We start from the raw sequence: 56,163 nt of genomic DNA, 5'->3' as shown, positions 1-56,163 counted from the left end.
GAGCGGTAGTTCAGTTGGTTAGAATACCTGCCTGTCACGCAGGGGGTCGCGGGTTCGAGTCCCGTCCGTTCCGCCACCCTATTTAGGGGCGTAGTTCAATTGGTAGAGCACCGGTCTCCAAAACCGGGTGTTGGGGGTTCGAGTCCCTCCGCCCCTGCCAGAAAAAATAATCCTTTGCCTGGCAAAGGATTTTTTTTGTCTGAAAAAACCTGTCTTTTACCGACATTCGCCGTCTGGCGATGCCGGTTCCTGTTCTTTCTGTATTTTCCTGAATAAATGTTTATCTGATAATTATTTAACGTAACACTACCGGTACTTTCAGTAATTGTTTCAGGGCTGATTGCTGATCACTATTTTGCAGCCAGACAGCATATAAAGGTCTGACAACTGTTGCTGTATCGGTCACCGGAACCAAATCTTTATACAGTGTTTGCCAGTATTCCGGCAGAAATGCACAGGAATCGGTAGTGTGCAGTAAATCCCGGGCAATATGAGCGGATGTCGTCGTCAGTATCGGGGTATCCTCATTTCCTGACAGATAAAACTCGTGCTGATGAAAGTCTGCCCCCCATTCCAGTTTGATATACCGGTACTTCTCTTTTTTCTCTGAGTGACGGGAACGGAATAATGCCAGCGAAATATGGCCAATTTGCTGGCTGGATAATTCATCCATTTTTGGTGCTTCGGTGGTGATCAGAACATCCAGTTGCCGTTCGTGGATCTGTTTGACCAGCAGGTGCCTCTGGGCGACCCTGGCTTCAATATGCAGGTTTTCCCTGGTCTGATACAGGCTTTTCAGCCAGGGGGTCATATAAGCCTCCCAGAGCGCAGTACTGGCACCGATCGTCAGTTCATGGTGCTGTAGTGACAGGGATACCTCTTTCTTTGCCAGCTGCCAGGTATTCATCAGGTTCTCTGCATACGGCAGCAGGCGTTCGCCAGCTGATGTCAGACGAATATTATTCCGGTGTCGGGTAAACAGGCTGACACCGAGCTGATTTTCGAGCTGGCGAATGCGGAAACTTACCGCGGACTGGGTCAGATACAATGCTTCTGCAGCCCTTCCAAAATGGCGTGTTCTGCTGACTTCGAGGAAAGTTTTCAGCAATTCAGTATCCACAATTTCATCTCCAAAATCATTAATCGTTATGATTTAAATCTTTTGTTTTACACTTTGTCAAGCGTATCTAATACTCCGCGCCATAAATCACACGACCATAAAAGAGTTAGGAGCGTGTAAAATGTCGGACAGCTTTACCACAACCAATCGCTTTTTTGATAATAAACACTACCCGCGAGGGTTCTCACGCCACGGTGATTTTACCATCAGGGAAGCCCAGCTACTTGAGCGTCATGGCTTTGCTTTTAATGAGCTGGATTTGGCAAAGCGTGAACCTGTAACGGAAGAAGAACACAGATTTGTAGAAGTCTGTCGCGGTATTCGTGAGCCGGCAACCGAAGCAGAACGCGTCTGGTCAAAATACATGTCCAGAATTAAACGTCCAAAACGTTTCCACACGTTATCCGGCGGTAAACCGCAGATGGATACCGTCGAAGAGTTTAATGACAGCGACGATTAATAGTATCAGTGAAAGGGCCAGCGGCCCTTTTTTTCGTCTGTTATTTATCAGGTCCGTTCCTGTTGTAAACGATGTAATAATCTGTCCATCGCACGGTAGCTTAATGCCTCCAGCAGTTGCTCTTTGGTAATTTCCGGTTGCAGCCTGAGATCAGCCAGCGTCCTGGCAACTTTCAGAATGCGCTGCCATGCCCGGACGGACAGACCGAGAGCAGATAAGGTCTCTTCAAGCCATTGTGCATCTTGCTGAGTGATCTGACACCAGCGCCTTACCTCTGCATTATTCAGCAAAGCATTTATCTTACCGGCCCGTTTCTGTTGGTATTCCCTGGCCCTGATAACCCGTTCACGGACCTGTCCACTACTTTCGCCAGGCTGGAATGTTTTGCTCAGTGTACCCGGCGGTAACAGGGGGACTTCAAGAGAGAGATCAAAGCGGTCGAGGAATGGTCCTGATAACCGGTTCAGATAACGAAGTAACTGGCTGGCTGACTGCCGGCGATGCACTCCTTCGTAATGTCCGGTCGGGCCGGGATTCATAGCAGCAATTAACTGAAAACGTGCCGGAAAAGTGATCCTTGCTTTTGCTCTGGCAATTGATATGTCTCCGGACTCCAGAGGCTGGCGGAGGGCATCCAGTGTTTTTCGCTCAAATTCGGGTAGTTCATCGAGGAACAGTACCCCGTTATGGGCCAGAGATATCTCTCCGGGCAGTGGCAGAGAGCCTCCCCCGACCAGAGCAAACATGGAAGCACTGTGGTGGGGAGCGCGAAACGGGCGATCGGTACAGAGTGTTGCAGCAGGGGCATTATGGCTCAGACTCAGCAGGGCGGTACATTCCAGGGCTTCGTGCGCTGTCAGCGGGGGTAAAAGGCCGGGAAGTCTGGCTGCCAGCATCGTTTTCCCGGTTCCCGGCGGACCAACCAGCAACATATTGTGTCCGCCGGCGGCTGTAATCTCTAATGCCCGGCGGGCATGCTGCTGGCCGATAATATCCTGCAGGTCGGGATACTGCCTGCTGATAACGGGCAGGTGATTTTCTGCCTGACGCAACTCGCCTTTGCCGTGCAGAAAATGACAGATTTCAAGCAGAGTTTTGCCAATACAGGCGGTATCGCCCTGGATGAGCCCGGCTTCGGCTTCGTTATCGGCAGAAAGGATCATGGTTCGCTGTGCATTCCGGGCAGCGATAACGGCAGGGATTGCACCTCTGACTGCTCTCAGGCTGCCATTCAGTGCCAGTTCACTGAGGAATTCTAGCCGGGGCAACTGTGCCGCAGGTATTTGATGAGACGCAGCCAGGATAGCGATGGCGATAGGCAGGTCATAGCGTCCGCCCTCTTTAGGCATATCTGCCGGTGCCAGGTTAACGGTAATACGGCGTGCGGGAAAAGTGAATCCGCTATTGAGTATGGCGCTGCGCACCCGCTCGCGGGCTTCTTTTACCGTTGCTTCGGGTAATCCGACCAGTGTCAGCCCGGGGAGCCCGCTGCTCAGATGTACTTCAATCATGACTAAGGGTGCATCAATACCGATACTTGCCCGGGTCATTACTCTGGCTAATGACATATTCTCTCCTTATGATCATCGCCAGTGTAAAATGCTGGTCATGGATACGGTGAGAAAATAAGCAAAATTCAGAAGTTACCACGCAAAGAAACAGGCCGGGGAAAAAATTTTTGCGGTGTCATTATGAGCGGTTTTACAGTACTGCTGTTTTTTCGACATAAAAAGATGGCAATTATCTTTTTAAATATAACTAATACTTATCAATATCTTAAAAAAATACCATACCGGTTCCCAAAAAAATAAACACAGAAAAATGTTGTCACATCACATTAATCTGTGATAACTCTTTAGGCATTACTTCGAATTAAGCGAATTATTGTACTTATTATGAAAGCCCTTCTACGAGTGATTAGCCTGGTCGTGATTAGTGTGGTGGTGATTATTCTACCATCGTGCGGGGCTGCACTCGGAGAAAGAAAGGCTTAAAAATCAAGCCTTAATCGAAAGAGAACCCCCGCACCGAAAGGTCCGGGGGTTTTTTTTTGGTTATCAGGCATTACAGTATTTTAATGTGGAGCAGATGATGAAAAGTAGTATGAAATTCTGTTGTTCCCGACAAAAGGCAGGAGAATAGCCATGACCGGAGCACAGTGGGTAGTTCAGGCATTACGGACACAGGGGATTCAGACCGTTTTTGGTTATCCGGGCGGGGCAATTATGCCAGTGTATGATGCTCTTTATGATGGTGGTGTTGAACACCTGCTGTGCCGGCATGAGCAAGGCGCTGTAATGGCGGCAATTGGTTATGCCAGAGCGACCGGTAATACGGGCGTGTGTATTGCAACTTCTGGTCCGGGAGCGACTAACCTGATCACAGGGCTGGCGGATGCGATGATGGATTCAGTTCCTGTGGTTGCCATCACCGGACAGGTTTCTTCTGCTGTGATTGGTACTGATGCTTTCCAGGAGATTGATGTTCTTGGATTATCCCTGGCCTGTACTAAACACAGTTTTATGGTGCAGTCACTGGAAGAACTGCCTGCGATACTGGAAAGCGCGTTTGATATTGCTAATTCCGGTCGTCCGGGGCCGGTTCTGGTCGATATCCCTAAAGATATCCAGCTGGGTTCTGCTGATTTCACGCCACATCAGTTACCGGTTAATCCGCCGCTGCAGCTGCCTGACGCGGATATCGCAGCCGCCCGGCAGTTAATGTCCCGGTCAGTAAAACCGGTAGTGTACATCGGTGGTGGTGTGGGGATCGCCGGTGCGGTTCCGGCGTTACGTGATTTTCTGCGGGTGACCGGCATCCCGTCAGTTTGTACCCTGAAAGGGTTAGGGGCAGTTGCGGATACGGAAGAGGCTTATCTGGGCATGCTGGGCATGCATGGTAGTAAAGTGGCCAACCTGGCAGTCCAGCAGTGTGATTTGCTGATTGCTGTCGGGGCCCGTTTTGATGACCGCGTGACCGGGAAACTGGACGCTTTTGCGCCTGATGCCTCGGTTATCCATCTGGATATTGACCCTGCAGAGTTGAATAAACTGCGCCGTGCCCATGTCAGCCTGCAGGGATGCCTGAATCAGCTGTTACCCGCCATCAGCCAGCCAATGGATATCGCTGAATGGTGCAGCGCCACAGCGTCGATGAAGCGGGATTTCGCCCCCGCGTATAATCATCCCGGTGACGCCATCTATGCCCCTGCATTATTAAATACCCTCTCAGAAAAAAAACCGCCCGCAACCATTATCACAACCGACGTCGGCCAGCACCAAATGTGGGCGGCTCAGCATATGACGTTTGATACACCGGATCGTTTTATTACCTCCAGTGGTCTGGGGACCATGGGCTTTGGTTTACCCGCCGCCATTGGTGCTCAGGTGGCCTGTCCGCAGGATACCGTCATTTGTGTATCCGGCGATGGCTCTATCATGATGAATATTCAGGAACTTGGCACCATTAAACGCCGGAAATTACCGGTGAAAATCCTGCTGCTGGATAACCAGCGACTGGGTATGGTTCGCCAGTGGCAGCAATTGTTTTTTGAACAACGCTACAGTGAAACCATTCTGACCGATAATCCTGACTTCCTGACGCTGGCAAGCGCTTTCGGTATTCCGGGGCAGCAAATCAGCCGTAAAGAGCAGATTGATGGTGCATTAGCCGAAATGCTGAACAGCGACGGGCCTTACTTTCTGCATGTCTCCATCGATGAAGCTGAAAATGTCTGGCCACTGGTTCCTCCCGGTGCCAGCAATGCCAATATGATGGAGGACAGTTTATGAAACAGCATCAGTTATCTATCGAAGCACAGTTCCGCCCTGAAATTTTAGAACGTATTTTACGGGTTATCCGCCATCGTGGTTTTCGGGTATGCACTATGAATGTTGTCGCCCGGGCAGCGGACAATGAGCAGGTCAGTATTGACCTGACCGTGGCCAGCCAGCGGCCGATTGATTTATTGTCGGTACAACTTACAAAACTGATGGACGTTACCCGCGTTCAGGTTCAATAACAGACAAACACAACACATCCACGCTAAAGCGTAAAAGGACAGAATAATGACGACTAAAAAAGCAGAGCTTATCTGGTTCAACGGGGAAATGGTTAAATGGGAAGAGGCTAAAGTCAGTGTGATGTCACACGCACTGCACTATGGTACTTCAGTATTTGAAGGTATCCGTTGCTATGACTCGCATAAAGGCCCGGTTGTTTTTCGCCATCGTGAACATATGCAGCGCCTGCGCGACTCAGCCAAAATCTATCGTTTCCCTGTGTCACAAAGCGTTGATCAACTGATGGAAGCATGCCGTGAAGTTCTGCGGGTGAATAACCTGAAAAGTGCTTATATCCGTCCGTTAGTCTTTGTCGGAGATGTCGGCCTGGGAGTTAACCCGCCGGAAGGATTCAGTACCGATGTCATTATTGCCGCCTTCCCGTGGGGAGCCTATCTGGGCGCAGAAGCCCTGGACCAGGGTATTGATGCTATGGTCTCCTCCTGGAACCGTGTTGCGGCAAATACCATCCCGACAGCGGCGAAAGCCGGAGGGAACTACCTGTCCTCATTGCTGGTGGGCAGCGAAGCGCGTCGTCATGGCTATCAGGAAGGGATCGCGCTGGATGTGAACGGCTACGTTTCAGAAGGCGCAGGTGAAAACCTGTTCGAAGTGAAAGATGGCATTCTGTTTACCCCGCCATTCACCTCTTCGGCGCTGCCGGGGATCACCCGTGATGCCATCATTAAACTGGCCGCAGACTTAGGTATCGAAGTCCGTGAACAGGTGCTGTCCCGTGAATCCCTGTACCTGGCGGACGAAGTCTTTATGTCCGGGACTGCAGCAGAAATCACACCGGTGCGCAGTGTTGACGGCATTCAGGTCGGCGAAGGTCGCTGTGGCCCGGTGACAAAACGTATTCAGCAGGCATTCTTTGGTCTGTTTACCGGTGAAACGGAAGATAAATGGGGCTGGTTGGATCAGGTCAACCCATAATAATTGAGATATCACGCGGGTAGTCACTGCCCGCGAATTTTTTCCAGACTGGAGTAAACAGAGCATGCCTAAGTACCGTTCCGCCACCACCACCCATGGACGTAATATGGCCGGAGCCCGCGCCCTGTGGCGCGCAACCGGAATGACTGATGATGATTTCGGTAAGCCGATCATTGCGGTTGTAAACTCATTCACTCAGTTTGTGCCGGGCCATGTGCACTTACGTGATCTGGGTAAGCTGGTTGCCGAACAAATTGAAGCATCAGGGGGCGTTGCCAAAGAATTTAATACCATTGCGGTTGACGATGGTATCGCAATGGGCCATGGCGGTATGCTGTATTCACTGCCATCACGTGAGCTGATTGCTGACTCCGTAGAATATATGGTAAATGCGCACTGTGCTGATGCCATGGTCTGTATCTCAAACTGCGATAAGATCACCCCGGGAATGCTGATGGCGTCATTGCGTCTGAATATTCCGGTCATTTTTGTGTCCGGCGGCCCGATGGAAGCCGGTAAAACTAAACTGTCAGACCAAATCATTAAGCTGGATTTGGTGGATGCGATGATTCAGGGTGCGAATCCGAATGTCAGCGATGCCGATAGTGAACAGATTGAACGTTCAGCCTGTCCGACCTGTGGTTCCTGCTCCGGTATGTTTACGGCAAACTCCATGAACTGTCTGACCGAAGCTCTGGGTCTTTCTCAGCCGGGAAATGGTTCTCTGCTGGCGACCCATGCCGATCGCGAACAACTGTTTATCAACGCCGGTAAGCGAATTGTCAGCCTGACAAAGCGTTATTATGAACAGGATGATACTTCTGTGCTGCCACGTAATATCGCCAGCAAGGAAGCATTTGAAAATGCGATGACGCTGGATATCGCCATGGGCGGGTCGACAAATACCGTACTGCACTTACTGGCAGCGGCGCGGGAAGGGGAAATTGACTTCGATATTTCAGATATCGATCGCCTGTCCCGTCAGGTACCTCATCTGTGTAAAGTGGCACCCAGTACCCCGAAATACCATATGGAGGATGTGCACCGTGCCGGTGGAGTGATTGGTATTCTCGGTGAGCTGGACCGTGCAGGCCTGCTGAACACCTCAGTACCGAATATCCTGGGTACCACCCTGCGGGAAGCCCTGGATAATTACGATATCATGCTGACGAAAGATGAAGCAGTGAAAGAAATGTACCGTGCCGGCCCTGCCGGGATACGTACCACGAAAGCTTTCTCGCAGAACTGTCGCTGGGATACGCTGGATGATGACCGTGAACAGGGCTGTATCCGGACCCGTGAACATGCATATTCACAGGATGGCGGGCTGGCAGTACTGTACGGCAATATGGCGCTGGATGGCTGTATTGTGAAAACAGCCGGGGTGGATAAAGACATTCTGACCTTCCGTGGTCCGGCAAAAGTGTATGAAAGTCAGGATGATGCCGTAGAGGCGATCCTTGGCGGTAAGGTTGTTGCCGGCGATGTTGTGGTGATCCGCTACGAAGGCCCGAAAGGAGGGCCGGGTATGCAGGAAATGCTGTACCCCACCACCTATCTGAAATCGATGGGCCTGGGTAAAAGCTGCGCATTAATTACTGATGGTCGTTTCTCCGGAGGGACATCCGGATTATCTATCGGCCACGCGTCTCCGGAAGCAGCGAATGGCGGCACTATTGCCCTGGTAAAAGACGGTGACATGATTGATATCAATATCCCTGGCCGCAGTATCAGCCTGGATATCAGCGATGCAGAACTGCAGACACGTCGTACCGCGGAAGAAGCCCGTGGCAATGCCGCTTATACCCCACAGGATCGTCAGCGTGAAGTGTCGTTTGCACTGCGGGCTTACGCTTCACTGGCGACCAGTGCCGATAAAGGTGCCGTTCGCGACAAGAGTAAACTGGGAGGTTAATCGATCATGGCAGCTTCCAAACCTCTTTCTTCCGCACCTTCGGGTGCGGAGTACCTGCATGCAGCGTTGCGATCCCCGGTCTATGAGATTACCCGGGTCACTCCGTTACAGACGATGGAAAAACTGTCGCGGCGTCTTGGCAATACCATCATGGTAAAACGTGAAGATCGTCAGCCGGTGCATAGCTTTAAATTGCGCGGAGCTTACGCAATGATTGCCGGGTTGAATCAACAGCAACGCACCCGGGGAGTGGTGACTGCGTCGGCCGGTAACCATGCTCAGGGGGTTGCACTGTCTGCCAGCCAGCTAGGGATCAAGTCTCTGATTGTGATGCCGGTAGCCACCGCAGAAATTAAGGTAGATGCGGTGCGTGCTTTTGGCGGAGAGGCCTGTCTGCATGGCGCAAACTTTGATGAAGCAAAAGCGAAAGCTATCTCGCTGGCAGAAGAACATGGTTATACCTTTGTGCCGCCGTTCGATCATCCGGCAGTGATCGCGGGGCAGGGTACCCTGGCACTGGAACTGCTGCAGCAGGATGCACATATCGATCGTATCTTCGTCCCGGTGGGTGGTGGCGGTCTGGCTGCCGGGGTGGCGGTGGTTATTAAACAACTGATGCCGGAAATTAAAGTGATCGCTGTTGAAGCTGAAGATTCCGCCTGCCTTAATGCCGCACTCAAGGCGGGTGGGCCGGTGGATTTATCGCGGGTCGGTTTGTTTGCCGAAGGGGTGGCTGTTAAGCGTATTGGTAACGAAACCTATCGTCTTTGCAGGGAGTACCTGGATGATATCGTGACTGTCGACAGTGATGCTATTTGCTCAGCAATGAAAGATATTTTCGAAGATGTGCGTGCAATCGCCGAGCCTTCCGGGGCTCTGGCGCTGGCAGGGATGAAAAAATATATTCAGCAGCATGATATTAAAGATGAGCGGCTGGCACATGTTTTATCCGGTGCTAACGTCAATTTTCACGGACTGCGTTATGTCTCAGAACGCTGTGAGCTGGGCGAACAGCGCGAAGCTTTGCTGGCAGTGACGATCCCGGAACAGCCGGGGAGCTTCCTGAAGTTTTGTCAGATCCTCGGTGGCCGTGCGGTGACCGAATTTAATTATCGTTATGCGGATGACCAGAATGCCTGCATTTTTGTCGGCGTGCGTTTAACCCGCGGGCTGGACGAACGCACTGAAATTGTCCGGCAACTGAGTGACGAAGGTTACCTGGTGGTGGACCTGTCAGACGACGAAATGGCTAAACTGCATCTGCGTTATATGGTCGGGGGCAGGCCGGGTAAACCATTGCAGGAAAGGTTATACAGTTTTGAGTTTCCTGAATCGCCGGGAGCTCTGCTGAAATTTCTGCAGACCCTGGGCACGCACTGGAATATCTCCCTGTTTCACTACCGTAGTCATGGCACAGACTATGGCCGGGTACTGGCTGCATTTGAACTCGGTAATAATGATCCCCGGTTTGCGGAGCATCTGTCCGCACTGGGTTATGATTTTCATGATGAAAGTAATAATCCGGCCTTCCGGTTTTTCCTTGCTGGCCGGTGATCAGAGTAAATCCCAGAAAGCATTGATCAGCGGCTCTCCGAGCCGCTTCTTCCGGACACACACCCCTAGTTCCAGCGGAGTACCCGTATCGCTGAGTGGCAGGGACATAATACGGTTACGTACCGGCTCGGGGCTGTTTTCCAGCACCACGACCGGCAATAAAGCCACACCACAGCCGAGGGCAACCATCGACACTATCGCTTCGTGTCCTGCGACCGTGGCATAAATCAGCGGATTGGTGATTTTTCTGCGGCGCAGCCACAGATCGACGCTGCGCCGTACCGGCCCTTGCTCAGGAAAAATAAAGGGTACCCGGCTCCAGTCAGGATCGACCGAGGTGACCTCGCTCCTGACCGGGCAAGGTAATGCCGGCGCAATCAGTGCCAGGGGCAGCACATCCAGAGGATTAAATGCTATTCCTGCAGGCAGAGACTCAGGTTTACCGGCTATTGCCAGGTCGGCTTCACCGGAACTGATTTTCTCTACGGCATCAGAAGGGTCGCCGGTAGATAATTTAATTTCCACCTGCGGATGTTCGGCCCGAAAACGGTCAAGGACAGGAGGCAGATGGCTATAGGCAGCAGTCACGGAGCAGAACAGATGTAACTCACCACTCAGGGAAGGACTATTAAGGTCCATCAGGTGACGCAGTTGCTGATAATGCAGCAGGGTTTGTCTGGCAAACAGGCTGAAATTTTCTCCGGCGGTGGTCAGGGCAACTGAACGATTATCGCGCATAAATAACGGGTGACCCACGTCCTCTTCCAGCCGCTGGATTTGACGTGAAAGGGTGGAGGGACTGACGTGCATAGCGCGGGCCGTCTGGCCAAAATGACGGCTGTCGGCCAGATGCAGAAATAATTTCAGATCCCGTAAATCCATGCTGAGTGACTCCGTAGTGTATTGCAGTTATTGCAATATAACGTTGTTAATATATCAATTTAAGCAATAGAAATCCTGACATATGATGGAGGTATTCTCAGTCACGCAACCTTCGCGGCTGAATACCTTATAAATACAAACACAACTCAACCGGAGTACCCATGGCTAACTATTTCAACACTCTGAATCTGCGTAACCAGTTAGCGCAGTTAGGCAAATGTCGTTTTATGTCCCGTGACGAATTTGCGGACGAAGCCAGCTTTCTGAAAGGCAAAAAAATCGTGATTGTTGGTTGTGGTGCGCAGGGCCTTAACCAGGGGCTGAATATGCGTGATTCCGGTCTGGATATTGCTTACGCCCTGCGTGCTGAAGCGATTGCTGAGAAACGTGCCTCATGGCGCAAAGCGACAGATAACGGCTTTAAAGTCGGTACCTATGAACAGCTGATCCCGCAGGCCGACCTGGTGGTCAACCTGACGCCGGACAAGCAGCACTCTGCTGTAGTTCAGGCAGTGCAGCCTCTGATGAAAGAAGGCTCTGCACTGGGTTACTCTCATGGTTTTAACATTGTTGAAGTCGGCGAAACTATCCGTAAAGATATTACGGTCGTGATGGTCGCGCCAAAATGTCCGGGCACTGAAGTCCGTGAAGAATATAAGCGTGGTTTCGGGGTTCCTACCCTGATCGCCGTACATCCGGAAAATGATCCTAAGGGTGAAGGTCTGGCGATTGCCAAAGCATGGGCAGCAGCTACCGGAGGCCACCGTGCCGGGGTGCTGGAATCTTCTTTTGTTGCCGAAGTAAAATCAGACCTGATGGGTGAACAGACTATCCTGTGCGGTATGTTACAGGCGGGTTCTTTACTGTGTTTTGATAAGCTGGTGGCTGAAGGTACCGATGCCGCTTATGCTGAAAAACTGATCCAGTTTGGCTGGGAAACGATCACCGAATCACTGAAGTTTGGTGGTATTACCCTGATGATGGATCGTCTGTCGAATCCTGCAAAAATTCGTGCGTATGAACTGTCAGAACAGCTGAAAGAGATCATGGCTCCTCTGTTTCAGAAACATATGGATGACATTATCTCTGGTGCATTCTCTTCCGGTATGATGGCTGACTGGGCTAATAATGATAAAGATTTGCTGACCTGGCGTGAAGAGACCGGTAAAACAGCCTTCGAAAATGCTGCGCAGTTCGAAGGAAAAATTGCTGAGCAGGACTACTACGACCAGGGCGTGGTGATGATTGCGATGGTTAAAGCCGGCGTTGAACTGGCGTTTGAAACCATGGTTGACTCCGGAATTATCGAAGAGTCTGCATATTATGAATCACTGCATGAACTGCCTCTGATCGCGAATACCATTGCACGTAAGCGTCTGTATGAAATGAATGTCGTTATTTCCGATACTGCCGAGTACGGTAACTATCTGTTCTCTTTTGCGGCGGTTCCGCTGCTGAAAGACTTTATGGCTCAGCTGCAGACCGGTGATTTAGGTCAGGAAACCCTGAAGGGTAATGGCGTTGATAATGCGCAGCTGCGTGAAGTTAATGAAGCTATCCGCCAGCACCCGATTGAAAAGGTCGGTGGTAAACTGCGCGGTTATATGACCGATATGAAACGCATTGCCGTTGCCGGTTAATGCTAACCAAGGTTTAACAAACAGCCCGGCAATGCCGGGTTTTTTGTTGCCAGGTAACAGCCCGTACCTCAGGGACGAAATACAGCCCTTCATCTGTCACCTTTTCTGTCCGCTATTGCTTTTGCCACTGGTGCTGGCGATCAGGCAATAGGGTGTATTGATTATCCTAAGTCTGATCAATATTGCCGGGCAGGGAGCGGTTATACGCCGCTTCACTGTTATTCAGCCTGAGTGAACAACCTGAATTTTGTGGCACTGAACACGGAAAGGGAAACAGAAAAGTGACCTCTTCCCCCTGTGGCGAGGAAGAGGTTTCAGGACTCAGGAGACTTCAAACAGGGTCTGATGGCGTGTTTCTTTGCTGAGCACCAGTGCCAGCAGTGTCAGTACCGCCATCGACGCCAGATATAATCCGACAGCGAACAGTCCGTACTTAGCATTCAGCCAGGTGGCAATATAAGGGGCGACAGAAGCACCTAAAATTGACGACAGGTTATAGGAGAAAGATGCTCCGGTATAACGGACTTCGGTCGGGAACAACTCCGGTAATAACGCACCCATCGGCCCGAAAGTCAGGCCCATAATACTCAGTCCGGTCAGTAAGAACAGCATCACCAGCCATGATGATCCGGATCCCAGCAGGGCAGGGAACAGCAAGGCGAAGGCAATAATCAGCAACGTGATCGCGATCATGGTGCGGCGGCGACCAAACCGGTCCGCCATAATACCGGCCAGCGGGATGGTAATGCCGAATCCGATAACCGCAATCATCAGCATCCACAGGAAACTGTTACGCGAGAAGCCTAAACCGGCGGGTGCGGGTGCAGTGCCGAAGCTCATTGAATAGACAGTCATAATATAAAACAGGGTATAGGTGGCCAGCATAATAAACGTCCCGATAATTGTGGCCCCGAAATGTTCAGAAAGCAGGGTGGCAATCGGCACTTTAACCTGTTTATTCTCTTGTTTAACTTTGTCGAATACCGGGCTTTCATGCAGCGACACACGCACATACAGGCCAATAATCACCAGTACGGCTGACAGAATAAAAGGCACTCGCCAGCCCCAGTCCATAAACTGCTGGTCAGTCAGCAGCCAGGAAAGCAGTAAAAAAGTGCCGTTTGCGAAAAAGAAACCGATAGGCGCACCCAGCTGCGGGAACGAACCATAAAACGCCCGTTTTCTGGCCGGCGCATTTTCGGTCGCCAGCAGAGCTGCACCTCCCCATTCTCCGCCCAGTCCCAGCCCCTGGCCAAAGCGGGCCAGGGCCAGCAATAAAGGCGCTGCCACGCCGATGGTGCTATAGCCAGGCAGTAATCCGATCACGACCGTCGAAATACCCATCGTTAATAAAGAGGCTACCAGTGTCGCTTTACGGCCGATCCGGTCGCCGAAGTGACCAAATACTGCTGAGCCGATGGGCCGGGCAACGAAAGCAATGGCGAAAGTTGCCAGCGACTGAAGTGTCGCGACAGTGGCATCACCCTGCGGGAAAAAAATATGTGGAAATACAATAACGGCCGCAGTGGCATAAATATAGAAATCAAAAAATTCAATGGCGGTACCCACCAGGGAGGCGATAACGACTTTTCCTCTTGAGTTCACCGGGGGAGAGTCTGCGGCTGATAAGTAAGGCTCAGTATGGCTGGTTTGCATAATAATAGATTCTTATTTTTGTAACGATGGACGAACCATATTACGCAGCTGTTTTATAGCCTTCAATCACCAAAAAGCCTGAGCTGGTGCGGATATCCGGCGATAAAGTGAATAATCTTTGATGTGTTCTCTTTGCCAACAGATGGCAATGGTTAGTCGGGGTTTTTTCAGAGTATTTCGCTAATTTAAGGCCGAAAAAAAGTGGCTCTGTCACTCTGATCGGCCTTTTTGGCTTAAAAATATCCGTGAGATAAAATTTTTCGCTGATTTAATCTCTGGTTACATTTTGTGATATCTCGGCGGACGAATCACTTTCCGCGGCGGCACTCTGAGTCTGTGCAGTATTATACTGAGCGGTGGCTATCCATGCTGCACAGAACAATGTCAGCCGGGCAAAAAAGTAAAAGAATGCCATCAGGCCCAGCACTGAACCGAATGCGGCACCGGATGGCGAAGACGCTACTTTTGGCAGCATAATCGTCATAATAAATTTAATCACTTCAAAGCCAATAGCGGCCAGTAATGTGCCCCGCAGTAAGGCTTTTCTGGGTGGCTGGTGGGCGGGTAATACCCAGAAAATCCATAAAAAAATCAGGAAGTTTGCTGATACAGAGATGGTCAGGGCAATAATCGTCATTACCGGCCGCAGCCAGTCGATATGATCTAACCCCAGCGCATGAACAATGGTTGCCTGCGCAGAACCTGCCACCGATGTCAGAGAAAGAGCAATCACCAGCGCCAGCATCAGACCGGTCAGAGAAATAAAATCACGGATATATTTCCGCCAGATTTTTTCATGATCCCGTTCGGTCCGTTCCCAGATATCCCGGGACTGTGCGCGGATAGCTTCGCGTAAATTCCCCACCCAGCTGATACCGGAATAGAGCGCCAGTAATAACCCCGTAATGCCCACGGTGGTGCGTTGCTGGATAGCCGTGTTTACTGTACTTTTCAGGGTTCCGGCCAGCGAAGGGTCACTGATACTGTTCACTATCTTATCAATGAGTTCAGCCAGCAGGTTTTGATTCGACGCCAGAACAAAACCTATGGCAGCGAATGACACCATTAATATCGGGATAATCGAAAGAAAGGAAAAATAGGTAATCGCCGCGCCAAACTGGCTACCCATCCGGTCATTAAACCGTTCAATTGCGCGTAAAAAATGGGCGACAGCAGGTATATTTCTGAACCAGTGAATACCTTCGGTTGCTTTAGTGATCGAGCGATCGACGGAAGGATTGCCGGTCTTAATCACGGGTTCCGGCTGTTTTTTTTCTCCGTCAGTGACGGGTGTTTTTTCCACCATGGAGGTCAGGGATCCTTTTGTAATGTAATAAACAACAGGATAATTATAGCGGGCAATTCCCTGACAGACGAACCGGTATCAGGGCAGCAGGAAATTTCCACGGATGCGGGTAGTGACCTGGCCACCTATCCACACCTCTTCCCCGGCGTAATCAATGACAATGCGGCCATGGTGACCGATTGATAACCCCTGGCGGGCTCGATAACTGTCAGTACGTCCCTGCGAGGCCAGGTACTGTGCCAGACCGGCATTAGCACTGCCGGTGACCGGATCTTCGGTAACAGCACCGTGTTTGGTAAATATCACACGCAATTCATAATCATCGCCACTATTATCACTGACGGGCGCAAAGAGAACGATCCCTTTACTGCCGGTGTGTTGTGCCAATAGCGCCAGGGATTTTGCAGACACTGTCAGGGTTCTGAGATGCTCTGTGTGTGCTAACGGTAGCAGTAACCAGCGACTCCCGGCTCCTGCAACTGCCGGTGGCATGTTATCGTCCGTGGATATCCCTGTAATTTCTTCAATCAGTTGTGATGACACCTGAGTTATCGGTGCCGGCGGAGCAAGGAAGGACAAATGGTTTTTCTGGTCAAGACGAACCGGGATGAGTCCGGCGGCACATTCCTGTATTACTCTCCCTTGTTTCGCGCAAATGGATCCGTTTTCCAGTAAGACATGAGCGGTACCCAGTGTCGGGTGCCCGGCAAAATCGAGTTCTCCGTCAGGGGTGAAGATACGGACACGATAGTCAGCATCTTTGTGTTGCGCGGGGAGAACGAAAGTGGTTTCAGAAATATTCATCCATCGGGCAATTTGTAGCAGATGCTGCTCTTCCAGATCCACAGCATTGCAGATCACTGCCAGCGGGTTACCCTGAAAAGGTAATACAGAGAAAACATCTGCCTGGCTGAAACTGACTTCACGGCTCATAACGGTTACCTGAATAGCGGGTGGACGACAGCTCAGTATGCCATCGGATGGCCGGGATAAGGCGCTTTTTTAACCGGGATAACAGCAGGTTATATTACATTGATTTGTCAGCGGATCCGGCGGTGACGGGGCCTGAACCCTGACAGAGAAGCCGGTGATATTGTGGTGTGAATATCCGTGCGGAGATGAAGAAGCCCGGCGGGGAATAAATCCCCCGCGGGCTGAAAGATAAGTTGGTGCTTACTTTTATACCGGAGTATCACCGCAGGGCGGTACTGATTGCGATGCTCTCATCCCGGGTCGCCGGAATAAGGGAAAACGGGAGCCCCGCTAACCGGCAGTGACGCGACAGAAAGCGGGACCAGCGGCTCAGCGCTCTCTTTACGCGAACGGTGAGCGGGTATTCACTCCGGAGTTACTTTCCCACGACGTTTGCCGTGTGATGACCCTCATCATTAGCCGCGGCCGGCGCTGTATTCTCAGGCGCGGAGCTGAGTTGCTCCGGGGCTGCATAATGTAAATTCAGACGATGACTGGTTGCTGAAAGCACCTGCTCGGTTGCTGCCACGTTACCGTCAAGGGATGTTCCGTAAGACGGGATCATCCGGCGAATTTTCTGTTGCCATGATGCTGAACTGAGTTCTGCCGGAAAGACTTTCGCGATCAGATCGAGCATGATTTTTGCGACAGTTGATGCACCCGGTGAGGCTCCCAGCAGGGCAGAAATGGTACCGTCTTGTGACGTGACAATTTCGGTGCCTAAACGCAGCACGCCTCCCTGCTTTTCATCATTTTCGATGATCTGCACCCGTTGTCCCGCCGTCACCAGACGCCAGTCTTCCGGGCGGGCACCCGGCACATAATTCTGCAGCGCTTCCATCCGGTCATTATCATTCTGCAGCACCTGACCAATCAGATATTTAATCAGGTTGAGGTTCTTACTGCCGACCTGCAACATTGGCAGCATATTTGCCGGTGTCATGGAACTGAACATATCCAGCAATGAGCCCTGCTTCAGGAATTTGGTCGAGAAGGTAGCAAAAGGACCGAACAACAGTACCTGCTTACCGTCCAGCATTCTGGTATCGACATGCGGTACCGACATTGGCGGCGCACCGACACTGGCCTTACCATACACTTTCGCCAGGTGTTGCTTCACCAGCTGCGGATTGTCGGTGACCAGAAACGATCCGCCCACCGGGAAACCGGCATAACGACGGGCTTCCGGAATACCGGTTTTTTGTAGCAGTGGTAATGCTGCACCGCCGGCACCGATAAACACATGGCGGGCGGTCAGTTTTTTTGAGGTATTTAAGTTCAGGTCCTGTACTGTGACCTGCCAGCGCCCGTCGGGTAATCGGTTGATCTCCCGGACTTCATGGCGGGTACGCAGGGTGAAATTATCATTTTTTTGCAGTGCATTAATCAGCTGCCGGGTAATTTCACCAAAGTTAACATCGGTTCCGGTCTCGGTACGGGTTGCGGCAATCGGGGCACCGCCAGTACGGCCCTGCATCAGCAGAGGCACCCACTCAGCGATCTGCTGCGGGTCTTCTGAATATTCCATGCCGCGAAACAGGGTACTGGATTTCAGTGCCTCAAAACGCTTACGCAGAAACTGAACATTCTCGTTTCCCCAGACAAAGCTCATATGCGGGGTGGTATTAATAAAGCGCTCCGGCTCACTCAGGCGTCCCATTTCGACCTGGGAGGCCCAGAACTGTCGTGAAATCTGAAACGCTTCATTAATTGCCACGGCTTTACTGATATCAATGCTTCCGTCGGCTTTTTGCGGAGTGTAGTTAAGTTCGGCCAGAGCCGAGTGTCCGGTCCCGGCATTATTCCAGCCATTAGAGGATTCTTCAGCAACACCGGACAGGCGTTCTGTCATCTCCAGAGTCCATTCAGGTTCCAGCTCCTGCAGAAAAGTCCCCAGTGTGGCACTCATCACACCAGCACCGATCAGTAATACATCGATGTCTTTTCCTTGCTGAACCTTTTGTCCTGCGCTGACCGCAGTGCTCATGGCGAGAGAAAGGTTCATTGTTGATTTACACATGAGGCAATATCTCCTCTTCTGTCGGGTGTCTTTCCCTGACAGGCTTGCGGGCAAAATAGAGGCCTTTCGTTAAGCATCCGGAGCTTGTCTGACAGGCCAAAAGTTATCCGGTAATATCCTGCCCGGGGGGGAAGGCGTTAATACCAGGTTATATGTTTTACCTATGAATATAACATTTCTGCCTCAGAATTAAACAAGTCTTTGTCGCGGATCTTTTATTAAAAAAACAGGCGGAATTTCTGCCTTTTACCGACAGCATTAATATTTAAAATTATTGAATTTCAACTGTTTATATATTTTTCTTCGCGGAAGGGAAAATAAAAATTCTGAAAGAAAGTGTGAAGAAGTTCAAAAAAACAAAATTTTCAACTAATTGATAATAAAATATATTTATTCTGTTATTGTTTAGAGGAGGAAGAGATATAAAGAGCAATATTTGTATGTTATTTGTTATTTAATTGTGTATCACCTCTGCGGGTTATCCTCCCCGGCATCGCGGGGAATGCAGGCTTATTTCAGTGGCGGGTGAAACGACGCCACAGAAAGCGAATCACAAAAAATTCCACGCTGCCAAGTAACAAAAACCACAGGCTGAAGACGATGGTATACAGCTGGTTTAAATCCATAATATGCAGTGCAGACATCAGCGCTCTGGCGACAGGCAACCCGAATGCCGGTGCCGGCAACAGTAAGGCTGATAAGAACCCCGCTAATAATATGCCACAGGGAATAAGCAAGCTTTCGAGAGGGTTTTTCATAATGATCCGCAACAGGAAAAGAAGAGTGCCTGACATTCTCCGGGAATTGCTGGCCGGTTTCAATCATCATCAGGGGATATTCATAAGGCGGAACTTATGCCTGCAGACAGCAGGATCTTTCTGAAGTTGCTTATTTTCCATTGAGTTAGCATAAACTTAGCGAATGTTATAAGTTATAGCCTTTGCTATAACTAACCCCATGATTTTATTGTCTTTTTTAATCCATCCCTTCGTGGTAGACTGCGCATCACCCGGTTGCCGGAAGTCAGAGCAACTTTAATTGTCCTGAGAGACAAGTCTGAGCGATAAACCTGATGGATGTAATTACTACAATTATTCTTGCCTTTGGCATGTCGATGGATGCCTTTGCCGCGGCGCTGGGAAAAGGCGCAGCACTTAAACGGCCGGGAATGAAAGAGGCATTACGTACCGGTGCTATCTTTGGTGGTATCGAAATGCTGACGCCATTGATTGGCTGGGGTATTGGCCTGGCGGCCAGCCAGTATGTGATGGCGTGGGACCACTGGATTGCTTTTCTCCTGCTGACGATACTGGGCGGCAGAATGGTGATGGGTGGCTTCCGGCATGGCGCCGCTGAGGTGTGTGTTGCCCCTGAGCGTCATGGTTTTATGGTGCTGGCGATGACAGCAGTCGCCACCAGCCTGGATGCACTGGCCGTAGGCGTGGGGCTGGCTTTTCTGCAGGTGAATATAGTTATTACCGCAGTGGCTATCGGAGCGGCGACGACGATTATGGCAACCACCGGAGTCTTAGTTGGCCGGTTTATCGGTCCTATCCTTGGGAAATGGGCTGAAGTCCTGGGCGGCGTTGTGCTGATAGGCATTGGCTGCACCATCCTTACTGAACATCTGGGTATATTCAGCTGATACCGGGTTCCCCGGGTCTGCCTTTCCGGCAGTATTCAGCAAAGGCATGTTGTCTGATCCGCCTTCACAGGCTATTATTTTCCGGCAGTATATACAGTGACGGCAGATCATCATGATCTGCCGTTTTACTGCCACTGCGGGGTGATGGTGTTCCGCCTCAACCAACCGCTGTTCTGATACCGGAACAGCTGATGACGCCTGACATAAAACTTAACCCGCCTGGCGGGGAGTTTGCTGTGTCAGGTGCTTTCCCCTGTCACCGGTCATGTCTCCCCGCGGCATAATAATATTCAGGAAACTGGTATGCTGAAGTCTTTTATGGCTGTGTTACTCGGGGGTGGTGCCGGGTGTTTGTTACGCTGGTGGTGCTCGGTCAGATTTAATCCGGTATTTCCGGGCTTACCGCTCGGCACGTTACTGGTCAACCTGGCCGGTGGATTTATTATCGGCGGGGCTCTGGCCTGGTTTGTCCGCCATCCTCAGCTGGATCCTGCCTGGAAACTATTAATCACTACCGGACTCTGTGGTGGTCTGACAACCTTTTCGACCTTTTCGGCGGAACTGATGGTCATGCTGCAATCCGGTAAGTATTTCTGGGCAATGAGCAGTGCCTGCCTTCATCTGTTCGGTACTTTACTGATGACATTTGCCGGCTTTACACTGATTACCCTCATCGGGTAGCAGAGTATCACGGCCGGTCCGGTGAGATGAATTGCCGGTACGGCCACAGGATCCGCGTGATCGGATCCTGTGGCCGCCGCCGATCTGCGGCATCAGCCCGTTTTCCGCTGACATGCTGAAGGATGGTGCGTTTTGCACTAAGCTATCGGTTAATTCTTCAGCTCCGGGTCATACGCTATGCTATCTGAACGTTTTGAACGATTTATCGATATTTTCCGTGAAGCACCTTCCGATTCTCCTCCTGAAACCATTGGCCGCTTCTACGCTTATTATCTGCGCCAGGTCTGGCCATCTTTTGCCGGGTTACTGGTGGTTGGCTTAGTCGGCGCGCTGATTGAAGTGTCGCTGTTTGGCTATCTGAGTAAGATTATCGATTTAGTGAATGCCTCAAAACCGGCGACCTTATTCACTGACCACTGGATATTACTTAGCTGGATGGGGGCTGTTGCATTGATCATCCGGCCGCTGTTTATCGGCTTGCATGATCTGTTAATCCACCAGACGATTAATCCGCGGATGACCAGTATGATACGCTGGCAGCATCATAAATATGTGCTGCGGCAGAGCCTGACCTTTTTCCAGAATGATTTTGCCGGGCGTATTGCCCAGCGAATTATGCAGACCGGTAATTCATTATGTGATTCTGCAGTACAGCTGGTGGATGCTATCTGGCACGTCTTAATCTATGCCATCACCGCCCTGGTACTGTTTGCGGCCGCAGACTGGAAATTAATGATTCCGTTAATTATCTGGATGGTAATATACGTTTCCTCATTATTATTTTTTGTCCCGAGGGTAAAACAACGTTCAGTGGTATCTTCTGAGGCCCGGTCGAAACTGATGGGTTTTATTGTTGATGGTTATACTAATATTGCGACCCTGAAGTTATTCGCCCACAGTTCACTGGAAGAAAATAAGGCCCGCGAGGCGATTCATGACCAGACCGTGAAAACGCAGCATGCCGGGCGAATGATAACCGCCATGGATGTTACGCTCTCGATACTGAATGGCGCACTGATCGTCAGTACCACCGGTATGGCGTTAATTTTATGGACTCAGTCGTTAATTTCGGTCGGCGCTATTGCACTCGCGACCGGGTTAGTGATCCGACTGGTGAATATGTCCGGCTGGATTATGTGGGTGGTGAACGGTATTTTTGCCAATATTGGTATGGTCCAGGATGGTATGGCGACTATCTCACAACCACTGAGTGTTCAGGATAAGCCCGCAGCCCCGGAACTGAAGGTCACTGCCGGAGAAATTCACTTCGACCACCTCTCTTTCCGCTATGGTCATGGCCGGCCAATTCTGTCGGATATCGATATCACAATTAAACCCGGAGAAAAAATCGGTCTGATTGGTGCTTCCGGAGCGGGTAAATCTACCCTGGTGAACCTGTTACTGCGGATGTATGACCTGAATGAAGGCCGTATCTGTATCGACGGACAGGATATTGCCGGGGTAACCCAGCAAAGTCTGCGCAGTCAGATTGGGATGATCACCCAGGACACCTCGTTACTGCACCGTTCTATCCGTGACAACCTGCTGTATGGCCGTCCTGATGCCAGTGATGCTGAAATCGCCGCGGCTATCCGCGGGGCGCGGGCGGAAGAATTTATACCTCAGTTGTCTGACTCCCTGGGACGGTACGGGCTGGATGCACATGTCGGTGAGCGGGGGGTAAAACTTTCCGGCGGTCAGCGGCAGCGTATTGCGATTGCCAGGGTACTGCTGAAAAATGCCCCGATTCTGATTATGGACGAAGCGACTTCGGCACTGGATTCAGAAGTCGAAGCGGCAATTCAGGAAAGCCTGGAATCACTGATGACCGGGAAAACGGTGATAGCCATCGCCCACCGTCTATCGACCATCGCACGGATGGATCGGCTGATTGTGCTGGAACAGGGAAAAATTGCAGAAACGGGGAATCATCAGCAGTTGCTGGAAAAACAGGGCGTCTATGCGCGCTTATGGCAGCGACAAACCGGCGGTTTTGTCGGCACAGATTAACCGCCGGCGGTGACAGGCGGGGTTGCCCGCCGGTGCAGAGAAAAACAACCACGGGGTTACAGGCTGAATCTCCAGTCGGGTATACTGCCGGGATATATTTAATATTTTGCGGGTTGTTATGGAACGTTTTATCGAAAATATGATGTATGCCACTCGCTGGCTGTTAGCGCCGGTTTACTTAGGACTGTCGCTCGGGCTGCTGGCATTAACGATCAAATTCTTTCAGGAAATTGTGCATGTTCTGCCGCATATTCTCTCGGTGACCGAAAATGAACTTATCCTGTTGTTATTATCGCTGATAGATATGGCGCTGGTGGGGGGATTGCTGATTATGGTGATGCTGTCCGGCTATGAAAACTTTATCTCAGCGCTGGATATTGATGAGCATAAAGAAAAGCTGAACTGGCTGGGAAAAATGGACTCCGGCTCGCTGAAGAATAAGGTCGCGGCCTCGATTGTCGCCATCTCTTCGATTCATCTGCTCAGAGTATTTATGGAAATGAAAAGTATCGATAACAGCAAAATACTCTGGTATATCCTGTTGCACCTGACCTTTGTACTGTCAGCCTTTGTGATGGGATACCTGGATAAAATGTCACGTTATGGCAAATCAGCCCATTAGTCCTTACCGTTAACCTGATGCTGCAACGGCTCCGCTTTCTGACGGGGCCGTTTTCTTCTCTGCCAGCCTGCGGTTTGGATCCGCGGATCACCGGAACAGACTATTTTGTCGCCGGGCGGGTACCTGTCAGGGTGGGCATCACCTGCTTTATCATGCTGAAAAAATGGCGTAGCCTGGCCGGGTAATAGCTGGCCCACGGATAAGTCAGCCAGACCGGTAGTGGCGGAGCCTGCCATTCCGGCAAAGGTTCCAGTAAACGGCCTGTCGCCAGATCATCAGCCACCAGCCAGGACGATACCAGCGCGACCCCCATTCCCGCCACCGCCGCTTTTCTTACAGCATAAATGCTGTCACTGAGCAGGCGGGGACTGATGGTGATGGTCTGACTGAGTGCATGATGAGTGTGTTTCAGGGTAATTTCAGTACGATAAAAAGTGCTCAGGGAAAGCCACGGAAGGGCCGCCAGATGGTCGAGTGTTTCCAGCGGCGGTACACTGGCCAGCAATTGTGGTGTGGCAACCAGACTGCGGGGGACTTCGGCGATTTGAATCGCGACTAAATCCGGGTCACTGAGCGCACCGACCTGGATAGCACAGTCAATATTTTCGGCCACAAAATCAGGGGTACGATCATTCAGCATCCACTCGATATTCAGGGCCGGGGACTGTTGTAACCAGTCAACCAGTGGCGCAATCATCTGGTCCTGACCAAAGGCATGGGGAGCCCGCACCCGCAGTGTACCCACCGGTTCATCGTGGCTGTTAGTCAGTTCATCTTCCAGCGCATACCAGTTACCCACCAGCTGCCGGGCCCTGCGGTAACAGCGTTCCCCGTCATCGGTAAGTTTCAGTGCGTGGGTTGAGCGCATAATCAGTTTCTGGCCGAGCATATTTTCTAATGCCTGTAACCGGCGGCTGACCGTTGGCTGACTGACCGAAAGCTGCCGTGCACAGGCCGATAAACTGCCACTTTCCACAATCCTGATAAAGGTTTGCATCAATTCAATGCGGTCAATACTGCCGGACGAGACGACTTTCATACGTACCACGCATAACAGATTTGTGTAATCCGAGTCTACCATGCATTAAAGAGTTCAGGTTTACTTAACTCAACCCTGATACGGAGAAAGAATAATGTCAGCAATTGAGCAGACCACAAACGATGAACACCTTTCAGCCCCGCTACTGTTTACCCTGGCCGCCGGTGCCGGGCTAAGTGTTGCTGCTATTTATTACAGCCAGCCAATGCTGGGACTGATGGGAAAACAGTTTAATGCGACTACCGCCCAGTCGGGACTGATCCCGATGCTGACTCAGGCAGGTTACGCACTGGGGATCCTGTTGCTGACGCCACTGGGGGATCGCTTTGATCGTCGTAAGCTGATCGCCGTGAAAGGATTATTACTGGTTGCGGCACTGATACTCTGTGCGGTTGCACCGGGACTGAATTTATTACTGGTCGCGAGCTTGCTGACCGGGCTGGCGGCGACCATGGCACAGGATATTGTCCCGGCATCGGCGGCTCTGGCACCGGAACGCAGCCGCGGGAAAACCGTCGGCACGGTAATGACCGGGCTACTCACCGGGATCCTGTTATCACGGGTAGTCAGCGGGATTATCGGTGAATATCTGGGCTGGCGGAGTCTGTATTTTATTGCTGCGGCATCGGTATTATTGATTACTCTGGCACTATGGCGGGTATTACCGGTTTTTCGTCCATCGGCAGCGGTTCCCTGGACTTCACTGATGCGCTCCCTCTGGAAGCTGTGGCATCAACACGCGACACTGCGGCGTGCTGCGATTGCGCAAGGTCTGTTATCTGTCGCTTTCAGTGCTTTCTGGTCAACGCTGGCGCTGATGCTGTATCAGGATTTTGGTCTGGACAGTGCGGTGGCGGGGGCATTCGGTCTGGCAGGGGCCGCGGGCGCCCTGGCAGCACCTTTAGCCGGGGGAATGGCGGACCGTATTGGTCCTGCCCGCGTCACTCAGTTAGGTGCCGGACTGGTTATTTTTGCGTTCGGGCTGATGCTGCTGATGCCGTTATTCCCGGCAGAAGGGAAGCTGGGGATAATTGTTGTCAGTGCCATTATTTTTGACCTCGGGATCCAGGCATCACTGGTCGCCCATCAGACCCTGGTCTTCCGGCTGGCGCCGGAAGCACGCAGCCGCCTGAATGCACTGCTATTTACGGTCGTATTTATCGGTATGGCGGCCGGTTCCGCCCTCGGAAGCCTGGCACTGACCCACGGGGGCTGGAATGGTGTCGTGATCCTGTCAGTGATTGCGGCGGTGCTGGCTCTGGTGGTGCGTTTATGCAGCCGCCACCTGCATAACTAATATTAGTACCGGGAGGCGCTGCTCCCGGTATTGCCTTTCTTACTGATTTACTGACTGACCGCGGGGTGCTGTTACCGGCCATTAAATGAAAATGAGTATCATTTAATTTACTCGCTGTGATTCTCAATGCTAATATGCCGGGCAATAATTCATCAGCGGGGCCTCTTCCGTCTTTACCGGCAACTTTCCCTATGAACAGTCTTTCGTCTGAAATCAATCAGCGCTCATTTTTAGTCGCGGATTTTCGTGAATTCGGCAGCCGCTATGGGATTGATTATCGTTTTCCCGGCGGTGACGATACTACCGAACTGGTCAGAGGGCGGGTGGAAGAGTGGCGACTGTCATCCGGGATGAGTGTGACCCATTCTGACTTACAAATCCTGCATCCCTATGAGTCAACATCGGCGGGCAGTTCTCCCCTGTATATGCTGGTGGTACTGGAAGGCCATGTGGATTTACAACTGAATGGTCAGCCCGTCAGCCTGTCAGCAGGTAGGGTGCTGAGTACCCCGCTGGGAAAAACGTCGGTTCTCTCTGCCCGTCATCATAAAGATCAGCGGCTAATCACTCTTTCCCTCGGATTTAGCCCGGTTTCCTCCCCGCCACAGTCTCCGCTGGCAAGGGTATTGAAAAGCGGGCCACGCACCGGTACCCCGTTTACGGTCTGGCATTTGCCCGACTCTCTGCTGGCCAGTATGCGCTTTGCTATCGGTTATCAGTCGACGGCCGCTGCCCGTGAACTGATGCTGGAAGGACTGATGCTGCAGTTACTGGGGACGATGATAACGCCCCCCGACTGGCAGCAGAATACACGAACCTTGCCCGGTGAACGTCACCGGCTGGAAGTTGTTCGTCAGTTACTGGCCTCCAGTCCGGAAAAAAACCATTCTCTCGAATCCCTGGCAAAAACAGCAGCCATGAGCAGCAGCAGTCTGCGGACTAAATTCCGTCAGGCTTATGGTGATTCTGTTTTTAACTATTTACGTGATTGTCGCCTGGCACTGGCCAGACGTTATCTGCAGCAGGGCTACAGTGTACAGCAGGCAGCATGGATGTCTGGCTACCAGCATGCTACTAATTTTTCCACTGCCTTTCGGCGTCGCTATGGTATCAGCCCCAGTCATCTGTGCAGCAGCCCCGCGTCACGTATATGACCGGTGCGCCTGCCGTCTGTCTTTTGTCGTTTTTCATACACAACATGTCACCTGGCATAGGCGTCATCCTGTTGAAAAACGTAATAATAGCAGCCTGAAAATCAATAAATTACGGTAATACTTTTTATGGCAAGGCAGATGAAAAAAACCGCTCCGGGGCTCTGTGGTTACCGGCTGGCAGTGAGTACAGCATTGATGCTGTCATCGCCGTTATGGGCAGCGACAGAGACGCTGGTGGTGACTGCCAGCGGGGAAGCGGGCGGGCAACAAAATACCGTCGCGCCGTATATCAACAGTGCGACGAAATCGGCAGTGCCGGAAACCCGGACCCCTCAGACGGTTGACTCAATCAGCCAGCAACAAATCGGCATGCGCCATGGGAATTCCCTGAACGAAATTTTACGCTATGACGCGGGGGTGGCTTCCGAACTGCGCGGCTCCACTACCTATATGAGTGAATATAAAATCCGCGGTTTTGCGGCAGACCATGAATATTATGATGGTCTGGCACTCCCCTATAATGTGGTCGGCAATACCAAAGCGTTTATCGACCCGTTACTGATTGACCGCGTGGATATTCTGAAAGGTCCGTCATCCGTATTATATGGCAATGCCTCACCCGGCGGACTGGTCAATATCGTAGGGAAAAAACCCCTGTCACACAGCAGTACCCGTCTTGGTGTGACTACCGGTAACCGGGGGCTGAAAGAAGGCTATCTGGACTCGACCGGGCCTATTGCTGACAGCAACTGGAATTACCGTCTGGCAGGGAAAGGCAGTGAAGGCAGTGATCAGCCGGTCACTACCAAACATGAAAGCTATCTGATAGCACCTTCCGTGAGCTGGCAGCCTGATTCAGATACCCGCCTTACGCTGGATGCGTTGTATGAGAATCAACCCGGGCTGACACCGTCAAATCCTTTACCACTGGCTTACCTGCGCAGCGGTTATGCGTCACGCCGCTCATATGCCGGTGACCGCTGGAATGGGTTTAAACAACGGCAGGGGATGATCGGCTACAGTTTTGAACATCAGTTTAATAGTGGCTGGGGTGTGGTACAGCGGGCCCGTTATTTTACCCTGAACAGTCACCAGCGCAGCATTTACGCCACCGGCACCGACACCAGTGACACACAACTGTCACGCTTTGGCTATACCACAGATGAAAGCGTTGACAGTATTAACCTTGATAATCAGCTGACCAAAACCCTGGAATGGGCAGGCTGGCAGCATCATCTGCTGGCCGGTTTTGATTATCAGCACCTTAACTCTGATATGACCTGGCGTTATGCCACCCGTAACCCCGGCATTAATATGCTCAACCCCGATTATGATCAGGTAACAACAGATAATGCGGGGCTGTATACCTCGACGAATAACCGGCTCAGTTTTCACCAGAGCGGTTATTATCTCCAGGACCAAATGACGCGGGGTGGCCTGAATGTGCTGGCCAGTCTGCGTTATGACGATTATCAGTCATCGACGACCGATTACCTGAGCGGGGGCAGTAAATCATCGATTGACCAGCATAAACTGACTAAACGGCTCGGTGTTCTGTATCAGTTCAGTAACGGCCTGGCACCTTATCTCAGTTATTCAGAAGGTTTCCTGCCGGTAGCGCCGCAGGGCACCCTGACGGCCAGCCAGGCAAAAGCGACTACCAGTAAACAACTGGAAGGCGGGGTAAAATATTTACTGTCTGAGTATGCGACTACACTGACCGCATCGGTCTTTGAGATCAGACAAAAAAATGTGCTGACGACTGACTATACCTACACTGCCGGCGGGTTACTGAATTATCGTCAAACCGGTGAAGTCAGGTCCGACGGGGCAGAACTCAGTATTGTCAGCCGCCCGCAGGACAATATGACGCTGATTGCCAGCTATGCCTATACCGATGCGGTAAATAAGAAAGATGACCTCTACCAGGGCAAACGGGTGACGCAGGTTCCGCAAAACAGCCTCAATCTGTGGGGAGACTACACCTTTGAGCAGGGCATTTTTAACGGACTGATGCTGGGGGCTGGTATGCGTTATTACGGTAAAAGTGAAATCACTCCGGACAATGCATTACCTGCGATTGGCGGTAATACGCAGTATGACCTGGCGGCCAGCTACGATATGGGGGTATTAAGTCAGTCACTGCAAGGGCTGACACTGAAAGCCGGTGCCCAGAACCTGACCAATAAAATGACCTATACCTGTTACAGTAGCAGCTATTGCTGGATAGGACGGGATCGCAGCTGGCAGATAGGCGCTGACTATCGTTTCTGAATCTACCGTACTGCGGTAATGGCGGCCCGGCCGGTGAGCCCGACAGTGGCCGTCAGGTTATTGCAGTGCGTACTTTTTTACTTTATCGAACAGTGTACTTTTTGCGATCCCCAGAGCTTCTGCCGCCTGGGAAACATTACCGTGATGTTTGCTGAGTTCGGAAATAATTAAATCTTTTTCGAAATGCTCAACCAGCTGCGGTAATGTCAGCACTGTCTCGGAGCTGTGACGCCCGGCTTCCCCGGTCATACCGAGGACACAACGTTCGGCTTCATTCCTCAGTTCACGCACATTTCCGGGCCAGGACCAGGTCAGGTAGTTCTGCATTTTTATTACATCAATTACCGGTACCTCACGGCCAAAGGTTGTGGCTGCGGTTTCGGAAAAATATTTAAATAACAGAGGAATATCTTCACGGCGCTCACGCAGTGGCGGGATAGGCAGTTCAATGACATTCAGGCGGAAATTAAGGTCAGCACGGAATTGTCCCTGTTCTGCCAGCAATCCCAAATCGGCTTTGGTAGCACTGATCACCCGGATATCCACAGGAATCGCCTGATTGGAACCGAGTCGCTCAATCATTCGCTCCTGCAGTACACGCAACAGCTTGATTTGCATAGCCATTGGCATACTTTCAATTTCGTCGAGAAACAGCGTCCCGCCCTGAGCATATTCAATTTTACCAATCCGTTTCTGGGTTGCTCCGGAAAATGCGCCGCGTTCGTGGCCAAAAATCTCGCTGTCGAACAGCGTCTCCGGCAGACCACCACAGTTGAGGGCGACGAAATTACCGGGCCTGCCACTGAGGTCATGAATACAGCGGGCAAGCAGCTCTTTACCGGTACCGGTTTCACCATGGATCAAGACATTCGCGGGCGTTGCTGCGATATTTCTCACAGTTTCACGCAACTCACACATCGGTTGTGCATGGCCGATAAAACGACTATCCAGGTCACTGACATGGGCCAGTTTCTGGCGCAGTTTCTCAACTTCCAGTGTCAGTTTTCTCTTTTCCAGCGCACGGCGTACTTGCTGGATTAATACCTGGGGTGAAAAGGGCTTAGGCAGAAAGTCATAGGCACCGCTGCGCATAGCTTCGACCGCCGTCATAATATCGCCGTGACCGGTGATCATAATCACCGGAACCTGAGGAGCGACGGACTGCATTTGCTGCAGAAAATCCATACCACTGAGGCCCGGCAGGCGTAAATCAGTCACCACCACGCCGCTAAAACCGGGGGGCAACATTTTCTGTGCCTCCTCAACTGAGCCGGCTCCGGCGGCGGGGATATCTTCAATCTCCAGCGACTGAATACAGCTGGTGCGCACGGACTCATCGTCCTCGATAATTAATACATGGTAATCAGCCAATGAGATTCTCCTGCTGTGCCGGACTGAGCTGCAATCGGATGGTAAATCTGGCCCCGCCGCTGGCCAGGTTATCGGCGCTCAGGCTGCCATGAAAGCTTCTGATAATATCTGCCGAAATGGCCAGCCCCAGTCCGAGTCCGGTGGTTTTTTTGGTCGTAAAAAAGGGTTCAAAAATATGTTCGATAATCCCGGCGGCCAGCCCCGGACCGTTATCGGAAACCTCAATAATCGCTTCTGAAAAGAAACGGAATAAGCGCACCGAAATTTCCGGGGATGGCCGGTTATCCAGGACATCAATCGCATTCGCCAGCAGGTTTACCAACACCTGTTCGAGACGTAAGCCGTTGCATTGCGCATAAATTTCGTCACACGGAAACACTTTGTGCAGCGTAATATGTTTCTTTTCCAGCCGGTGTTTCAGCAGCATCATCACATTATCGATACAGTGGCTGAGGCGTACCTGGCTGATGCTCTCATCGGAGGGCCTGGCGAAAGAACGCAGCTGGCCGGTCAGCACGCCAATACGGTCAACCAGTGCTGAGATCCGGGTCAGATTTTCACCGGTGGCTTTCAGGTTGCCGCGTTGCAGAAAAATAAGCGTATTCTCAGAATAGGCGCGGATAGCAGCCAGTGGCTGATTAATCTCATGGGCCAGTCCGGCAGAGAGCTGGCCGATAACTGCCAGTTTTTCTGTACGAATCAGCTCCTTTTGCAGATTCCGCTCCCGTTCTTCAAAGCCGAGCCGTTCGGTAATTTCTTTTTCCAGCTCCAGATTTTTGGTCCGGAGTTCACGGCTTCTCTCTGCGACCAGCACTTCCAGCTGACTATAAGCATCCCTGATCGCGTTGTTATTCTCGGCAATCTTACGGACCAGTTTCATACGCTGGCTAACAAAATAACCGAAGAAAATAATTGAACTGAGTATGCTGTCGATTAACGCAATACGCAGCCAGATATCGCGGTAAACCGGCGTTGCCGGCAACATACCGGTTAAATACATACTGGTACCGGGGATCGGCGCCCGGGCGGCCAGATAATGCTGACCGGCAATCGTCATAAGCGTGAAACCTGCCGGATGCCGGTCAGCACGGACTTCCGGCAGCGGAGTGATCTTATAACCGCCAAATTGCCGTGTATTCACTGCGGTTTGTAAGTCTTCGGCTTCCGCAATCCCCAGAGTATGGTATTTCCAGCCCGGGATATTCGAAGCAATGATTATCCCGCTGGCATCTGACAGGGCCAGTGGTTCACTGAGCGGCGCATCGGCGACGAATAAATGGTCCATATTAATTTTCAGTGCCAGCACCCCGATATCTTTTCCTCCGGCCGTCATCCGGGTCGAGAGGTAGTAGCCGGGCATATTTTCTGTGGTGCCGACCGCATAGAACGCCATCACATGATCACTCACTGCCTGGCGAAAATAGGGCCGGAAAGAAATATCGTGCCCGCGCAGTGCATTCGGCCCGCAAGACTGCTCTGAGGCGATGATAATGCCCGCTTGTGAGGCCAGGAAAACCTGACCGGCACCAATCACCTGACTGATATTTCTGAGTTTCTGACTGATGACGGTATAGGGTACGCGTTGCGGAGTGAGGAGATAATTTTGCAGGTCACTGTCCATTGCCAGGGTCAGTGGCAGATAGCGGTATTTATCCAGATTACGTTCGAACGTATTTATTTTACTTTTCAGGCTTCGCTGAATCTGTGCCTCGGTTTTAGCCAGCGCTCGCGGCAGAAGACAGAGGTAACTCAGCCAGTCAGTCAGCAATACCGCAAGGATAATACTCGCGGCCAGTAACAGACTATGACGCGAAAAGTTAAAAAAACCACTGGCGGGGGGGATTTTGTTTTCTTTCTGAAACATTGCTCATTTTCCTGCTTTACTGATTGTATCGCGGGGATCCGGGCGGCAGCACTTCTTCTGACGACCGGATCCGGATCAGTGTTTCAGAGTAAGGCCGCGCCTTAATAAATATTAAGAAGCACGATAGTCAGTACTGCCATCACTAAGCGCGACACCGCATAACCTACCGTATAGCCGATGGCCGGAACGCTGCTTTGGGCCGCATCCTGAATTGCGCCGAGGGCTGCCGTGGTGGAACGGGCGCCGGCACAGACACCAAATAAAATTCCCGGATGAAAGCGGAAAACGTAACGTCCTAATATCAATCCAAGGATCAGGGGAACCAGTGTAACAATGATCCCGCAGATAAATAAGGGCAACCCGTAATGTTTAAGTCCGCCAATAAATCCTGATGCGGCATTAATCCCGACAATGGCAATAAAACCATTCAGACCCAGATTATTTAATAACCAGATAGCCGGATTGGCTATTTTACCAAAAGTCCGTTTGACCGAACGGATATAACCGCAAATAACCCCTGCAACAATGGCACCAACATTGGTACCGAGGCTAAGCGGAATGCCGCCCACATGGATAGTAATGGCACCAATCAGGCAGCCAATGGCAATACCGGCACACATAAACATTAAATCAGAAGTATTGCTGTTACGGTCAGCATAACCGGTTTTTGCGGCCAGGGCGGCGACATCTTTGCCTTCACCTTTGACGGTCAGTACATCGCCGGGTTTCAGGGCTAAATCCATATCCAGCGGCAGTGTTTCATCGGCACGGGTGACGGAAAGCAGAAAAATACCATGGCCGGGACGGCTGAACTCGGTATAGACCAGCTCGCCGAGGGTTTTACCGCGTGCCGCCTGTTTACTGAGGACAATATCCAGTTTCTCAGTGGCAAAATTAAGCAGGTTAATATCGGCACTTTCCGGACCAATCAGCGACTGACTGGCGACAATATCCTGCAGGCTGCCGGAGGCAATAATTTCCGCGCCCTGAGTCAGCAGGGTATCGGCTTCGCACTGTGTCACCGGACCTTGTGGCTGATAACGAATACGGCGGATAAATACTTTATGTCCCAGCATATCTTCTGCCTGCGCGACCGTTTTTTGGTCAAAATCGGGGTTTTGCACAGTCAGTGCTCTGGCGACATGGGCAATGTACGCAGAATCTTTAATTTCCTGGTGGCGGCTATGCGTTTTTTCGTAGTCACGGCAGGCTTCGGGCAGGTTAATTCCCATCAGTCTGGGGCCCAGGGTTGCCAGGAACCAGGCAGAACCGGCGGTACCAAACGGATAGGTAACCGCATAGGCGACCGGCAGTAATGCAGCCGCAGCCGCGGCATTCTGGGACATCACACTGGACGCTACACCCAGCACCGTCGAGTTAGTATATCCCCCGGACAGTAACCCTGCGGTCAGCGCGCTGTCATAGTGGAAGATTTTGCCTAACAGAATGGCGGTTCCCAGTCCTGACAGACAGATAATTACCGTAAACACTACCTGAGGCAGACCGTCACTTTTCAGGGCACGAATAAATTCCGGGCCCACCGCATAACCGACGGCGAACAGGAACATATCAAAAAACGTCGATTGCATGACCGGGGAAATATGTAAGTCGAGCTGACCTATCAGTAGTCCGGCAATTAATGTACTGGTGACCACCCCAAGACTGAATTTTCCGAAGGTAAAGGTACCAAACCATGCGCCTAATGCGAGGGTCAGGTAAATCGCAATATCGGGATTCTCATGCAGAGTGGAAATAAAGAAGTTCATGATTTTCTCCTGATGGAAAAAAGGGGCGGGTAAACGCCCCTGAAATACTGTCCCTGAAATAAACCTCAGTCGGGGAATTAATAGTGAGGTTTATAAAGCATCTCTTCGATCCAGCTGCGGATATTCGCCGGACGTTCAGCCTGTGCCAGTCCGCTGTCAAACATGTATTCGACAATACGGGTTGCGGTGGTGATTTCGGTCTCCAGAATATTGTCCTGGCTCGGATACAGCATGCCTTTTTTCTGCATGTCGGCGGTCACCTGCTCAGCGGTTGCATGAGCGGCCACAATAAAGCATTCATCGTTTAGTAGCAGCGGTCTGGCGGCGTAGGTTGCCAGGCCAATGGCCGGGTAAATGTAGAAATTATTTGCCTGGCCGGGCAGGAAGGTTTTGCCGTCCATATCAAATTCCGGGAACTGGACACCGGCCGCAAACAGGGCTTTACCTCCGGACCAGGTATATGCCTGCTCAGCTGTACATTCCACTTTGCTGGTGGGATTAGACAGAGCAAAAATAATTGGCCGCGGATTAATTTCACTCATTTTTTCTACCACCTCACGGGTAAAGGCACCGGCGCTGGTACTGACACCAAACAGAATGGTCGGTTTGAAATCTTCAATCACCTGCACTAAATCACGGGAAGGTTTCGCATCCAGAGCAAACTTCTGTTGTTCCGGACTCAGATCCTGACGGGAGGTTTCGATAAGACCGTTGATATCCATGTAGGCAATGCGTGAACGGGCTTGTTCTTCTGACAGGCCCAGATCACGCAGCTCTGCACAAATCAGTTTACCGATACCGATACCGGCAGAACCTGCGCCGTAGAACAGCACCCGTTGTTCTGTCAGGCTGGAACCGGTGATGTTCATCGCGCTGGCGATACCGGCCAGTGCAACGCTGGCGGTGCCCTGAATATCATCGTTGTAGCACAGCACTTTATCTTTATAGCGGTCCAGATAACGGATCGCATCAGTGCCTTTCCAGTCTTCAAAATGAATACAACAGCCAGGGAACACCGTCTGAACTGCCTGCACAAACTCTTCGGTCAGTTCGTTCAGTTCCTGCTCGCTGACAGGTGCTTCGCGGGTACCCAGATACAGCGGATCAGCACGCAGTTTTTCGTTAGTGGTACCGATATCGAACAGTACCGGCAGTAAACATTCCGGAGGAACAGCAGCACAGGCGGTATACAGTTGCAGTTTACCGATAGGGATCCCCATGCCGTTCGCCCCGATATCGCCCAGGCCAAGAATACGTCCACCGGTAGAGACACAGATAAATCGAACATCTTTGACTGGCCAGTTTTTCAGTACTTCGGCCATACGGCCTTTCATATGGCGGGTAATGTACATACCGCGCGGACGACGATAGATATGGCCAAACTCCAGGCAGGCGTCGGCAACGATTGGATCGTACAGGATCGGAATGAAGCGTTTCGGATCGGACATAACGGTTTTATAGAAGACGACCTCATTACGTTCTTCAAGGCCAATCAGATAGATATAACGTTCCAGGTCGTCTTTTTTGCTGTCCAGATGATTCAGTACGCGCTGAACCTGCAGGTCAAGTGATTCTATGGACGGTGGCAGTAACCCTTCCAGATGTTTACTTTTACGTTCCTGCTCGCTGAATGCAGTGCCTTTATTCCCTGCTGCGTTATGCAGTAAATCCATGCCTGAAAGGGAAATTGTTTCCATAGTCATGATATAGCTCCTGTAAACAATAGAATAAAACCAGTGAAATAACGCGTTTGCTAATCCTGGTTATCTATTGCAACGGGCGTGCCAATGGCTGATAAATTTTATCTTGATGAAATTAATGGTTTTTTTATTTTGCGTCTTGCAGCAAAGGACGGATTTCCGGAAATTAAGGCTTTCTGACGGCGGGATAATCGGCGGTGTTTATTTTTTATACCTGGCAGCAGGTTAAATTAATGTATAAGTAAGGTAATATAAGTTAATTTCAGGCGTATTTTTTTAGCATACTTATAAGTTTTCACCTGAACCGGAAATAGAAAACTTATTTTATGTTTCATTTCTGAGATTATTTTTTCTGTTTTTCAGCCCCGGCAGAATAAAACAGTCTGCTATTAAGACTCTCTGGCCGCCTGTCGGTGGGTACAGCGCTCTCCGGCTATTTTTATCCATGTAATTTGTCCGGTTTTCCGTCCCTGTGCTGTATTGCTGAAAAAACGTGCGGGCTTGTCAGGCACCGCACAGCAGATAAACAGCGTAAAACACCCTCTGGAACAAAATTTCATTAATCGAAATATAAAATTCTGTTGTAATTGTTTACCAGAAGATGGCATTTGCTGTTAATTTCGGTGATTTTCTGACTATTCAGGATCTCAGCCGTGTCTTAAAGAATGGTGTACCGGTTTTATTTTTGGCTATAACGATTGAGTTACAGTGAGTGAAGAATTAAAGGAGTTATAAACAATGAAAATGAGTACCTCGAAAACACGTGCTAAACATATTCGTTTTCCACACCATATCCTGAGTGATATTCAGGAATCATTAAAGAAAGAAAGCAGCGAAAACTTTTCTGCCTGGGTGATTGAAGCCTGCCGTATCAGGCTGAGAAAGAGCAACTGATCACGGTATGTAGCAGCGTATTACCACGGCAGCATCATTATAAAGCAGATGACAGTAATACCGGACGGAGGGACTTGTCCGGGCGCTATTGTTTCTTCCCGTTCCCCGCTTTGATACCTTCAGGCTCTCTTTTCTGTCCGGCCGGTTCTCTGAATGCCGTCTCTCCGGTGTTTATCCGATTCTGATCACAAAATTATTCGCCGAAAAAAGCAAAACATGATGTATATCGATTTTCTGATTTAAATGTTTATTAAATGTTAATTAATAAGCTGGTTTTGTGTTTAGCTGTGTTCAGATAAAACAAGAAACTTTCTTCTTTGCCGGTGGAAAAAAGGGTCTGGTCAGCCCCGGAAAAGGCTGACAGATAACCGCCGCAGATTTTTTTATTCTGAACAATGCCGGAGGGTAGCAGCGTGTTGACGATTCTGGGTTTTGCGATGGTCGTTTGCTTTATGTACCTGATTATGACCAAACGGATGTCTGCGCTGATCGCTCTGATCATTGTGCCGACATTGTTTGCTCTGGCAGGCGGGTTTTATTATGGACTGGGAGATATGATGCTGGACGGGGTGAAAAAACTGGCACCCACCGGTGTGATGCTGACATTTTCGATTCTGTATTTCGGCCTGATGATTGATGCCGGCCTGTTTGACCCGCTGGTACGTTTTATTCTGAAAATTGTGCGCGGTGACCCATTAAAAGTCCTGATGGGAACCGCAATACTGACCTTACTGGTTTCGCTGGATGGCGACAGTTCAACCACTTATATGATTGCTATTGCCGCATTTCTGCCATTATATCGTAAGCTCGGCATGAACATACTGGCGATGACCTGCCTGGTGAACCTTGCCAGCGGTATTATGAATCTTTCGCCATGGGGCGGACCCACAGCAAGAGCCGCGGCAGCTTTACGTATTGATGCGCTGGATATTTTTATTCCGATGATCCCCGCGATGCTGGTGGCCTGTTGTTCGCTGGTCGGGCTTGCCGTCTGGTTTGGTCTGGCAGAACGGCGGCGGCTGGGCATGATCACCGTTGCCGTTCCGGATAACCGGAATATCAGTCCCGACACCGGTGATGAAACTGCCGGCGCGGCTAACCGGCGGCCTGAAATGTTCTGGCCTAATTTTATTCTGACCACAGTATTACTGGTGATGCTGGTGATGGGCACGTTACCGATCCAGATATTATTTATGCTGGCATTTGCTATTGCGGCAATGCTGAATTATCCGTCACTGGAGCAGCAGAAAGAGCGTATCAGCGCCCATGCGGGCAATGTGCTGGCAGTCACGTCACTGATTTTCGCCGCCGGAATATTTACCGGTATTTTATCCGGTACCGGCATGGTGGATGCGATGGCAAAAAGTCTGCTGTCGGTGATACCCCACAGCTTTGGCCCTTACCTGGCAGTATTTACGGCGGTTATCAGTCTGCCATTCACTTTCTTTATGTCTAATGATGCCTTCTACTTTGGCATTCTGCCGGTGATAGCCCAGACCGCTGCCGGATATGGTATTTCAGCGGAAGAAATTGCCCGGGCCTCGATTGTCGGACAGCCGTTCCATTTACTGAGTCCGCTGGTACCCTCTGTCTATCTGCTGGTCGGTCTGGCGAAAGTGGATATTGGTGATCATCAGCGATTTTCTATCAAATGGGGAATATTTATCAGTTTGATGCTGCTGGCTGGCGGAATTCTCTTTGGTGCTATCCCCGTCTATCATCAGGGATAATCGGTTCCCGGCACCGCCGGGTCTGTGCCGGGCAACAGGGGGATTATCTGATGATAATCTCCCTGCAGGGGCAAAGAGATAAGTTTTTAATATAGATGAGTATTTTGATAACTAAAGGTTCGCTAATATGCATTTAACCTGACGCCGGGTTGGCTGCACACTGTTCTTCATCCCTGTTATGAGGAACCACTATGTCTGAATCGATAGCAACTTCCGGTCTTAATTTGCAGTCCCACTGGATGCCCTTCAGTGCTAACCGTCATTTTCAGCGTGATCCGCGTTTTATTGTCTCAGCGAACGGACGCTGGCTGACTGACGATAAAGGGCGTCAGTTATTTGACAGCCTGTCCGGATTATGGACCTGTGGTGCGGGCCATTGCCGCAGTGAAATCCAGCAGGCAGTGGCAAAACAACTCGCTTCTCTCGACTATGCACCGGCATTTCAATATGGCCATCCCTTATCATTCCGGCTGGCAGAGAAAATAGCAGAGCATATGCCCGGTACACTGGACCATGTCTTTTTTACCGGGTCGGGATCGGAGTCGGCCGATACGGCGATCAAAATGGCCCGCGGATACTGGCGTGCTAAAGGTCAGCCGTCAAAAACTAAATTTATCGGCCGGGCCAGGGGCTACCATGGGGTGAATGTCGGCGGTAGCAGTCTCGGGGGGATCGGCGGTAATCGTAAGATGTTCGGTCAGCTGATGGATGCTGATCATTTACCTCATACCTTACAGGCGGGTCATGCGTTTACCCCGGGGATGGCGGCGACCGGAGGTGTCGCACTGGCTGACGAAATGCTGAAGCTGATTGAACTGCATGATGCGTCGAATATTGCGGCAGTGATTGTTGAGCCGCTGTCCGGCTCTGCCGGGGCGATTATTCCGCCACAGGGTTATCTGCAGCGGCTGCGTGATATCTGTGACCAGCATAATATCCTGCTGATTTTTGATGAGGTAATCACTGGCTTTGGACGTATGGGACGCTGGACCGGTGCTGAGTTCTTTGGTGTGACGCCGGATATCCTGAATTTTGCCAAACAGATCACTAATGGCGCAATTCCGCTGGGCGGTGTGGTTGCCAGCCATGAAATCTATCAGACCTATATGTCGCAGGCATTACCGGAACACGCGGCAGAGTTTGCTCATGGTTATACTTATTCAGGGCATCCGGTCGCCTGTGCGGCCGGACTTGCCACCCTGCAATTACTGGAAAGAGAGCAGCTGGTGGGGCAGTCGGCTGAGCTGGCTCCGGTATTTGAAACCAAACTCCATGCGTTGCGCGGCTGTCCGAATGTGACTGATATCCGTAACTGCGGGCTGGTCGGTGCAATCCAGCTGGCACCCCGTGACGGCGATACGGTAATCCGGCCATTTGACGCGGGAATAGCCCTATGGAAAGCCGGATTCTATGTACGTTTTGGCGGGGATACCCTGCAATTCGGGCCGATGTTTAATACCCGGCCAGCGGAGCTGGATCGTCTGTTTGACGCAGTGGGTCAGGCACTGCACCAGATTGACTAGTGAACTTACCCGCAGCGACGCTGCACAATTCGACCTGTAACGACGTGTGGCGGTTCGCCGGCCAGCGCGGTAAAAAGGATTTCGGGATATTGTTCCGGTCCGGCGTCCCGAAAAAGCGTCAGACGAAGGTTGTTATCAGGCAGGCAGGTAAACAGGATGTTTTATTGCTTTGTGGCGTGCGGATATCCGGGTGATATAACCGGCTAACGGCAGGTGGCGTCAATACTGAAAGCCGGTAACAGGCTTTCAGTATTGAGTAGCGGCCGGACAGCCATCGTCCGGCCAGGCCACTTTAGCGCATGGTAACAAACTCTTCTGCACCGGTCGGGTGGATAGCGACAGTGTTGTCGAAATCTTTTTTGGTGGCACCCATTTTCAGTGCCACGGCAAAGCCCTGCAGCATTTCATCGACACCAAAACCAATACCGTGGATACCGACAATTTTTTCATCGGCACCGACACACACCAGTTTCATCCGGCAAGGCTGGCGATGGCGGGTGACGGCGGTATACATGGCAGTAAATGATGATGTATAGACTTTCACCGCGTCATCGCCGTACTGCTGGCGTGCCTCCGGTTCGGATAATCCGACCGTCCCGATAGGCGGATGGCTGAAAACCACTGTCGGGATATTACTGTAATCCAGGTGTTCTGCCGGTTTGTTATTAAACAAACGTTCGGATAACCGGCGACCGGCAGCAACCGCGACCGGTGTCAGTTCCACGGCCCCTGTATTATCACCGACAGCATAGATCCCACTGACACTGGTGTTCTGGAATTTATCCACCACAATGCAGCCTTTCTCATTCAGTGCCACGCCGCTGGCCTGCAGGTTCAGGTTATCGGTGGCAGGCTGACGGCCAATCGCCCATATCAGACAGTCAACCGTATATTGTTCGCCGTTTTCCAGGGTCAGGGTCAGGCTGCCATCGCTGTTTTTGTCGACTTGTTTCGGCACTGCCTGAGTATGCAGTGACGGCCCCTCGGCGTTCATCACTTCTACCAGGGTGTCAGACAGCAGCGGATCAAACTGGCGCAAAGGTGACTGCTTACGGACAAACAGATGCGTTTCGGCCCCCAGTCCGTTGACCACCCCCGCAATTTCCACCGCGATATAACCGGCACCGACCACAGCAACACGCTTCGGTAATGCATCCAGCTCAAAGAAGCCGTCGGAATCAATACCCCACTCAGCGCCGGGAATATCCGGATGCGCCGGGCGTCCGCCGGTGGCAATCAGAATATGGTCAGCCGTAATCTGTTCGCCGTTCACCTCGACCGTATGCGCATCAACAAAACGGGCAAAGCTTTTAATCACATCGACGTTGTTTTTTCCCAGCACGTTATCGTAAGAGGTATGGATGCGGTCGATATAGGCGGTACGGCTTTTTACCAGTGTTGCCCAGTCAAAATGATTAATGGTGGTATCAAACCCATAATCAGGGCCGTATAAACGAATGGCTTCAGAAATCTGTGCAGCGTGCCACATGACTTTTTTCGGTACACAACCGACGTTAACACAGGTACCGCCCAGTGCTTTCGCTTCAATCAGGGCACATTTCTTACCGTACATTGCCGCGCGGTTAATTGAGGCGATACCGCCGCTGCCGCCGCCAATGGCAAGATAGTCATAATGTTTAGTCATTGAAAATGTCCGTCCGTTTTCGGGTTACGCAGAGGGTGATTCGGTTATGCAGACCACTGCGGGGCGCCTGCGGCTGTTTCTGCTGTGCTGTATTCATTGCTACCAGTGTAACGCGACTCTGGTAAATGCCGCAAAGTTTGCACCTATAGTTGTGATAGGATGCGGGCTGGTTCTGACTGAATATCCGGAAGCATAGCATGTACCTCACCTTTCTTGGCACCTGTGCCGGCACACCCAGCCTGCAGCGTAATGTCACCGCGATTGCGCTGACGCTGCCAGCGGCAGGCGACTGGTTATTTGACTGTGGTGAAGCCACGCAGCACCAATATATGCGCAGTGCGTTAAAACCCGGCAAGCTGGAAAAGATTTTTATTACACATTTGCACGGCGACCATATTTTTGGTTTGCCCGGCCTGCTGACCAGCCGCTCCATGAGCAGTATCAGCCAGCCGCTGACTGTCTATGGTCCGGCCGGTATCAGGGCATTTATCGATAATGCCCTGTCACTCAGTGGCTCATGGGTCAGTTTCCCGCTGGAGATTATCGAAATTGATGAAGGTGTTATTTTCGATGACGGCGGGTACCGGGTGACCGCCTTTCCCCTCAGCCATGTGGTGCCTTGCTTTGGCTATCGTATTGAACAATATGATAAACCCGGTTACCTGGATGCCGCGCGGCTGAAAGCCGAAGGCATCCCTTCCGGTCCCTGGTTTCAGCAACTGAAGCAGGGCGCGACTATTATTCTGCCGGACGGACGGCATGTGGCGGGGCGTGACTATCTGGGGCCGGCGATTAAAGGCAAATCAGTGGCTATTTTTGGTGACACTGCCCCGTCAGCCGCCGGCCGGTTACTGGCAGAAAACGTGGATGTGATGGTCCATGAAACCACACTGGAGGCGGCGATGGCAGAAAAAGCCAATAGCCGTGGCCACTCGACGACGGTTCAGGCAGCCTGTACCGCAAGGGATGCCGGCGCTAAACGGCTGATCGCAACCCATTTCAGCTCACGTTACGGCACCGGGGATATGCCACGTTTACTGGCAGAATGCCAGTCGGTCTTTCCGGCGACCGAACTGGCATATGATTTTGCGGTTTTTGAGATTTAAAACGAGGGTTATTCAGGAACGACCCAGTTAACCAGGGTGTGTCCGGTGCCTGAGGGCACCAGCTGCTTGTGCAGCCAGGGTAAAACCGCTTCCATATCGGATGCCAGTTTCCAGGGCGGGTTAATCACAATCATGCCTGATGCGGTCATGCCGCGCTGGTCACTGTCCGGACGCACGGCCAGTTCAATTTGTAAAATCCGTTTAATGCCGGTCGCCTGTAAGTCGTTCAGCATCCGTTTGATTTGCTGACGTAATACCACCGGATACCATAAAGCGTAAACCCCGGTCGCAAAACGCTTATAGCCTTCCTGAATACCGGCCACCACGGCCTGATAATCGGTTTTGAGCTCGTAAGGCGGGTCAATCAGCACCAGCCCGCGACGGGAAGGAGGGGGCAGTTTTGATTTCAGCTGTTGATAGCCGTCGGCACGGGACACCCGCGCACGTTCATCTTTAAGAAACTCATTACGCAACAGCGGAAAGTCTGACGGGTGCAGCTCGGTCAGTTGCAGCGTATCCTGCCCGCGCAGCATATGACGGGCAATCAGTGGCGAGCCGGGATAATATTTCAGGCGACCTGACGGATTCAGTGCACTGACCGCGGCCAGATAAGGGGCCAGTTGCTGCGGGGCTTCCGGATGCTGCCAGATACGGGCAATCCCTTCCAGATATTCGCCCGTGCGTTCAGCATGTTCGCTGTTCAGCAGATAACGTCCGGCACCGGCATGGGTGTCCAGGTAGAGGAAAGGTTTCTCTTTTTCCTGCAGTGACTGAATGATCAGGCTCTGTACGGTATGTTTTAAGACATCCGCATGATTACCTGCATGGAAACTATGACGATAGCTCAGCATGTTATTAACCTTAGTGGGATTTTTTGTTCTGTGAGATGTAAACCCGGCTATCGTCACACCCTCACGGTAGAGACAAATTTCAGCCTGTCCGGCAGCGTTATGCGGCCGGGCGGCGAGTATAGCAGTATTGGCTGACGCACAGTAGTCAGGGCGGTTATTTATCCGGCGGTCACCGCTGGCCGGCCGGGCGCTCAGGGCGTCTGCAGATAAAATTCCGTGATCTGCCTGGCGGCAGGACATTGATTTTCTGTCGGTCCGCCCCCATCCTGATCCTATCGCGCATGCTGAGCGCCCCCTAACATCAACAGGATTGTGTTATGACTAACCCGTTACTGACTCCGTTCACACTGCCCCCGTTTTCGTTGATTAAGCCTGAACATGTGGTGCCGGCCCTTACTGAAGCTTTACAGCAATGCCGTGCCACGGTCGAAAAAGTCGTGGCACAGGGCGGCCCTTATCGCTGGGAAACATTATGTCAGCCGCTGGCAGAGAGCGATGATCGGCTGAGCCGCCTGTTCTCGCCGGTCAGTCACCTGAACTCAGTGAAAAACAGCCCTGAACTCCGTCAGGCCTATGAGCAGGTTCTGCCCTTATTATCGGAATATGGCACCTGGGCAGGGCAGCATAAAGGGCTGTATCAGGCGTATGTCAGCCTGAAGGAAGGCGACAGTTATGAAACCCTGAGTACTGCGCAGAAAAAAACTGTCGATAATGCACTGCGTGATTTCGAATTATCCGGTATCGGTCTGCCGGAAGAGAAGCAGCAACGCTATGGCGAAATCGCTTCCCGCTTGTCAGAAATTGGTGCGGCTTACAGTAACAATGTGCTGGATGCGACCATGGGCTGGAGTAAGCTGATCACCGATGAAGCCGAACTGGCCGGGATGCCGGAAAGTGCACTGGCGGCGGCAAAAGCGCAGGCCGAAGCCAGAGAGCAGCAGGGCTGGTTACTGACTCTGGACATTCCGAGTTATCTGCCGGTAATGACCTACTGCGAAAACCGGGCCCTGCGCGAAGAAATGTATCGTGCCTACAGCACCCGCGCTTCTGACCAGGGACCGAATGCCGGTCAATGGGATAATGGCCCGCTGATCGAAGAAGAACTGGCCCTGCGCCATGAGCTGGCTCAGTTACTCGGCTTTGGCTCTTTTGCCGAAAAATCACTGGCAACGAAAATGGCAACCTCTCCCCGTCATGTGCTGGATTTCCTGTCAGACCTGGCGACACGTGCCCGTCCGCAGGGTGAAAAAGAGCTGGCCCGGTTACGTGAATTTGCCCGACAGCACTATAACGTGGATAACCCGGAAGCCTGGGATATCACCTTCTATGCTGAGAAACAGAAACAGTACCTGTACACCATCAGCGACGAACAACTGCGCCCTTATTTCCCTGAAGACCGGGCCGTCAGTGGTCTGTTTGAAGTGGTAAAACGTATTTACGGTATTACCGCCAGAGAACGTAAGGATGTGGATGTCTGGCATCCGGATGTCCGCTTCTTTGAACTGTACGATGAACGCGGTGAACTGCGGGGCAGCTTCTATCTGGATCTGTATGCCCGGGAGCATAAACGGGGCGGGGCGTGGATGGATGACTGTGCTGGCCGGATGCGTAAAGCCGATGGCTCCTTACAGAAACCGGTCGCTTACCTGACCTGCAACTTTAACCGTCCGCTGAAGGGTAAACCGGCACTGTTTACCCATGATGAAGTGATCACTTTATTCCATGAATTTGGTCACGGCCTGCATCATATGCTGACCGAAATCGACACCGCCGGGGTTTCCGGTATTAACGGGGTTCCCTGGGATGCCGTAGAGCTGCCAAGCCAGTTTATGGAAAACTGGTGCTGGGAACCGGAAGCGCTGGCATTTATTTCCGGCCATTATGAAACCGGTGAACCGCTGCCGGAAGCGCTGCTGGAGAAAATGCTGGCGGCGAAAAACTATAATGCAGCCATGTTTATCCTGCGTCAGCTGGAGTTCGGGCTGTTTGATTTCCGGTTACATGCGGAATATGACCCGGCCAAAGGGGCCCGTCTGCTGGAAACCTTGCAGGAAGTGAAAAAACAGGTTGCGGTAGTACCGTCACCCTCATGGGGGCGTTTCCCGCATGCCTTCAGCCATATCTTTGCCGGGGGCTACGCCGCGGGTTACTACAGCTATCTGTGGGCGGATGTGCTGGCTGCTGATGCCTACTCGCGGTTTGAAGAGGAAGGTATTTTTAACCGTGAGACCGGACAGTCTTTCCTCGACAACATTCTGAGCCGTGGCGGTTCCGAAGAACCGATGGTGCTGTTCAGTCGTTTCCGTGGCCGTGAACCACAGCTGGATGCGATGCTGGAACACTACGGGATTAAGGGATAACCCGCGGGTGAATATTTGTCTGATTGATGAAACGGGCGCCGGAGACGGCGCCTTATCTGTTTTAGCTGAACGCTGGCAACTGACCCATGATCAGCAGGCGCCGATGGCGCTGGTGATGACGGCGTCACACCTGGAATTACGTAAACGTGATGAGCCAAAGCTGGGCGGCATTTATGTCGACTTTGTATCCGGCGCCATGGCCCACCGGCGTAAATTTGGCGGCGGACGTGGTGAGGCGGTAGCCAAAGCCGTCGGGATTAAAGGCAACTATCTGCCGGAGGTGGTGGACGCGACTGCAGGACTGGGACGTGATGCTTTTGTACTGGCGTCTGCCGGCTGCCGTGTCAGAATGCTGGAACGTCATCCGGTTGTGGCGGCGTTGCTGGACGATGGTTTACAACGCGGTTACCGTGATGCGGAAATCGGTCCCTGGCTGCGGCAGCGGCTGACCCTGATCCATGCCACCAGTCATCAGGCCCTGGCCGACATCACCCCGCGTCCGGATGTGGTCTATCTGGACCCGATGTATCCGCACCGGCAGAAAAGTGCCATGGTAAAGAAAGAAATGCGGGTGTTTCAGTCTCTGGTCGGGGCAGATGAAGACGCTGACGGGTTACTGTCTCCGGCCCGGTTACTGGCCAAAAAACGTATTGTAGTGAAGCGCCCTGACTATGCTGAACCTCTCGACGGGGTTGCAACCTCTTCGGCGGTAGTTACCAAAAGTCATCGGTTTGATATCTATCCGTCACTGGCCCCGGCAGAGTAACGGTTTCCGGCCAGCCGGCAATTTGCTGACCGGAGAGTGAGTAATTACTTACTCTCCGGTCACTGTCGTCTGACAGAGAACACCCTTATCAGGGCCTGTGACTGTTACCGGTTATTCTTCGTCTTTCATCGGCACAATCAGCATATCGATATGTACGGTATTGATTAACTGGCGGGCCGAGGACATCAGTTTGCTCCAGAAATCCTGATGGTGACCACAGATCACCAGGTCAGCATGATATTTATGGATCGCATCAATCAGTACCTGTGCCAAATCGCCGCTGCCACTCAGGGTCTGACTGATGGGATAACCGGCGCTGGTTGACAGGTGAGTCAGTGCTGACTGAGTCTCTTCGGAAATACGTTTCTGCATATCTCCCAGATTAACGTCAATCAGACCGGTATAAAGATCAGAGTAATTAACGTCGACATGAATTAATGACACTTTAGCATTGTAAGGGCTGGCGAGTGAGACCGCTTTTTCAACCAGCAGCTGACTTTCCGGGGAAAGATCAACGGCGACCAGAATATGTTTATAAGACATGACAGACTCCTTAATACGAAAAAGGTAGGGATCAGCAAAGGCATATCAACGACAGGTTGCTGACCACTATGGCGATTTTCTACTGTGTGCTGTGAATTTATCCTACCATAGGGCGGCAGAAGTGAGTATAGAATGATTATCGCCTGTCTGGCAGTACGCCAGCGATGAAACGGGTCAAAGCAGCGTGCTTTTTTCCTCCCGGGTTATAATGAATATTCACTTACCGGACGGAAAAATATTATCTGTACTAATCAATAGTCATCACGGCTGTGGCCAGCTGTATGATATAGCGGTGTGACAAGGGGACAGGCAGAGGGGAATGATGATAAACACAACGGCACTTTTTATCGGGCTCTGTATTGTCTGTGTCATTAATATGCTGAGGTATGTTTCTTCATTACGTACCTTGCTGGTGGTGATGCGTGGCTGTGATCCGTTACTGTATCAGTTTGTGGACGGTGGCGGTTTTTTTACCGCACATGGCCAGCCCTCGAAGCAGATGCGACTGGTACGCTATATCTATGAAAAACGTTACCTGGATCACCATGATGAGGAATTTATCCGGCGTTGTGAACGGCTGCGCCGGCAGTTTATTCTGACCAGTAGCCTGTGTGCCCTTATAGTGATCAGCCTGGCAGGGCTGATTATCTGGCATTAGCGGCGGCCAGGGGAAAAAAAAGCTGCCCCGGCAGAGGCAGCTTTTAGTCGCGATAACTTTACGTGGCTGATTAAATAATATGCAGCGCAATCCAGTAAAGGCCCGCCGATAACAGAATAGAGACCGGCAGAGTCAGGACCCATGCCATCACAATATTCTTGATGGTTTTGCTTTGCAGGCCGCCACCATCGACCAGCATCGTCCCGGCAACGGATGATGACAGTATATGGGTGGTCGATACAGGCATACCCGTATAACTGGCAATACCGATAGAGGTAGCCGCCGTCACCTGCGCCGCCATCCCCTGTGCGTATGTCATGCCTTTCTTGCCGATTTTTTCACCAATAGTGGTAGCGACGCGACGCCAGCCAACCATGGTGCCCAGTGACAAGGCCAGCGCAACCGCAACGATAATCCAGACCGGTGCATACTCGATGGTTCCGAGCAGGTCATGGCGTAAATCATCAAGGAAACGGCGATCCTGACTGCTGGTTTGCGGCAGTTTGGCCACTTTATCCGCGGTATCCGAAATACACAGCAGCAAACGTCGCATCTGGGCACGGTTTTCGACCGTCAGCTGGTCATAACTGCTGAGGTTTGTCAGCATTGCACGGGCATGGGCAACAGCTTCCAGTGCCCGTTCATTACTGCAATGGAACTCTTCCACCGGCGTGCTGATCACAACCGGCGTTACCGACGGCGCAATAATCGACTGCAGTGACTGACTGTTCTGCTGGTAATACTGTTGCAGATGATCAACCGCGTCACGGGTACGGGTAATATCGTATCCGGATGCATTCATGTTGACGACAAATCCGGCCGGTGCCACGCCAATCAGGACCAGCATAATCAGACCAATGCCTTTCTGTCCGTCATTCGCACCGTGTGAGTAACTGACACCCACTGCTGAGACAATTAATGCAATCCGTGTCCAGAAAGGCGGCTTTTTCTTGCCATCAATCTTTTCACGTTCGGCTGGCGTCATATGGATCCGTGAGCGCTTACGCGTCCCGCTCCAGTATTTCCGCAGCAGAAAAATCAATACCCCTGCCAGTACCATCCCGACGATCGGTGACAGTATCAGCGACATAAAGATATTAATGACTTTCGGGATATTCAGTGCATCAATCAGTGAACTGTCGGTGACCAGTGCATTTGTCAGCGCAATGCCGATAATTGCGCCGATCAATGTATGGGAACTGGAGGCCGGCAGACCAAAATACCAGGTGCCGAGGTTCCAGATAATTGCTGCCAGCAACATGGAAAAGACCATAGCTAAGCCATGGGCTGAACCGACATTCAGCAGCAGATCCGTCGGCAGCATATGAACGATAGCATAGGCTACGCTCAGTCCTCCCAACAGAACTCCCAGAAAGTTAAAGATCCCCGCCATTGCAACAGCCAGCTGCGCACGCATGGCACGGGTATAAATTACCGTCGCCACTGCATTAGCGGTATCATGGAATCCGTTGATTGCTTCGTAAAACAAAACAAACAGCAGAGCAACTATCAGTAGTAGGCCAGTACTTAAATCGATACCAGCAAAAAGATGAAGCATAAACGTTACGCCATTTTTTGAGGACATGAACCCCGCGCATTATCAGCGACAGAGGTCCATTCAGGAAAGAGAAATCTCCTTTTTTTTACATGGCAGTGGCCGGTGGCGGAATATTTTGTTTTAAAATCACTTAAAAATTATCAAGTTATGTTGTATCCCGCCGGCTGAGAAATTTTCATTCTGGAGTCGGGTCACGCATATCTCTACAATCAGCCGTTTTTCGGCGGGGGAAGTATGGAAAAGTTTGACGTAATCGTTGTGGGCGCAGGGGCTGCCGGGCTGTTTTGCGCGGCTCAGGCCGGACAGCGCGGCCTGAAAGTGCTGGTGCTGGATAACGGCAAAAAAGCGGGCCGTAAAATCCTGATGTCCGGCGGCGGGCGCTGTAACTTTACCAATCTGTACACTGAACCTGCCGCCTACCTTTCACATAATCCGCACTTTTGTAAGTCAGCACTTGCTCGCTACACACAGTGGGATTTTATTGAGCTGGTGGGGCGTCATGGTATTGCCTGGCATGAAAAAACCCTCGGCCAGCTGTTTTGTGATGACTCAGCACAGCAGATTGTCGACTTACTGCTGACGGAATGTCAGGCAGGTAATGTCACTCTGCGGCTGCGCAGCGACATTCTGAGTACTGCACGTACGGAAACGGGTGACTACCTGCTGCAGGTGAACGGATCTGAAGTAAGTGCTCGCAAACTTGTTATCGCTTCTGGCGGACTGTCTATGCCCGGGCTGGGCGCGACCCCGTATGGTTATAAAGTGGCCGCGCAGTTCGGGCTGCGGGTATTTCCGACCCGTGCTGCACTGGTCCCTTTTACGTTGCATAAACCTTTACTGGAGCAACTCCGGACGTTGTCCGGGGTCGCTCTGCCGGTCACGGTGAGTGCAGCACAGGGACAATTATTTAAAGAGGCGATGCTGTTTACTCATCGCGGACTGTCCGGCCCCTCTATGTTGCAGATTTCCAGTTACTGGCAACCCGGTGAATCCCTGACCATCAATTTATTGCCGGATATCAGTCTGCCGGAATTTCTGGACACGCAGCGGACAGCGCACCCCAATCTCAGCCTGAAAAACTGCCTGGCAAAAATTTTACCAAAACGTCTGACGGAGATACTGCAACAGCTGCAGACAGTACCGGATATTACCCTGAAGCAACTGAATCAGAAGCAGCAACAGCTGCTGGTACAACAGCTGACCTGCTGGACAATACAACCAAACGGCACTGAAGGTTACCGTACCGCTGAAGTCACACTGGGTGGGGTTGATACTGACCAGCTTTCTTCACGCACCATGGAAGCCCGTGATGTGCCGGGGTTGTATTTTATTGGTGAAGTTGTGGATGTTACCGGCTGGCTGGGCGGCTATAATTTTCAATGGGCCTGGAGTTCGGCTGCTGCCTGTGCAGACGCGTTGTAATTTTCTCTGTCCTCTGCCTGTGGCCGTAGATTATCCCCGCAGGGAAGCCGGCTGTACTCTGCGGACTGGCTGCCGGACACCACAAGGCAGATAAACCCCAAATCCGCAGCGCGGAAGTTTCAGCGTTGCAGAGGTGACTACCTGTCCTGATAAATTTCTGACTGGCTGACGATATTACCGGTGATTATTCCGGTTTCACTGCCGGTCAGTACAGGAAAACACTGGTTCTGAAACGGATACGCTGCAGACTCTGTTATTACCGGGAAGATAATATATAATATATTGATATTAAGCTGTTTTTTATAATCAGCGTCTCTTATCCCCCCGGGGCTGCTGACCCGACACAGACAGAAAATATCTGCCGGATTGTTTCGACAGATACGCAAGGCGCTGAGTCACCGTGCTGCGGATGACCAGCAGCTAAAGCCGGTTGTTAAAGGTATTATACGGAATCGCACAGCCTGTAAATCTCTGCATCTGCTTTTATTCGCTGGATTATAAACAATAAGAAACCCTTATCATTTTTCTGAACAGTGACTGTCAGAAACCTGCGTTATTTATCGGCTGACGGATGTAAGCGGTTTTTCAGTCATAACATCATCTGTCAGCCTTTCTGAGACTGTCTGAGTGTCAAGTGTCTGTTATTGCCTTATTATCTGTTAAATAATTTACTATTTTTGCTGTTTAGTTGTGATTTTTTTAGGAAAAAATTTAAAAATTAACCATTTAAAACATAGTGTTATATTTACTTTCATAATCTGAAAGTGTTTTAATGCGGCTTTAATAATAAATTAATCAATAACAGACTTATTTATTTTAAATTAAAATATCAGTTTCGACTGAAAAATATAAACATTTGTTAAACCGCGAGTGATTCAGGCTATACTTTTTAATGAACTTATGAATCTCTGTTTTTACAGAAATATAAACAAATAATAAATGCATTGATTTTTTTTCGGGTTCTTAGTTAAATGAAAAGTTAAAATAGCGATTATCACTGACTGAATAATAATGCTGAGGAAAAGTATTATTGAACGGAAAGGGGCTGCGGAAAAAGCACCATTAAACGTCATTGTGTTATCTGAAAATCCGCGCAGGAGAGTGTTATCGGTCATTCCTTTACCAGAAGCAATCTGAAATTATTATTCTTTGTTATTTAAAGAATATTTAATATAAGGGGCACCAGAATACCCCGGCTTTTCAATTTTCCGACGATATCGTTGCCACTATTCCTGCCTGAGGGTGCTGTCTGTCAGGTGATCTTAAAATGTTACAGAGTGTATAAATAATTAAATATTATGAATCATATTTTAGTTACCGGTGCGACCGGCTTCCTGGGGGGCGCTGTTGTCGCTGACCTTTTAAAACAGAAAGAGAAAAGCCAGCTACTGTTACTGGTCAGAGCAGCATCCGCGGAACAGGGACTGGTCAGAATTAAAGAAAACTTAGCCAGGTTTTCTCTGGGAGAGTCAGTACTGAATACCCTGACCACGGCCAATATTTTACCGGGTGACTTAGCCTCTCCGCAGGAGTTTGCCGATGATCCGCGGCTGGACACGGTGACCCATGTGATGAACTGTGCCGCGGTGGCATCATTTGGTAAAAACCCTTATATCTGGAAGGTCAATGTCGAAGGGACGTTACAGTTTGCCAAACGCATGAGTGAGGTCGCAGGGCTGAAACGATTCTTACACGTTGGTACGGCCATGTCCTGTGCCCCTGAACCCAATATGGTGGTAACGGAAAATAAACTCGATACTGAACGTGACCAGCATATTGTCGAATATACGTGGAGCAAAGCCACCATTGAAAAAATGATGGCTGAGACACTGCCTGATTTACCGCTGATCATTGCCCGGCCATCCATCGTGGTTGGCCACTCTGAATATGGGTGTACACCTTCTTCCAGTATTTTCTGGGTATTCCGTATGGCTCTGATGCTGGGACGTTTCCCGTGTAACCTCAGCGATCGTATTGATGTTATTTCTGTCGATTACTGTGCCGAAGCGCTGGTGATGTTACTGCTGGCAGACAACCTGAATGACTCTATTTTCCATATTTCGGCCGGGTCTTCGAACAGTGTCAGTTTTGCCGAAATCGATCAGGCGATGGCAAGGGCATCAGGCGAAGAGGCTGTCGCTGAGCGTTACCGTAAAGCCACCTATAAGGAACTTTCAGCCAGCCGAAAAACATTCGCTTCGCTATTTGGTCCCTGCAATGAACGAATTGTATTGCGGGCGATGAATCTGTACGGGCATTTTTCTGAGCTGAATGTGGTATTTGATAATTCAAAAATTATTGATCTTGGTATGTCTCCGCCGAAAAAATTCACTGACTATCTGGACCGGTGCTATTTATCCACCCGCGGGTCAACGATTGCTGAATTAATGGAAGTTGATTTTAAATAATTGCTGAATATGGTGACCTGGCAGGCCGGGCATTGCGCCGGTCCCTGCCAATCTTCGTGAATCTCAGCACAGTATCAGTTCATTTGATAGCATTTTGATGTCGCCACGTTCTGATCAGCACCTGTCCCCGCCCCTTTCAGTACACAGATAATATAATGTTTACCTTTCTTTATCGTTACCATCGGGCCGTCAGTACCCGGTGAGGTAGTAATGACCGCAGCCCCCTGGTTCAGCATATGTTCCAGTGAATCATTTACTGCGGATAAACGGGTCGGATACTCAAGGGCATTGCCCGGCACTTTGGCGCCGGTTTCCGGCGGCCATTGGGCCGCGGCCGAAAATGCTGCACCGAGGGTCAGGCAGCCGAAAATCATGGTCGATAGCTTTTTCACCGCATTCTCCGGATGATCTGTTTTTTCTGTGGTCAGAAACAACTCAGGGCCGGCATCTTAGCCCGGCAGACAGCGACAGCGCTACCCTGAATTACCGGTAATTTTCCCCTGCCGGAGGAATGACAGCAGAAACCGGGATGTAATAGCAGCCGGAAAAAGTGTCCGGTAACGGCTGATCTGGCGGGCAGCTTTGCTGGCTGATAAAGACATCCTGCCCGGCACGGCGTGCTTCCGGGCGGAAGGGCATCACATTCTGATAGATACTGGCCTGCATATCGACAAACTGCTGCTGTGTGCCGGAAAAACGGAAACGCAGAAAGCTGCCAGCCCGGTCCTGCCTGAGCTCATGGTCCTGCAGGCTCTGCTTAAAGGTCAGGGTGAACCGGATTTTCCCGCTGCGCGGGTCGGGTTCGAAATCTTCGGCCACACAACTGTGCAGCAACCCTTTTTGCATACTCAGCACCTGCTGAATAATTTGCAACCGCTGTCGGCAGTGGTAATCAATATCTTCAAGTTCATTATGATCACAGTAATAGCTCAGGCCGGTTCCGTGGATAAATTCAGGCCCCTGTGTCACTATTTCCGGCTCAGGTACTGGCAGCAGGTCGTGGGTTGCTTTCCCAACCATCCCGCGGAAATGCCAGTCATGGGTGGCGCGGTATTTGCCCGGAGCAATACCGAAATGGCGGGTAAAAGCCCGGGTAAAGGTTTGCTGTGAACTGAACCCCAGTAAATCACTGATTTCTACCGCCGGCATGGCGGTCATTTTCAGGATCAACGCCGCTTTATGCAGTTTCCGGTAACGGATATAAGAAGCCAGCTGAAATCCGGTATCTTCTCTGAACATACGTTGCAGATGCCACTTACTGTAACCGGCTTTTGCCGCAACATCGTCAATGGTCAGTTTGCCTTCCAGATGCTTCTCAATCCAGTCGACAAGATCCTGTGTAAAGCTATTCATCGGTGGCTCCTTTAATTACCAGAATAATATTAGCGGTAATCTGTACTAATAGCCATAATATAAAAATATTGAAATTTATATAAATTTGTGTGCAGATAGATAAATATCTGCGGATTATTGGTCAGTCATAAAGTTATTTTAAGAATAAAACCGATAAAGACGGAATAACACCAGGCGGCTATAACGATACTCTGTCAGATAACTTACAAAACTCAGTCGTTCCTGACAAGAAAATAATCTCCATACGGGAAGCGTTAACGAATAATATTCTTCCTGCGGACCGTGTTAGCAGAGATAAAAATAAATAGTTTTCGCATCATTAATCACTTTTTTGCTGCCATTATACCGTCCTGCCACATTACGGCCGCTGTTTCCCTCTGGTACTGTTATCGGCCAGGGCCGGAGGCCTCTGCCCCGCGACCACTCAGCCGGCCATACTTCACAACATATTTTGTACCAGCGACTGTAGTACTGCGTACAGCACCCCCGAAAAAAGAGACAGACTGATTGCCCGCGGTACTCTGACACCGGCCTTTTTCCATTGGCGGAACCACATAATCAGACCCCAGCAAACTGCAAAGAAAATTGTACTGAAAATAAAGCTAAAGACAGTGCCGTTCATTTTTTTCCCGTAATTTTTCTGACAACAGCCATCTATATTACATGATTTCGGGTGACTGTTATCGGGCGATTTTATAAATAAAAACCTGCAAGCCCGGCTATTATTAGTTGCAGCCTTTTGCCGGTTGTTTCAGTGACAGCGCTGGTTTAAGGTAATAAAGCGCTGATCATAGATAAGATAACTGCTGGCAGCCCCGGCCAGCTGCTTGTTTTGCAGTTGTTCTCCGGGCAGCAGATACCAGGCAAGTTCCTGTTGCTCTTTGCTCTGACAGCGGGGTCTGATAATAAGCTTAAAATAAGTATTTCCATTATTGATGAGCCTGCCATTATCCGGCTGCCACTGATAGCTGAAATGTATTTTTCGCGGACGGACAATAAGCAATGTGTCAAGAACCACTGCCGGTTGCATACTGATCTGGCCGCCACCGCGGTAGGGAACCGACAGGTCACGGGTTGCTATCTCTTCAATGGAAATACGATAGTAACGTTCTTTCGTATCTGCAGGGCCGCGATAATAGAACTTAAAATTATCACTCTCTGCTGGCTGCAGGATCATGGTTTTTGGTGAAAACAGCAATTGCCCGTCAGTCGCAGGCAAACGCTGCTCATGCTCGGCCGGCCGGCGGACAGGATACAGCGTTACCTGATAGATACGGGCACTGCGGTTATTATTCCGCACCTGTCGGGCAATAAAATTACGTTCAGCCGGGAGAGCCAGGGTCAGATTTCCTGATTCTATGCCGGCGACGCGGACCGGCAGTAACAGGATGAAGCCTGTTA

The 56,163-nt window shown here is 51.0% G+C and carries 44 protein-coding genes, 1 tRNA gene and 1 riboswitch (1 of these 46 cut by a window edge); of the genes, 25 read left to right on the top strand and 20 right to left on the bottom strand.

Annotation, left to right across the window (positions count from 1 at the left end):
* Window positions 1-84: 84 nt before the first annotated feature.
* A tRNA-Trp gene (locus JK198_RS10715) sits at window positions 85-160 on the top strand.
* 135 nt (window positions 161-295) lie between these two features.
* Here JK198_RS10715 and hdfR read toward each other — a convergent pair.
* Window positions 296-1,120 carry an HTH-type transcriptional regulator HdfR gene (gene hdfR / locus JK198_RS10710; protein ID WP_212710512.1) on the bottom strand — a complete coding sequence of 275 codons (825 nt, stop codon included), beginning with the start codon at window positions 1,118-1,120 and terminating at the stop codon, window positions 296-298.
* 121 nt (window positions 1,121-1,241) lie between these two features.
* Between hdfR and JK198_RS10705 the strand changes: the two genes are divergently transcribed.
* A complete protein-coding gene (locus JK198_RS10705) occupies window positions 1,242-1,580 on the top strand; it encodes a DUF413 domain-containing protein (protein ID WP_212708653.1) in 339 nt (112 codons plus the stop codon).
* 47 nt (window positions 1,581-1,627) lie between these two features.
* Here the strand turns inward: JK198_RS10705 and JK198_RS10700 are convergent, their stop codons facing one another.
* Window positions 1,628-3,148, bottom strand: a complete 1,521-nt coding sequence (locus JK198_RS10700; RefSeq protein WP_212708654.1) for a YifB family Mg chelatase-like AAA ATPase — start codon at window positions 3,146-3,148, stop codon at window positions 1,628-1,630.
* Window positions 3,149-3,475: 327 nt separating this feature from the next.
* Here JK198_RS10700 and ilvL point away from each other — a divergent pair, with 327 nt between their 5' ends.
* The 6 genes from ilvL to ilvA all read left to right on the top strand — a co-directional run bounded on the left by ilvL (window position 3,476) and on the right by ilvA (window position 10,046).
* Window positions 3,476-3,574, top strand: coding sequence for an ilv operon leader peptide (gene ilvL, locus JK198_RS10695; protein WP_071780145.1), 99 nt, complete (start codon window positions 3,476-3,478; stop codon window positions 3,572-3,574).
* A gap of 150 nt (window positions 3,575-3,724) precedes the next feature.
* Window positions 3,725-5,371 carry an acetolactate synthase 2 catalytic subunit gene (ilvG, locus tag JK198_RS10690; RefSeq protein ID WP_212710511.1) on the top strand — a complete coding sequence of 549 codons (1,647 nt, stop codon included), beginning with the start codon at window positions 3,725-3,727 and terminating at the stop codon, window positions 5,369-5,371.
* Complete coding sequence (ilvM, locus tag JK198_RS10685; protein WP_212708656.1) at window positions 5,368-5,601, top strand: acetolactate synthase 2 small subunit; 234 nt, start codon at window positions 5,368-5,370, stop codon at window positions 5,599-5,601. The genes ilvG and ilvM overlap by 4 nt, the downstream gene beginning before the upstream one ends.
* A 46-nt stretch (window positions 5,602-5,647) precedes the next feature.
* Window positions 5,648-6,577, top strand: a complete 930-nt coding sequence (gene ilvE, locus JK198_RS10680; RefSeq protein WP_212708657.1) for a branched-chain-amino-acid transaminase — start codon at window positions 5,648-5,650, stop codon at window positions 6,575-6,577.
* A gap of 64 nt (window positions 6,578-6,641) precedes the next feature.
* A complete protein-coding gene (ilvD, locus tag JK198_RS10675) occupies window positions 6,642-8,492 on the top strand; it encodes a dihydroxy-acid dehydratase (protein ID WP_212708658.1) in 1,851 nt (616 codons plus the stop codon).
* A 6-nt stretch (window positions 8,493-8,498) separates the two neighbouring features.
* Entirely contained in the window at window positions 8,499-10,046 is a 1,548-nt protein-coding gene (gene ilvA, locus JK198_RS10670) for a threonine ammonia-lyase, biosynthetic (RefSeq protein ID WP_212708659.1), read from the top strand.
* Here the strand turns inward: ilvA and ilvY are convergent, their stop codons facing one another.
* Window positions 10,047-10,928 carry an HTH-type transcriptional activator IlvY gene (ilvY, locus tag JK198_RS10665; protein WP_212708660.1) on the bottom strand — a complete coding sequence of 294 codons (882 nt, stop codon included), beginning with the start codon at window positions 10,926-10,928 and terminating at the stop codon, window positions 10,047-10,049.
* Between the two features lie 161 nt (window positions 10,929-11,089).
* Here ilvY and ilvC point away from each other — a divergent pair, with 161 nt between their 5' ends.
* Window positions 11,090-12,568, top strand: coding sequence for a ketol-acid reductoisomerase (ilvC, locus tag JK198_RS10660; protein WP_212708661.1), 1,479 nt, complete (start codon window positions 11,090-11,092; stop codon window positions 12,566-12,568).
* A gap of 321 nt (window positions 12,569-12,889) precedes the next feature.
* Here ilvC and JK198_RS10655 read toward each other — a convergent pair whose 3' ends face one another.
* From JK198_RS10655 to JK198_RS10635, 5 genes are all read right to left on the bottom strand, one after another.
* Window positions 12,890-14,224: an MFS transporter gene (locus JK198_RS10655; protein ID WP_212708662.1), complete on the bottom strand. Its 1,335-nt coding sequence runs from the start codon at window positions 14,222-14,224 to the stop codon at window positions 12,890-12,892.
* 268 nt (window positions 14,225-14,492) lie between these two features.
* Entirely contained in the window at window positions 14,493-15,530 is a 1,038-nt protein-coding gene (yhjD, locus tag JK198_RS10650) for an inner membrane protein YhjD (protein WP_283092709.1), read from the bottom strand.
* A 78-nt stretch (window positions 15,531-15,608) separates the two neighbouring features.
* Window positions 15,609-16,463, bottom strand: coding sequence for a PhzF family phenazine biosynthesis protein (locus JK198_RS10645; RefSeq protein ID WP_212710510.1), 855 nt, complete (start codon window positions 16,461-16,463; stop codon window positions 15,609-15,611).
* A gap of 415 nt (window positions 16,464-16,878) precedes the next feature.
* On the bottom strand, window positions 16,879-18,522 hold the full coding sequence (gene mqo / locus JK198_RS10640) for a malate dehydrogenase (quinone) (RefSeq protein WP_212710509.1): 1,644 nt from the start codon (window positions 18,520-18,522) through the stop codon (window positions 16,879-16,881).
* 515 nt (window positions 18,523-19,037) lie between these two features.
* Window positions 19,038-19,280, bottom strand: coding sequence for a DUF1158 domain-containing protein (locus JK198_RS10635; protein WP_212708665.1), 243 nt, complete (start codon window positions 19,278-19,280; stop codon window positions 19,038-19,040).
* Between the two features lie 314 nt (window positions 19,281-19,594).
* On the opposite strand from JK198_RS10635, the gene mntP reads away from it, so the two are divergent.
* The 4 genes from mntP to JK198_RS10615 all read left to right on the top strand — a co-directional run bounded on the left by mntP (window position 19,595) and on the right by JK198_RS10615 (window position 23,480).
* Entirely contained in the window at window positions 19,595-20,167 is a 573-nt protein-coding gene (mntP, locus tag JK198_RS10630; protein ID WP_212710508.1) for a manganese efflux pump MntP, read from the top strand.
* Window positions 20,168-20,298: 131 nt separating this feature from the next.
* Window positions 20,299-20,375, top strand: a riboswitch (Fluoride riboswitch).
* 95 nt (window positions 20,376-20,470) lie between these two features.
* Window positions 20,471-20,848 (top strand): fluoride efflux transporter CrcB, encoded by a 378-nt coding sequence (gene crcB, locus JK198_RS10625; RefSeq protein WP_212708667.1) that lies wholly within the window; start codon window positions 20,471-20,473, stop codon window positions 20,846-20,848.
* 177 nt (window positions 20,849-21,025) lie between these two features.
* Window positions 21,026-22,858: an ABC transporter ATP-binding protein gene (locus JK198_RS10620; RefSeq protein ID WP_212708668.1), complete on the top strand. Its 1,833-nt coding sequence runs from the start codon at window positions 21,026-21,028 to the stop codon at window positions 22,856-22,858.
* Window positions 22,859-22,976: 118 nt separating this feature from the next.
* Window positions 22,977-23,480 carry a TIGR00645 family protein gene (locus JK198_RS10615; RefSeq protein WP_212708669.1) on the top strand — a complete coding sequence of 168 codons (504 nt, stop codon included), beginning with the start codon at window positions 22,977-22,979 and terminating at the stop codon, window positions 23,478-23,480.
* A gap of 100 nt (window positions 23,481-23,580) precedes the next feature.
* Here the strand turns inward: JK198_RS10615 and JK198_RS10610 are convergent, their stop codons facing one another.
* Window positions 23,581-24,519 carry a LysR family transcriptional regulator gene (locus JK198_RS10610; RefSeq protein ID WP_212708670.1) on the bottom strand — a complete coding sequence of 313 codons (939 nt, stop codon included), beginning with the start codon at window positions 24,517-24,519 and terminating at the stop codon, window positions 23,581-23,583.
* A gap of 94 nt (window positions 24,520-24,613) precedes the next feature.
* On the opposite strand from JK198_RS10610, the gene JK198_RS10605 reads away from it, so the two are divergent.
* The 3 genes from JK198_RS10605 (at window position 24,614) to JK198_RS10595 (ending at window position 29,244) form a co-directional block, all read left to right on the top strand.
* Entirely contained in the window at window positions 24,614-25,816 is a 1,203-nt protein-coding gene (locus JK198_RS10605) for an MFS transporter (protein WP_212708671.1), read from the top strand.
* Window positions 25,817-26,007: 191 nt separating this feature from the next.
* Window positions 26,008-26,970 (top strand): helix-turn-helix transcriptional regulator, encoded by a 963-nt coding sequence (locus tag JK198_RS10600; protein WP_212710507.1) that lies wholly within the window; start codon window positions 26,008-26,010, stop codon window positions 26,968-26,970.
* Between the two features lie 195 nt (window positions 26,971-27,165).
* Entirely contained in the window at window positions 27,166-29,244 is a 2,079-nt protein-coding gene (locus tag JK198_RS10595) for a TonB-dependent siderophore receptor (protein WP_249213312.1), read from the top strand.
* Window positions 29,245-29,301: 57 nt separating this feature from the next.
* Here the strand turns inward: JK198_RS10595 and JK198_RS10590 are convergent, their stop codons facing one another.
* From JK198_RS10590 to JK198_RS10575, 4 genes are all read right to left on the bottom strand, one after another.
* On the bottom strand, window positions 29,302-30,615 hold the full coding sequence (locus JK198_RS10590; RefSeq protein ID WP_249213309.1) for a sigma-54 dependent transcriptional regulator: 1,314 nt from the start codon (window positions 30,613-30,615) through the stop codon (window positions 29,302-29,304).
* Window positions 30,608-32,479, bottom strand: coding sequence for an ATP-binding protein (locus tag JK198_RS10585; protein ID WP_212708673.1), 1,872 nt, complete (start codon window positions 32,477-32,479; stop codon window positions 30,608-30,610). Before JK198_RS10585 ends, JK198_RS10590 begins: the two co-directional genes overlap by 8 nt.
* A gap of 101 nt (window positions 32,480-32,580) precedes the next feature.
* On the bottom strand, window positions 32,581-34,245 hold the full coding sequence (locus JK198_RS10580) for a hypothetical protein (protein WP_212708674.1): 1,665 nt from the start codon (window positions 34,243-34,245) through the stop codon (window positions 32,581-32,583).
* Between the two features lie 77 nt (window positions 34,246-34,322).
* Complete coding sequence (locus JK198_RS10575) at window positions 34,323-35,948, bottom strand: NAD-dependent malic enzyme (protein ID WP_212708675.1); 1,626 nt, start codon at window positions 35,946-35,948, stop codon at window positions 34,323-34,325.
* Window positions 35,949-36,683: 735 nt separating this feature from the next.
* On the opposite strand from JK198_RS10575, the gene JK198_RS10570 reads away from it, so the two are divergent.
* The 3 genes from JK198_RS10570 (at window position 36,684) to JK198_RS10560 (ending at window position 40,092) form a co-directional block, all read left to right on the top strand.
* The gene (locus tag JK198_RS10570) at window positions 36,684-36,839 is read left to right on the top strand and encodes a YlcI/YnfO family protein (protein ID WP_212708676.1); all 156 of its coding nucleotides are present in this window, start codon (window positions 36,684-36,686) and stop codon (window positions 36,837-36,839) included.
* Between the two features lie 413 nt (window positions 36,840-37,252).
* Window positions 37,253-38,569 (top strand): CitMHS family transporter, encoded by a 1,317-nt coding sequence (locus JK198_RS10565; RefSeq protein ID WP_212708677.1) that lies wholly within the window; start codon window positions 37,253-37,255, stop codon window positions 38,567-38,569.
* 191 nt (window positions 38,570-38,760) lie between these two features.
* Window positions 38,761-40,092, top strand: a complete 1,332-nt coding sequence (locus JK198_RS10560; RefSeq protein WP_212708678.1) for an aspartate aminotransferase family protein — start codon at window positions 38,761-38,763, stop codon at window positions 40,090-40,092.
* A gap of 292 nt (window positions 40,093-40,384) precedes the next feature.
* On the opposite strand, the gene gorA is transcribed toward JK198_RS10560, so the two are convergent.
* Window positions 40,385-41,737, bottom strand: a complete 1,353-nt coding sequence (gene gorA, locus JK198_RS10555) for a glutathione-disulfide reductase (RefSeq protein WP_212710506.1) — start codon at window positions 41,735-41,737, stop codon at window positions 40,385-40,387.
* A 197-nt stretch (window positions 41,738-41,934) separates the two neighbouring features.
* Here gorA and rnz point away from each other — a divergent pair, with 197 nt between their 5' ends.
* Complete coding sequence (rnz, locus tag JK198_RS10550) at window positions 41,935-42,843, top strand: ribonuclease Z (protein WP_212708680.1); 909 nt, start codon at window positions 41,935-41,937, stop codon at window positions 42,841-42,843.
* Window positions 42,844-42,851: 8 nt separating this feature from the next.
* Here the strand turns inward: rnz and JK198_RS10545 are convergent, their stop codons facing one another.
* On the bottom strand, window positions 42,852-43,694 hold the full coding sequence (locus JK198_RS10545; protein ID WP_212708681.1) for a 23S rRNA (adenine(2030)-N(6))-methyltransferase RlmJ: 843 nt from the start codon (window positions 43,692-43,694) through the stop codon (window positions 42,852-42,854).
* A gap of 317 nt (window positions 43,695-44,011) precedes the next feature.
* Here JK198_RS10545 and prlC point away from each other — a divergent pair, with 317 nt between their 5' ends.
* Together prlC and rsmJ are read left to right on the top strand one after the other, a co-directional pair.
* Window positions 44,012-46,054: an oligopeptidase A gene (gene prlC / locus JK198_RS10540; RefSeq protein ID WP_212710505.1), complete on the top strand. Its 2,043-nt coding sequence runs from the start codon at window positions 44,012-44,014 to the stop codon at window positions 46,052-46,054.
* 7 nt (window positions 46,055-46,061) lie between these two features.
* A complete protein-coding gene (rsmJ, locus tag JK198_RS10535) occupies window positions 46,062-46,820 on the top strand; it encodes a 16S rRNA (guanine(1516)-N(2))-methyltransferase RsmJ (protein WP_343876748.1) in 759 nt (252 codons plus the stop codon).
* Between the two features lie 111 nt (window positions 46,821-46,931).
* Here the strand turns inward: rsmJ and uspA are convergent, their stop codons facing one another.
* On the bottom strand, window positions 46,932-47,363 hold the full coding sequence (gene uspA, locus JK198_RS10530; RefSeq protein WP_212708684.1) for a universal stress protein UspA: 432 nt from the start codon (window positions 47,361-47,363) through the stop codon (window positions 46,932-46,934).
* 322 nt (window positions 47,364-47,685) lie between these two features.
* Between uspA and uspB the strand changes: the two genes are divergently transcribed.
* Window positions 47,686-48,021, top strand: a complete 336-nt coding sequence (uspB, locus tag JK198_RS10525; protein ID WP_212708704.1) for a universal stress protein UspB — start codon at window positions 47,686-47,688, stop codon at window positions 48,019-48,021.
* Between the two features lie 70 nt (window positions 48,022-48,091).
* Here uspB and pitA read toward each other — a convergent pair whose 3' ends face one another.
* The gene (pitA, locus tag JK198_RS10520; RefSeq protein WP_212708685.1) at window positions 48,092-49,579 is read right to left on the bottom strand and encodes an inorganic phosphate transporter PitA; all 1,488 of its coding nucleotides are present in this window, start codon (window positions 49,577-49,579) and stop codon (window positions 48,092-48,094) included.
* Window positions 49,580-49,813: 234 nt separating this feature from the next.
* Here pitA and JK198_RS10515 point away from each other — a divergent pair, with 234 nt between their 5' ends.
* A complete protein-coding gene (locus JK198_RS10515; protein WP_212710504.1) occupies window positions 49,814-51,001 on the top strand; it encodes an NAD(P)/FAD-dependent oxidoreductase in 1,188 nt (395 codons plus the stop codon).
* A gap of 1,298 nt (window positions 51,002-52,299) precedes the next feature.
* The gene (locus JK198_RS10510) at window positions 52,300-53,409 is read left to right on the top strand and encodes an SDR family oxidoreductase (RefSeq protein WP_212708687.1); all 1,110 of its coding nucleotides are present in this window, start codon (window positions 52,300-52,302) and stop codon (window positions 53,407-53,409) included.
* 74 nt (window positions 53,410-53,483) lie between these two features.
* Here JK198_RS10510 and JK198_RS10505 read toward each other — a convergent pair whose 3' ends face one another.
* The 3 genes from JK198_RS10505 to JK198_RS10495 all read right to left on the bottom strand — a co-directional run.
* The gene (locus tag JK198_RS10505; protein WP_212708688.1) at window positions 53,484-53,801 is read right to left on the bottom strand and encodes a hypothetical protein; all 318 of its coding nucleotides are present in this window, start codon (window positions 53,799-53,801) and stop codon (window positions 53,484-53,486) included.
* 91 nt (window positions 53,802-53,892) lie between these two features.
* Window positions 53,893-54,762, bottom strand: a complete 870-nt coding sequence (locus JK198_RS10500; protein WP_212708689.1) for a helix-turn-helix domain-containing protein — start codon at window positions 54,760-54,762, stop codon at window positions 53,893-53,895.
* 751 nt (window positions 54,763-55,513) lie between these two features.
* Window positions 55,514-56,163 carry the 3' portion of a fimbria/pilus periplasmic chaperone gene (locus tag JK198_RS10495; RefSeq protein WP_212708690.1) on the bottom strand. Its footprint extends 49 nt past the window's final position, so only the last 650 of its 699 coding nucleotides appear in the window; its start codon lies beyond the right edge, outside the window; it ends in the stop codon at window positions 55,514-55,516.

The organism is Tatumella sp. JGM91 (assembly GCF_018257575.1).
GTDB lineage: Bacteria > Pseudomonadota > Gammaproteobacteria > Enterobacterales > Enterobacteriaceae > Tatumella > Tatumella punctata.
Note: the sequence above shows the minus strand (reverse complement) of the source record. Positions and strands in the feature narration are given on the sequence as shown.

What these genes read in the sequence shown, in the direction of transcription:
- JK198_RS10705 (WP_212708653.1), top strand. Translation starts at nt 1,242, where the DNA reads ATGTCGGACAGCTTTACCACAACCAATCGCTTTTTTGATAATAAACAC.
- JK198_RS10700 (WP_212708654.1), bottom strand. Translation starts at nt 3,148, where the DNA reads ATGTCATTAGCCAGAGTAATGACCCGGGCAAGTATCGGTATTGATGCA.
- ilvL (WP_071780145.1), top strand. Translation starts at nt 3,476, where the DNA reads ATGAAAGCCCTTCTACGAGTGATTAGCCTGGTCGTGATTAGTGTGGTG.
- ilvG (WP_212710511.1), top strand. Translation starts at nt 3,725, where the DNA reads ATGACCGGAGCACAGTGGGTAGTTCAGGCATTACGGACACAGGGGATT.
- ilvM (WP_212708656.1), top strand. Translation starts at nt 5,368, where the DNA reads ATGAAACAGCATCAGTTATCTATCGAAGCACAGTTCCGCCCTGAAATT.
- ilvE (WP_212708657.1), top strand. Translation starts at nt 5,648, where the DNA reads ATGACGACTAAAAAAGCAGAGCTTATCTGGTTCAACGGGGAAATGGTT.
- ilvD (WP_212708658.1), top strand. Translation starts at nt 6,642, where the DNA reads ATGCCTAAGTACCGTTCCGCCACCACCACCCATGGACGTAATATGGCC.
- ilvA (WP_212708659.1), top strand. Translation starts at nt 8,499, where the DNA reads ATGGCAGCTTCCAAACCTCTTTCTTCCGCACCTTCGGGTGCGGAGTAC.
- ilvY (WP_212708660.1), bottom strand. Translation starts at nt 10,928, where the DNA reads ATGGATTTACGGGATCTGAAATTATTTCTGCATCTGGCCGACAGCCGT.
- ilvC (WP_212708661.1), top strand. Translation starts at nt 11,090, where the DNA reads ATGGCTAACTATTTCAACACTCTGAATCTGCGTAACCAGTTAGCGCAG.
- JK198_RS10655 (WP_212708662.1), bottom strand. Translation starts at nt 14,224, where the DNA reads ATGCAAACCAGCCATACTGAGCCTTACTTATCAGCCGCAGACTCTCCC.
- yhjD (WP_283092709.1), bottom strand. Translation starts at nt 15,530, where the DNA reads ATGGTGGAAAAAACACCCGTCACTGACGGAGAAAAAAAACAGCCGGAA.
- JK198_RS10645 (WP_212710510.1), bottom strand. Translation starts at nt 16,463, where the DNA reads ATGAGCCGTGAAGTCAGTTTCAGCCAGGCAGATGTTTTCTCTGTATTA.
- mqo (WP_212710509.1), bottom strand. Translation starts at nt 18,522, where the DNA reads ATGTGTAAATCAACAATGAACCTTTCTCTCGCCATGAGCACTGCGGTC.
- JK198_RS10635 (WP_212708665.1), bottom strand. Translation starts at nt 19,280, where the DNA reads ATGAAAAACCCTCTCGAAAGCTTGCTTATTCCCTGTGGCATATTATTA.
- mntP (WP_212710508.1), top strand. Translation starts at nt 19,595, where the DNA reads ATGGATGTAATTACTACAATTATTCTTGCCTTTGGCATGTCGATGGAT.
- crcB (WP_212708667.1), top strand. Translation starts at nt 20,471, where the DNA reads ATGCTGAAGTCTTTTATGGCTGTGTTACTCGGGGGTGGTGCCGGGTGT.
- JK198_RS10620 (WP_212708668.1), top strand. Translation starts at nt 21,026, where the DNA reads ATGCTATCTGAACGTTTTGAACGATTTATCGATATTTTCCGTGAAGCA.
- JK198_RS10615 (WP_212708669.1), top strand. Translation starts at nt 22,977, where the DNA reads ATGGAACGTTTTATCGAAAATATGATGTATGCCACTCGCTGGCTGTTA.
- JK198_RS10610 (WP_212708670.1), bottom strand. Translation starts at nt 24,519, where the DNA reads ATGAAAGTCGTCTCGTCCGGCAGTATTGACCGCATTGAATTGATGCAA.
- JK198_RS10605 (WP_212708671.1), top strand. Translation starts at nt 24,614, where the DNA reads ATGTCAGCAATTGAGCAGACCACAAACGATGAACACCTTTCAGCCCCG.
- JK198_RS10600 (WP_212710507.1), top strand. Translation starts at nt 26,008, where the DNA reads ATGAACAGTCTTTCGTCTGAAATCAATCAGCGCTCATTTTTAGTCGCG.
- JK198_RS10595 (WP_249213312.1), top strand. Translation starts at nt 27,166, where the DNA reads ATGCTGTCATCGCCGTTATGGGCAGCGACAGAGACGCTGGTGGTGACT.
- JK198_RS10585 (WP_212708673.1), bottom strand. Translation starts at nt 32,479, where the DNA reads ATGTTTCAGAAAGAAAACAAAATCCCCCCCGCCAGTGGTTTTTTTAAC.
- JK198_RS10580 (WP_212708674.1), bottom strand. Translation starts at nt 34,245, where the DNA reads ATGAACTTCTTTATTTCCACTCTGCATGAGAATCCCGATATTGCGATT.
- JK198_RS10575 (WP_212708675.1), bottom strand. Translation starts at nt 35,948, where the DNA reads ATGACTATGGAAACAATTTCCCTTTCAGGCATGGATTTACTGCATAAC.
- JK198_RS10570 (WP_212708676.1), top strand. Translation starts at nt 36,684, where the DNA reads ATGAAAATGAGTACCTCGAAAACACGTGCTAAACATATTCGTTTTCCA.
- JK198_RS10560 (WP_212708678.1), top strand. Translation starts at nt 38,761, where the DNA reads ATGTCTGAATCGATAGCAACTTCCGGTCTTAATTTGCAGTCCCACTGG.
- gorA (WP_212710506.1), bottom strand. Translation starts at nt 41,737, where the DNA reads ATGACTAAACATTATGACTATCTTGCCATTGGCGGCGGCAGCGGCGGT.
- rnz (WP_212708680.1), top strand. Translation starts at nt 41,935, where the DNA reads ATGTACCTCACCTTTCTTGGCACCTGTGCCGGCACACCCAGCCTGCAG.
- JK198_RS10545 (WP_212708681.1), bottom strand. Translation starts at nt 43,694, where the DNA reads ATGCTGAGCTATCGTCATAGTTTCCATGCAGGTAATCATGCGGATGTC.
- prlC (WP_212710505.1), top strand. Translation starts at nt 44,012, where the DNA reads ATGACTAACCCGTTACTGACTCCGTTCACACTGCCCCCGTTTTCGTTG.
- uspA (WP_212708684.1), bottom strand. Translation starts at nt 47,363, where the DNA reads ATGTCTTATAAACATATTCTGGTCGCCGTTGATCTTTCCCCGGAAAGT.
- uspB (WP_212708704.1), top strand. Translation starts at nt 47,686, where the DNA reads ATGATAAACACAACGGCACTTTTTATCGGGCTCTGTATTGTCTGTGTC.
- pitA (WP_212708685.1), bottom strand. Translation starts at nt 49,579, where the DNA reads ATGCTTCATCTTTTTGCTGGTATCGATTTAAGTACTGGCCTACTACTG.
- JK198_RS10515 (WP_212710504.1), top strand. Translation starts at nt 49,814, where the DNA reads ATGGAAAAGTTTGACGTAATCGTTGTGGGCGCAGGGGCTGCCGGGCTG.
- JK198_RS10510 (WP_212708687.1), top strand. Translation starts at nt 52,300, where the DNA reads ATGAATCATATTTTAGTTACCGGTGCGACCGGCTTCCTGGGGGGCGCT.
- JK198_RS10500 (WP_212708689.1), bottom strand. Translation starts at nt 54,762, where the DNA reads ATGAATAGCTTTACACAGGATCTTGTCGACTGGATTGAGAAGCATCTG.